The following is a 56,206-nucleotide window of genomic DNA, read 5'->3' on the forward strand; positions in this document are numbered from 1 at the left end:
GCCGCATCCGGGTGGGCGCCGACGAGTGGACCGCGCGCACCGACTACGGCGACAGCAGCTTCGCCGTCGGCACCCTCGTGCGCATCCTGCAGGTCGACGGCGCCACGGCCGTCGTCGGCGAGGCGCTGGAGCTCTGACCACCCCGGGGGCGTGACCCGGGGCGCCGTGTCGGGGGATGATCAGGCCGGGACCCCAGCCGAGGAGCCCCGACCGGAGGAGCTGTAGCCGTGACGCCTGCCCTGATCGCGCTGATCGTCGTCGCCCTGCTGGTGGTGGTCGTCGTCGCGCGGAGCGTGACGATCGTGCCGCAGGCCCAGGCCAAGGTGGTGGAACGGCTCGGTCGTTACAGCCGCACACTCCCGCCGGGCCTGTCGCTGCTGCTGCCCTTCGTCGACCGGGTGCGCGCCACCGTCGACCTCCGCGAGCAGGTCATCTCGTTCCCGCCCCAGCCGGTGATCACCGCCGACAACCTGCAGGTCGGCATCGACACCGTCGTCTACTTCCAGGTCACCGACCCCCGCCTGGCCGTGTACGGGATCGCGAACTACATCACCGGCATGGAGCAGCTGACCACGACGACGCTGCGCAACGTCGTCGGCGGGCTCAACCTCGAGCAGTCGCTGACCGGGCGCGACGGCATCAACAGCCAGCTGCGCGAGGTCCTCGACGGCACCACCGGGCCGTGGGGCCTGCGGGTGGCGCGGGTGGAGATCAAGGCGATCGAGCCGCCGCCGTCGATCCGCGACTCGATGGAGAAGCAGCTGCGCGCCGACCGCGACAAGCGGGCCACCATCCTCACCGCCGAGGGTCAGCGGCAGGCCGCGATCACCTCGGCCGAGGGGCAGAAGGCCTCGGCGATCCTCTCGGCGGAGGGCCGCAAGCAGGCGGCGATCCTCGAGGCGGAGGCCGAGCGGCAGAGCCGCATCCTGCGCGCCGAGGGTGAGCGCGCGGCGCTGTTCCTCCAGGCGCAGGGTCAGGCCAAGTCGATCGAGACGGTGTTCCAGGCGATCCACGACGGCCGGCCCGACCAGGGGCTGCTGGCCTACCAGTACCTGCAGACGCTGCCGAAGATCGCGCAGGGCGACGCCAACAAGATGTGGATCGTCCCCAGTGAGTTCAGCAAGGCCCTCGAGGGGCTCGGCCGGCTGGGCGGGGCCGACGGCGAGCGGTCCTTCCTCGACGTCCCGGCCCCGGCCGACGGCGCCGCGACGGCCGCCCCGATCGACACCAGCGGCTGGTTCGAGTCCCAGCTGCCCCCGGCGGCCGAGCAGCCCGAGGCGAAGATCGAGCTGCGCAGCATCACCGACGACGAGCCGGCGCTGCCGGTCGCCCCGCCGCTGTCGCAGGTGGCCGCCGAGCTGCAGCAGCAGAACGGCAACCCGCCCCAGCCCTGATCCCGCTCAGTCCTTGAGCAGGCCCTCGCGGAGCTTGGCCAGCGTCTGGCTGAGCAGCCGCGACACGTGCATCTGCGAGATGCCGATGTCGGCGGCGATCTGCGACTGGGTCATGTTGCCGAAGAACCGCAGGATGAGGATGCGGCGCTCGCGGGCCGGGATGGTGGCCAGCAGCGGCTGCAGCGACTCGCGGTACTCCACGCCCTCCAGCGCGGCGTCCTCCTCGCCGAGGGTGGCCGCCAGCGTCGGTGAGTCGTCCTCGCCGGAGAGCCGCTCGTCCAGGGAGCTGCTGCGGTAGGCGTTGGCCACCGCCAGTCCCTCGAGGACCTCCTCGCGCGGGATGCCCAGGTGCTCCGCCAGCTCCGACGGCGTCGGCGCCCGGCCGTTCTTCTGCGCCAGCTCGCCGACCGCGGAGTTCAGCGACAGGTGCAGTTCCTGCAGCCGCCGCGGCACCCGGACCGACCAGCCCTGGTCGCGGAAGTGCCGCTTGATCTCCCCGGTGATCGTGGGGACGGCGAAGGAGAGGAACTCGACGCCGCGGGTGGGGTCGAACCGGTCGATCGCGGCGATCAGCCCGAGCGTGCCGACCTGCAGCAGGTCGTCGAAGGGCTCACCGCGGTTGCTGAACCGGCGGGCGAAGTGCCGGACGAGGGGCAGGTGCTCCTCGACGAGGATCTCGCGCAGCCGCTCGCGCCGCGGGTCGCCCTTCTCCAGCGTCGCCAGCTCGGCGAACAGCGGCGCGGTGCGCTCCGCGCGGCGCCGGTTGTCCGACACCGGCGGGGCGTCCGGGGTGGGAGCGGTCTCCTCGGCCGGGGTCTCCTCGGCGTCGGACGCCGCGTCCTCGGTCTCCTCGGACCCCGTGTCCTCGGCCTCCTCGGTCTCCGCGTCCGTGAGCACCGCGTCGTCGGCACCCGGGGGAGGAGTGGGGTCGGACGGATCGTCGTGCAGGGCGTCCTCCTCGACGGCCCGGGAGCCGGCTGCCGCCGGTGTCACGGGGCCACCGAGAGGTCGCTGCCCGCGGAGCCGACGAGCTGCTCCGGCCGCTGGCCGGGCAGGTACTTGTCCATGGAGATGACGGCCACGGCGCTGTCGGTGCCGTCGCCGGCGGGGACGTCGCGCTGGGTGGCGGGCCGGCCGTCGACGTTGTCGGCGAGGGTCGCCAGCACCGCCCAGCCGAAGCCGTCGCGGGGGACCTCGGTGCCCGGGGCGGTGGGCACCCAGGCGTCGATGTGCAGCCCGGCCCGGGTGGTCTCGAAGACGACCGTCAGCGGCGCGTCGCCGAGGGCGATGGCCGAGAGCGTCGCGCAGGCCTCGTCCACGGCCAGGCGCAGGTCCTCGACCGAGTCGAGGTCGTAGTCCATGCGGATCGCCAGGTCACCGGCCATCGCCCGCACCGCGGGCAGCTGGGTCGGCGTGGTGGGCACGCGCAGTTCCAGTCGTTCGGCGCGCCGCCCGTCCTGGGCGAGGGCACCCCTCGTGTCCGCCATCCGTCGTCCGCTCCTCATCCGTCCGGCCGCGGTGCGCACCCCTCGGGGTCCGGACCGCGGCGCCCGACGACCATCCTGCCCGCCGCCCGCCGTGCGCCGCGCGCGGGGGCGGCGGCGTGCGGGAGCGACGGCGGAGGGCCGTGCACCAGCCCCCTCCGATACCCGTGCGGAGCCGCCGGTCAAACACCGCATCGGCGCAGGGTGACCCGCGGTTGCCGGGGTCGGGGCCCTGTGGTCTGTTGGTCCTCGGATGAACGCCAGCCAGGGCAGCCTGCCGCCGGGGCCCCGTCCCGCCGAGGACGCGGGCCCTGCCGCATTGGTCGCCGCGCTGGAGGACGCGCCCTCGGCCCTGTGGTTCGTCGCCGGCCCGGACTCGCGCACCGTGTGGGCCAACGCCCGCGCCCGCGCGCTGGGGCCCACCCCGCACGACCTGCCCGTCGTCGGTGGCCGGCCCGTGGCCGACGTCGTCGCGCAGGTGCTGCGCACCGGCCGCCCGGAGGTGCTCTCCGGCGTCCTGGCCGGCGACGGCCCGTCGGTCACCGTGGCCGTGCGCCCGCTGGCCTCCGGCAGCGACCCGGGCGCGGTGCTGGTGCTGGAGAGCGGCGCGGACGAGTACGCCGCCCGGGGCGCCGCCGGCGATGCCGACGACGTCGTGGGGGAGGCGCAGCACTCGCTCCTGCCGCCGTCCCTCCCGCTGCTGCCCGACGTCCGGCTGTCGGGCAGCTACCACCCGGCCAGCTCCCGCCGCGCCGCCGGCGGCGACTGGTACGACGCGGTCCCGCTGGGCCACGGCCGGCTGGCGCTGGTCATCGGCGACGCCGTCGGCCACGGCGTGCCGGCTGCCGGCGCGATGAGCCGGCTGCGCGGGGCGATGCGCTCGAGCGCGCTGCGCGACCCCGCCCCGGCCGCGGTGATGGCCGCCCTCGACGACTTCGCCGTCCAGATGGAGGACGTGCAGGGCGCCTCGGTCTTCTACGTCGTCCTCGACGCGGCCACCGGGAGCCTGACCTACGCGACGGCCGGCCACCCGCCGCCGCTGCTGGTGCACGCCGACGGTGCGACGGCCTACCTGCCGGTCACCGCCCGGCCTCCGCTCGGCACGGTGCACGGCGCGGCGACGCCGGTGGCCACCGCCCGGCTCGAGCCCGGCGCCACGCTCGTCCTGTACTCCGACGGCGCGGTCACCGCCTCCGGCCCGCCGCCGTCGGCGGGCCTGAGCCGGCTCACCGCCGTCGCCCGCGACACCCTCGCCGACCCCGACGCGCTCGACGGCGACGCCGTGGCCGGCCTGGCCGCCTCGATCGCCGACCGCCTGCTCACCGCGGCCGGCCGCCCCGACGACGTCGCCGTCCTGGTCGCGCACCGCCGCGCGCGGTCGGTGGAGCCGCTGCGCCTGGACCTGCTCGCGGTGCCGGCGTCTCTGCCGGCCGTGCGCCGCCGCCTCGGCGCCTGGCTCACCGGGCTGGGGATGGGCGAGCAGGACCGGGTGGGCGTGATGGTCGCGGTGGGGGAGGCCTGCGCCAACGCCGCGGAGCACGCCTACCGCGACGCCGAGCCCGGGCCGATGCAGGTCACCGCCGCGGTCGACGTCGACGGCGTCCTGACCGTCACCGTGCGCGACGAGGGCACCTGGCGCCCGCCGGACCGCGACCCGGGCGACCGCGGCCGCGGGCTGCTGATCATGCGCCAGCTCGTCGACGGGATGGTCGTGCGCGGCGAGCACGGCACCACGGTCACGCTGCGCACCCGCTTGCGGCAGACGCCCGACGAGGAGCCCGAGCACCCGGTCGGCGGCGCGGGCGCGAGCGTCGTCGTCGACCGCGAGGGCGGCAGCCCGGTGGTGCGCGCCGGCGGGGACGTGGACATGGTCGCCGCCGAGCAGCTGCGCATCCGGCTGCTCGAGGCCAGCCACGGCGGCACCGTCCGGGTGGAGCTCGACCTCACCGCGGTCACGCTGTTCAGCAGCGCGGCGGTGCGGGTGGTGCTCGCCGTCGCCGCGATCGCCGAGGCCGAGGGCTGGCGGCTGGTGGTGCACGCGCCCGACGGCGGCGTCACCCGGCACATCCTCGAGGTGAGCGGCCTGCAGCGGCTGGTGGAGCTGCGCTGACGGGTGGGGTACCGGCCCGATCCGTTTACCCGGCCCGCCCGGTGCCCATCCACGTCAGCGTGAGACTCCGGCGCAGCAACGTGCACGGGCCCGGCTGGACCCGGCGCCGGGCCGGTCGCGGCTTCTCCTACCGCGACGAGACCGGCGCGCTGATCCACGACGCCGACCGGCTGGACCGGATCCGGGCGATCGCCATCCCGCCGGCCTGGAAGGACGTCTGGATCTGCCCGTGGCCCAACGGCCACATCCAGGCCACCGGCCTCGACGCCGCCGGCCGCCGCCAGTACCGCTACAACGACGCCTGGCGGGCCCGGCGCGACGCCGAGAAGCACGAGCGGGTGCTCGCCATCGCCTCCGAGCTGCCCGAGGTCCGCGACCGGGTGGCCGCCGCGCTGCGCACCCGCGGGCCCAACCGCGAGCGGGTGCTCGCCTGCGCTCTCCGGCTGCTGGACCTGGGCACCTTCCGGATCGGCAGCGAGGAGTACGCCGAGGAGAACGGCACCTACGGCCTGGCCACCCTGCGCCGTGAGCACGTGAGCGTCCGCGGCGAGCGGACGTTCTTCCGCTACACCGCCAAGGGCAGCATCGAGCGCGAGGTGGAGATCACCGACCGGCCGACGGCGACCGTCGTCCGGCAGCTGCTCGAGCGGCCCGACGACGCCGGCGACGAGCTGCTGGCCTACCAGCTCGACGACGGCACGTGGCGCGACGTGACCAGCGACGAGATCAACGCCTACCTCAAGGAGGTCAGCGGCGCGGAGATCACCGCCAAGGACTTCCGCACGTGGAACGCCACGGTGATGATGGCCGCCGCGCTCGCCGAGGAGCCGTCGCCGAAGAACAAGACGGTGCGCAACCGGACGATCCGGGAGGCCTACGTCCGGGTGTCCGAGCAGCTCGGCAACACCCCGGCGGTGTGCAAGGCCAGCTACGTGGACCCGCGGGTGGTCGACCGCTACGAGAACGGCGAGACCGTGGCCGAGGCGCTGGCGGAGCTGGCGGACACCGACGACACCCGCGAGGCGCAGAAGGTCCTGGAGCAGGCAGTCTGCCGGCTCCTGTCGGCCTAGCCAGACCGGGAAAGCGACGAGGCCCCGCCGGAGCGGGGCCTCGTCGGTGGTGGTGCGGGGGTCAGCGGGCGCTGCTGTCCACGATCGTGAACAGGTCGATCAGGCCGGTGACCTCCAGCGGGCGGGTGACCGCCCGGGTGGTGGCGACCAGGCGCAGCTCGACGTCGCGGGACTTCGCCGACTTCTGGGTCTCGACCAGCACGGCGAGGCCGGCGGAGCCGAGGAACTGGACGCCGGACAGGTCGATGACCAGCTCACGGGGCTGCTGCTCGAGCTGGGTGTCCAGCGAGGAGCGCAGCACCGGGGCGGTGAAGGTGTCGACCTCGCCGACGACCGTCACCGTGACCGCGCCGTCCTCACCGGTGGAGGTCGAGAGCGTGATCACGTCGTCGAAGGGTGCCTCCGTGCCCTCGGTGGACACGTCGTGCTGCCCCCCGGCGGGCAGGTCGGATGCGGTCACGGACGCAGCTCCTCTCAGTGGCCACGCCGTGTGGTGCGGCCACCGGTCAATCTACCGCCGTGCGCGCCGGGGGTGTGTGTGCCCCCGTGTGGGCCGGCTGTGCTGGGAGGACGCCGGGGGCGGTCGGCCGCCCGGCGCGCGCGGCTGACTGCTCAACCGCATTTACAACGTAGACAACCGAGTCGCCGGACGCCAACCAGCCCGGGCGACCACCGGAGGGCGGCCACCCAGGCGGGGGAGGTCGGGGGTCGGTCCTGGTCAGGTCCCCTCGACGACGTGCACCGCGCTCTCCTCGGGCCCCTCGCCCGCCACGGGCGCGTCGGCGAACGCCTCGACGTCGTCCCCGGTGCGGTTGGTGCCCGAGTCGCTGAGCGCGTCGGTGTCCTGGTCCTGGTCGAGCTGCGCGAAGGCGCGGGACGGGTCCTCGGCGGGGCGCACGCCGGGGTCGTCGTCGGGGATCTCCTCCTCCAGGCGCTGCGTCAGCGACTCGCCCTCCTGCTGCTCGCGCGCCGTCGTCCCGAAGTCGACGGGCCGGTGGTCCTCCCGGTCGCCCGGCTCGGGAGCGAACTGCGGGTCCTCGTTGCGCTGCATGGTGGGGAAGTCGTCCTGCGAGGTGTCCGGCACGCCGTTGTCCTCGGGGAACACGTCGCGGGCGGTCTGGCCCTGCGAGCCCGGCGCCCCGCCCTCGTGGACCCCGGTCAGGCCGCGCTCGTCGTCGGGGAAGTCGGCGTCGTTCTGCGCGCCGTGCAGCGCGCTGGAGCTGTTCGGGTCGGCCTCGGTCATCGGGTTCCTCTCTCTCGGGCCGCCGGGGGTGCCCGGCGGCGGACTGCCCTCCCGCCTACCCGCCTCCCCGGGAGCCATGCGGGCCCGTGCGTGACGTGACGGGGAGCGCACGACCGCATGGCGCACCGGCCCGTCGGGTAGCGGGGGCCGCATGGCGATCCAGGACGAGGTGGCGCGCATCGGGCAACCGGTCCGCCGCTGGGCGAACGAGCAGGCGCGCGGCTACGACGGCGGCCAGGGCCGGCCCCTGGGCGGGTTCCTGGGCGCCATGAGCGTCTACAGCGCCGCGGTGGCCACCGGTGCCGCGGCGGTGCGCGCCTCGGGCCGCGAGCTGCCGGCCCGCATCCCGCTCGGTGACGCCGTGCTGCTCACCATCGGCACGTTCCGGCTGGCCCGGCGGATCGCCAAGGACCCGGTCACCAGCCCGCTGCGCGCCCCATTCGCGCGCTTCCAGGGCGCCTCGGGCGAGGCCGAGCTCGCCGAGGACCTGCGCGTCGAGCACGGCTGGAAGCACGCCGTCGGGGAACTGGTCACCTGCCCGTTCTGCCTCGCGCAGTGGGTGGGCACGGCCTTCGTCTTCTCCTACGTCGCCGCGCCGCGGGCCACCCGCCTGGCTGCGCTGACGATGACGATGGTGGCCGGCTCCGACGTCCTCCAGTTCGCCTACGACGCGCTGCAGACCAGCGTCACCGGCGGCGGGCCGGAGGATGATGAGGCGCAGGACGACGACGCGTCCGGCCGGCACGCCGAGCAGGACTGAGAGGAGCGCCCGCTTCCCCCGGGCGGAGGAGACCGGCGGCATCCGTGCTGCTGAGGGGGCCGACCCGCACCTATCCTGCGGGCCGGTCGTCCCGCGGTCGCGGTGCCCGGGGAAGGGGAGTGGACATGCGCTCGATCTGGCGCGGCGCGGTCTCGTTCGGCCTGGTCAGCATCGGGGTGAAGCTCTACACCGCGACCGAGGACAAGGACGTCCGCTTCCACCAGGTGCACGCCGTCGACGGCGGGCGGGTCAAGTACAAGCGGGTCTGCTCGATCGACGGCGAGGAGGTCGAGTACGGCGACATCGCCAAGGGCTACGAGCTGCCCGACGGTCAGCTGGTGATCCTGACCGACGACGACCTCGCCGAGCTGCCCCTGGCCACGCGGCGCGAGATCGAGGTCCTGCAGTTCGTGGACCAGGCCGACATCGACCCGATCCAGTTCGAGAAGACCTACTACCTCGAGCCCGACGGCCCGGCCACGCGCCCGTACGTGCTGCTGCGCGACGCCCTGCAGAACACCGGCCGGGTGGCGATCACCAAGATCGCGCTCCGGCAGCGGGAGTCGCTGGCGGCGATGCGCGTGCGCGACGGCGTCCTCGTGCTGCACACCATGCGCTGGCCCGACGAGATCCGCCGTCCCGACTTCGGCTTCCTCGACGAGGACGTCTCCGTCCGGCCGCAGGAGCTGCAGATGGCCGAGGCGCTGATCACCTCGATGGCCGCCGACTTCGACCCCACGGAGTTCACCGACGACTACCGCGAGGCGATGACCTCGCTGCTCGAGGCCAAGCAGACCGGCGGCGAGGTGCAGCCGGTGCCCGAGACCGCCGAGCCCGGCGCGTCCGTCGTCGACCTGATGAGCGCGCTGCGGCGCAGCGTCGAGCGGGCCCGCGGCGGCGGGGCCGCCGAGGCAGAGGAGGACGAGACGCCCGCGCGGCCGGCGCGGAAGGCCCCGGCCAAGAAGGCCGCCGCGAAGCGGGCCCCCGCGAAGAAGGCCGCCGCCGAGGACGAGGCGCCGGCCCGCACCCGCGCGCGCAAGGTCACCGCGGCGAAGAAGGAGCCGGCCGCGAAGGAGCCGGCCAAGCGCACGTCCCGCCGCAGCGCCTGACCGGTGCCGCCCGTCCCGCCCCCCGGCCCGCCGGTGCCGGCGCCGATGCTCGCCGTCCCCGGGGAGCTGCCGCCGGCCGCCGACGACGCCGCGTGGGGCTACGAGTTCAAGTGGGACGGCGTCCGCGCGCTGGCCGCGGTGCGCGACGGCCGGCTCGGGCTGTGGGCGCGCAGCGGCACCGACATCGTCGACCGTTATCCCGAACTCAGCCGCTTACCGGAGGTCCTGGCGCGGGCCGATGCCGTCCTCGACGGCGAGGTGGTCGCCCTCGACCGGCTGGGCCGCCCCGACTTCGGCCTGCTGCAGAACCGCATGCACCGCACCGGCGGCCCCGAGGTCGCCCGGCTGGCGGCCGCCGTCCCGGTCACCTACCTGGTGTTCGACCTGCTGGTCGACGGCGGGCGCAGCCTGCTCGGCCTGCCCTACGAGGAGCGGCGCGAGCGGCTGGACGCACTCGGCCCGGAGGGGCACCGCTGGGTGGCAACGCCCTGGTTCCGCGGCGGCGGCGCCGACGTGCACGCGGCCAGCCGGGTCAACGGCCTGGAGGGCGTCGTGGCCAAGCGGCTGGACTCGGCGTACCGGCCCGGCGTGCGCGCGCCGGAGTGGCGGAAGGTCAAGCACGTCCGGATGCAGAGCGTCGTCGTCGGCGGGTGGCGGCCGGGCAAGGGGCGGCGGGCCGGGGGAGTGGGCTCGCTGCTGGTCGGCGTCCACGACGACGACGGCCGGCTGGTCTACGCCGGGCACGTGGGTACCGGCTTCACCGACGCCGCGCTGCGCGAGCTCGGCGAGCTGCTCAGGCCCCGCCGCGGGACGCCGTTCGCCGGCGACGTGCCGCGCGACGTCGCCCGCGACGCGCGATGGGCCGAGCCGGACCTCGTGGGCGAGGTCGCCTTCGCCGCGTGGACCGCCGACGGCCGGATGCGCCACCCTGCGTGGCGGGGGCTGCGCGAGGACGTCGACGCCGACGACGTCGTCGTGGAGTGGTCCCCGTGAGGGGGACGGCATGAGGTGGGCACCGTGAAGCAGCGGGTGCGGGTCGAGGGCCGGCAGCTGTCGGTGTCCAACCTGGAGAAGGTGCTCTTCCCCGAGGTCTCGTTCACCAAGGCCGCCGTCATCGACTACTACGTGCGGATCGCGCCGGTGCTGCTGCCACACCTGTCCGGCCGGCCGGTCACCTTCACCCGCTGGCCCGACGGCGTGGAGGGGCAGGCGTTCTACGAGAAGAACAGCGCCCGGCACGCGCCGGACTGGGTCCGGAAGGTGACCGTGCCCAGCCCCGGCAGCTCCAGGGACCGGGAGGTGCTGGAGATGGTGGTCCTCGAGACCGTCGCCGACCTGGCCTGGGCGGCCAACCTCGCCGCGCTCGAGCTGCACGTGCCGCAGTGGCAGGTGGGCAGCAAGCTGCAGCCGGCGCTGCCCGACCTGCTCGTCCTCGACCTCGACCCCGGCCCCGACGCCGGCATCCGCGAGTGCTGCGACGTCGCCGAGCGGCTGCGCGCGCGGCTGGTCGACGACGGGCTGGACCCGGTGGTGAAGACGTCGGGCTCCAAGGGCATGCAGGTCTACGCGCCGATCCGGGTCACCGACCGCGAGCACCCCAGCCGCTACGCCAAGGCGCTGGCCCAGGAGCTGTCGGCCGAGACGCCCGACCGCGTCGTCTGGCGGATGGAGAAGGTGCTGCGGCCGGGCAAGGTGCTCATCGACTGGAGCCAGAACAACCCGGCCAAGACCACGGTCGCGCCCTACTCGCTGCGAGCCCGCCCCGACGCCCCGGTCTCGACGCCCATCGGCTGGGACGAGGTGGACGCCGTCCGCGGCGGGGCCGACCCCGGCGAGCTGCGCTTCCGCACCGAGGAGGTGCTGGCCCGGGTGGAGGAGTACGGCGACCTGTTCGACGTCGCCGACCGCACCCGCGCCCGCCTGCCCTCCCTCTGAGGGAGGACCCGTGAGCGGCAGAAATGGCCATTTCTGTCACGATCGCCCCCGTGTCCGCCGCCCCGCTCGCGCACGACCCCGCCTCCTCCGACCTCGGGCGGCTGGTCGTCCGCTGTCCCGACCGGCCCGGGATCGTGGCGGTGCTCTCCCGGCTCCTGGCCGACGTCGGCGCCAACATCACCGAGTCGCAGCAGCACTCCTCCGACCCCACCGGCGGCGTGTTCACGCTGCGGCTGGAGTTCGTCCTGCCGGGCCTGGCCACCCGCCGCCGCCAGCTCGAGGGCGCGCTGGAGCTGCTGGCCACGCAGTGGGACCTGACCTGGCGGCTCACCGAGGCCGCGCGCCGGCCGCGGCTGGCGGTCTTCGTCAGCAGGGCCGACCACGTGCTGCAGGAGCTGCTCTACCGCGTGCGCGCCGGTGACCTGCGCGCAGACATCACCGCCGTCGTCTCCAACCACCCCGACCTCGAGCCGGTGGCGACGGCGGCCGGCGTGCCGTTCCACCACGTGCCGGTCACCCCGGAGACCAAGGCCGACGCCGAGGCGCGGGCCCTGGAGCTGGTCGGCGACGTCGACCTGGTGGTGCTCGCCCGCTACATGCAGATCGTCTCGGCCGACTTCTGCAGCCGCTTCCCCGAGCGGCTGATCAACATCCACCACAGCTTCCTGCCGGCCTTCGTCGGCGCCAACCCGTACCGGGCCGCCCACGACCGCGGGGTCAAGCTGATCGGGGCGACGGCGCACTACGTGACCGCCGACCTCGACGCCGGCCCGATCATCGAGCAGGAGGTGGCGCGCGTGGACCACCGCGCCACGGTCGAGGACATGCGCCGCATTGGCCGCTACGTCGAGCGCCAGGTGCTGGCGCAGGCCGTGACCTGGCACGTGGAGGAGCGGGTCGTCGTCGAGGGCGACCGCACGATCGTCTTCGCCTGAGGTCCCGCCCCCTCCCGGCTCGGTGCGGGAGAGGCGGATCCGGGTGTGTCCGGACGGCTCCGCGGGGTACCGGTACGGCTGAACGCAACTCGCCGTTCACCCACCCTTGATTTGACTCATTCAAGAAAAGCGCGTTGGGTGGGACCCGATGGAGACGACGTGGGCGCCGCGGCTGCGCGACGCCGGGCTGCGGGTCACCCGGCCCCGGCTCGCCGTCCTCGACGCCCTCGCCGGCCATCCGCACGCCGACGCGGACACGCTGGTCACGGTGGCCCGCCAGGCGCACCCCACGATCTCGCCGCAGGCCGTCTACGGCGTGCTCAAGGCGCTGGTCGCCGTCGGCCTGGCCCGCAGGGTCGAGCCCGCCGGCGCGCCCGCGCTGTACGAGGTCCGCGTGGGGGACAACCACCACCACCTGGTCTGCCGCTCGTGCGGTGCGGTCGCGGACGTCGACTGCACCGTGGGGGCGGCGCCGTGCCTGAGCCCGTCGGACACGTCCGGTTTCGTCGTCGACGAGGCCGAGGTCGTGTTCTGGGGGCTCTGCGCGGACTGCCAGGGCGCCGGCCGTCCGGCCGTCGTCCCCGGCGCGTCCGACCGTGTCCGTCAGCAGGCAGGACAGCAGCACACCCGAGGAGGAGCAGGAGCATGACCGACGTCGCATCGCAGGGCCCGGCCCCGAGCGAGGCCGACCGCGCGGTCCTGACCAACCGTCAGGGCCACCCGGTCTACGACAACCAGAACCAGCGGACGGTGGGCGCTCGCGGCCCCGCGACGCTGGAGAACTACCAGTTCCTCGAGAAGATCAGCCACTTCGACCGCGAGCGCATCCCCGAGCGCGTCGTGCACGCCCGCGGCGTGACCGCCTTCGGCTACTTCGAGGCCGACGGCACCGTCGGCGACGAGCCGATCGCGAAGTACACCCGCGCCAAGCTGTTCCAGGAGAAGGGCAAGCGCACCGACGTCGCGCTCCGCTTCTCGACCGTCGCCGGTGGCCGCGACTCCTCCGAGCTGGCCCGCGACCCCCGCGGTTTCGCCGTGAAGTTCTACACCGAGGAGGGCAACTGGGACCTCGTCGGCAACAACCTCGGTGTCTTCTTCATCCGCGACGCGATCAAGTTCCCCGACTTCATCCACTCGCAGAAGCCCGACCCGGTCACGTTCGAGGCCAGCGTCGCCGAGCGTGCGTTCGACTTCTTCAGCCAGACGCCCGAGGCCATGCACATGGTCATGCTGGTCTTCAGCCCCCGCGGGCTGCCCGCGTCCTACCGGACCATGCAGGGCTTCGGCGTGAACACCTACAAGTGGGTCAACGCGCAGGGTGAGACCCAGCTGGTCAAGTACCACTGGCTGCCCAAGCAGGGCGTGAAGTCCTACACCGCGGAGGACGGCGCGAAGGTGCAGGCGCAGATCCTCGGCGCCCACACCAAGGACCTTTACGGCGCCATCGAGGCCGGCGACTTCCCCTCCTGGGAGCTGCACGTCCAGCTGATGGACGACCACGAGCACCCCGAGCTGGACTTCGACCCGCTCGACGACACCAAGGTGTGGCCGGAGGAGCTCTTCCCGCTGCGCAAGGTCGGCACGATGACGCTGAACCGCATGCCGGAGAACTTCTTCACCGAGAACGAGCAGATCGCCTTCGGCACCGGCGTGCTCGTCGACGGCCTGGACTTCTCCGACGACAAGATGCTGGTCGGCCGGACGTTCTCCTACTCCGACACCCAGCGCTACCGGGTGGGCCCGAACTACCTGCAGCTGCCGGTGAACGCGCCGAAGGCCAAGGTCGCCACCAACCAGCGCGACGGCCAGATGGCCTACGGCGTGGACCTCGGCCCCGGCCAGAACCCGCACGTCAACTACGAGCCGTCGATCCTGGGCGGCCTGCGGGAGGCGCAGTACCCGACCCACGACGAGCAGGGCCCGGAGATCGTCGGCCGGCTCACCCGCAAGCGGATCCCGCGCACCAACGACTACGCGCAGGCCGGCGAGCGCTACCTGCTCTCGGAGCAGTGGGAGAAGGACGACCTGGTGACCAACCTGGTCGGCGCCCTCTCGCAGTGCCGCCGCGAGATCCAGGAGCGGATGGTCTGGCACTTCTTCATGGTCGAGGACGAGCTGGGCCAGCGCGTCGGTGACGCCCTGGGCATCACCGCCGACGACGTCCGCGGCCTGCCGCCGCTGCAGACGCAGACCCTCACCGAGGAGGAGCAGCAGCGCGCCGCCAACCTCGGCAAGAACGGCCCGCGCGACGTCACTGGCCACGTGATGACGCACTGCGTGCCCAACGAGCGGGTCGTCGTCTCCTGACACGCTCCCCCTGAGCACGACGCGGCGGGCCGCGACCGGGATCCCCGGTCGCGGCCCGTCCGCGTTCCCGGGACAGGGCGGCGCGGCTTCCGCTGACCGGGAGTCGAGTGGGGCCCGGCGCGCGGCGCACCTAGCGTCGGTCGACCGCGCCTGCCTCGCCGTGGAGGACCTCCGATGAGCACGACGCCCGTGCGCCCGACCGCTCCCGGGACGGCGGCCCGCGCCGCCGGCTGGGTGGCCCCGCTGTGCTGGATCGCCGTGCTCCTCGACGGCTTCGACCTCGTCGTCGTCGGGACCGTGGTGCCGACGCTGTCGCAGCCCGACGAGTTCGCCCTCACCGGCACCGGCGCCACCGCGGTGATCACCATCGGCCTCGTCGGGATGATGATCGGCGCGCTGACCATCGGCACGCTCACCGACCTGGTGGGCCGCCGCAAGGCGCTGATCGGCGCCGTGGCGTCCTTCTCGCTGTTCACGCTGCTGTGCGCGTTCGCGCCCAACGAGGTCGTGTTCGGGATCCTGCGCTTCCTCGCGGGGCTGGGTCTCGGCGGCTGCCTGCCCACCGCGATCGCGATGGTCAACGAGTTCACCCGGTCCGGGCGCAGCGGCCGGGCCACGACGACGATCATGACCGGCTACCACGTCGGCGCCGTCGCCACGGCCGCCCTGGCGATCGTGGTGATCCCGTCCCTGGGCTGGCGGTGGATGTTCGTCATCGGCGCCGCGCCGGCCCTGGTGCTGGTCCCGCTGATGATCGCGCGGCTGCCGGAGTCGGCGTCCTACCTGCAGGCCGCCGGGCGGCGCGCCGAGGCCGAGGAGGTCGCCCGCCGGCACGGCCTGGGGCTCGAGCGCGCCAGCGGCCCGGACGTCCCGGCCGGTGGCGGCGCGGCGGCGACGGTGCGCTCGCTGTTCACCGGCGGCTACGCCCGCAACACCCTGGCCATCGGCGTGACGTCGTTCATGGGCCTGCTGCTCGTCTACGGCCTCAACAACTGGCTGCCGACGATCATGCGCGAGGCCGGCTACGACCTCGGGGACTCCCTGGCGTTCCTGCTGGTCCTCAACGTGGGCGCCATCGTGGGCCTGCTCGTCGCGGGGAACGTCGCCGACCGCATCGGCGCCCGCGTCGCCGGGATGATCTGGTTCGCCTCGGGCGCGGTGTTCCTGGCCCTGCTCTCGGTGGAGCTGCCCACCGCCGGCCTCTACCTGATGTGCTTCCTGACCGGTTGCTTCGTGTTCTCGGCGCAGGTGCTGGTGTACGCGTTCACCAGCGCGAACAACCCGCCGGCGGTGCGCGCGACGGCGCTGGGCTGGTCGGCCGGGGCGGGACGGATCGGTGCCATCGTCGGCCCGGTCGTCACCGGTGCGCTGGTGACGGCCGGCATCGCGTTCCCGTGGGGCTTCTACGTGTTCGCCGTCGTCGGCGCACTCGGTGCGGTGGCGCTCAGCGTCACGCGGGCGCGCCGGGCGGCCTGACCCGCGCCGGCCGTCACTCCCGGCGGCGGTCCTGCTCCTCGCCGTCACCCGCAGGGCCCGGCAGCGACCGCCGACGGGCCGTCGGGACCGGGTCGTGCGGACCTGGTGGGGCGGCCGCCCGCAGGAGGAGCGTTCTCGCGTGCCGGGGTGGAACCCCACGCCCCGGTGGGGACGCCGGTGTGTGCCCGGGCCGTCAGCGCTCAGCTGCCGGGCCGGGTGCCGGCCGGCGGGGACGAGAGGACGAGGCCATGGACGATCCCCGCGAGGTCGCCGCGCGGTGGCAGGACGCGTACAACGCCCACGACCCGCAGCAGTTCCGTGCCGTCCTGGCGGAGGATGCCCGGCTGGTGAGTCCCAACGGCCTCTTCGAGGGATCGTCGGTGATCACCGGCTACATGATGGCGTGGGCCGATGCCTTCCCGGACTCGGGCTACACGGTGGAGCACGTGACGGTCGACGGGGACACGGTCGTCATCGAGTCGGTGTTCCGGGGGACGCACCTCGGGACGCTGGCCGATCCCAGCGGTGACCTGCCGGCCAGCGGCAGGCCGGTCGAGGCGCGCAGCTGCCACGCCGTCGTCGTCCGGGAGGGCGTCGCCCGGGAGGTCCGCATGTACTTCGACGTGTTCGGGTTCCTCGCGCAGCTCGGGGCCCTCCCGGCGGGGACGGCGGCCGGCTGACCGCGCCTCCCCTCCGGACGGCCCGGGCCGTCACTCCCGGCGGCGGTCCTGCTCGGCCAGGAAGCGCTCGAACTCCGCGCCGAGCTCGTCGCCGCTGGGCACCTCGCCGACGTCGCCGAGCAGGTCGCTGCCCTCGCGCGCGGCGGTGAACTGGTCGTACTGCTGCTCCAGCGCGGCGACCACGGCGGTGTTGTCCGCCGAGCGGGCGATCTGCTCGTCGACCTCGGTGCGGTGCTGCTGCGCGGCCTCCCGGAGCGTCTCCGTGGGCAGCAGCAGGCCGGTGAGCCGGCCGAGGTGCTCGAGCAGGGTGAGCGTGGCGGCCGGGTAGGTGGCCTGCGCGAGGTAGTGCGGGACGTGCGCGGCGACGCCGAGGGCGTCCACGCCGGCCTCGCCGAGGCGCATCTCCAGCAGCGCCGGGACGCTGCCCGGGACGCGGAGCTCGCCCCAGTACACGGGGTAGGACTCGATGAGCTGCCGGCGCGTGGCGTGCGCGGTGACGGTGACCGGCCGGGTGTGCGGCACCGGCATCGGGATGGCCTGCAGCGCCACCACCGACGTCACCCCGAGCCGCTCGACCAACCCGGCGACGGCGGCGACGAAGCCCTCCCACCGGTAGTCCGGCTCGGGCCCGGACAGCACCAGGAACTGCTCCCCGGCGTCGTCCTCGACCGCCGACAGCAGGATCTCCGGTGCCGCGAAGTCCTCGTAGCGGTCGCCGTTGAACGTCATCCGGGGACGGCGGGCGCGGTAGTCGACCAGCAGGTCGGCGTCGAACCGGGCGATCGTGCGGTGCGGCAGCGTGGCCAGCAGGTGGGCGACGGCCAGCGCGGAGGAGGACGCGGCGTCGAAGTCACCGGAGAGGGCGTGCACGAGCACCAGGCCGCGCCGGTCGACGGCTCCGCTCACCGCCTGCTCGGCGGCGAGGAGGGGTTCGGCCTCGGGGGTGAGCTCGACGAGCTCCTCGTGTCGCTGCGCCACGCTGGGCCTCCTGCTGGTCGGACGTCACCCCGGACAGCGACGGCGGGCCCGCCGGCATTCCCGGGTCAGCCGGGCGTGCCCGGTGCGCGGGTGAGGACGGCGCCCTCGTCGTCGCCGCGGACCTGGGTGTGCGTGCCGTCGCCGGCGACCTCGGGATGCCGGCCGTCGAGCACGTCGCGCACGTACCGGTAGACGACGGCGATCAGCGCGGCCACCGGCACCCCGAGGAAGGCGCCGATGATCCCGGCCAGGCTGCCCCCGGCGGTGACCGCGAGGATCACCACCGCCGCGTGCAGGTTGAACCCGCGGCCCTGGATGATCGGCTGCAGGACGTTGCCCTCGATCTGCTGCACCAGCAGCACGATCCCGAAGACGATCAGCGCCACCGTGAAGCCCTCGTCGACCAGCGCGATCAGCACCGCGAACGCACCGGCGACGAACGCGCCGATGATCGGGATGAACGCGCCGAAGAAGGTCAGCACGGCCAGCGGGATGACCAGCGGCACGTCGAGGATCCACAGCCCGATGCCGATGAAGAAGGCGTCGACGAAGCCGACCAGCGCCTGCTGCTTGATGAACTCCGACAGCGTGGACCAGGTCTTCTGCGACAGCGCGGCGACGTGCGGCGCGGCCCGCGGACCGGTCTGGGCGGCCAGCCACGGCACCCAGCGCGGACCGTCCTTGATGAAGAAGAAGGCCAGCACCAGCGCGAGCACCAGGTTGATCAGGCCGTTGCCGACGGCCGAGGCGCCGGTGGCGGCGTAGCCCGCGATCTCGGAGGCGTTGGACTGCACGGAGTCGGTCGCCTGGGCGACGACCTGGTCGAGCTGGTCGGCGTCGACGTTGAACGGCGGGCCCTGCAGCCACTGCTGCACCTGCACGATCCCGTCGGCGGCCTGGTCGGCGAGCTCGGTGACCTGGTCGGCGACCTGCGGCGCGATGACCGCGATCAGCCCGCCGATCAGGCCGAGGAAGAGCAGCAGCACGACCGCCGCCGCGAGTGCGGGGGGCCAGTGGTGGCGCCGCAGGAACCGCGTGGCCGGCCAGAGGACGGTGGCGAAGAGCAGGCCGAGGATGACCGGCAGCAGGATGACCCACAGCTTCCCGAGCACCCAGCCGATCACCACGATCGCCGCGCAGATCAGCAGCAACTGCGCCGAGGCGATCGCCAGCGTGCGGGTGGCCGAGCGGACGCGCTCGCCGCGCTCCCAGGCCGGCGCGGGGGCGACGGTGGCGTCGTGGTCACCCCTGCGCGGGTCGCCGGCGCCGCCCTCGCCGGTGAGCTCGGGAGCCGGTCCGCCGCCGGAGTCGGGCGGCGCAGCCGTGCCGGCGCCCGCCGCCGTGCGGGGTCCGGCCGCGGCGCTGCTGCCCGCGGCGGCACCGGGGGCCGCGGGGGCGCCGCCGCCGGCAGGGACGTCGTCCCGGCGTCCGGGCAGGCGGAACCTCATGCCGACATCGCACCACGGATCACGGCACTCCACCGTCCGGAGGCGGGAGCCCGGGTCGGGTGCCGGGCGACGGGGTAGGGCGGGGGAGCCGGGGACCCCGCCCCGGCCCCGACCAGGAGGTCCCCCGTGCCCGAGGTCCCGCAGCCGGTCACCGACAACAGCGTCAAGGTCCGTCAGCTCTCGCACTACCAGTTCAGCTGGATCGCCGGTGAGCCCGGCAAGCCCGGCACCTACACCCTGCAGCTCGTGCTCGACCAGGGCGCCTGGGAGGAGATCCTCACCCTCGACCCCGACGACGCCGACAACCTGCAGGACCTGCTCACCAACACCGAGACCGTGCACTACGACATCGAGCGCCGGGTGCTGATGTTCGGCGTCACCAAGGCCGGCTCCTGACCGCCGGCACGGCCCCGGCGCCCGGTGGACGGGGGCGCCGCTAGCGTCGGGGCCGTGCCCAGGACCGCCAGAGCCGACCGCGTCGAGCGCGCCGATCTGCTCGACTTCCTCCGCCCGCGGCACCGCGCGGTGCTGCTGACCCGCCGCCGCGAGGGCGGGGTGCAGCTGTCGCCGGTGACCTACGGCGTCGACGCCGAGGGGCGGGTCGTCGTCTCCACCTATCCGCAGCGCGCCAAGGTGCGCAACGCCCGCCGTGACCCCGCCGTCTCGCTGTGCGTGCTGTCCGACGAGTTCGACGACGCCTGGGTGCAGGTGGACGGCCGCGCCGAGGTGCTCGACCTGCCCGAGGCGCTGGAGCCGCTGGTCGAGTACTTCCGGTCGATCAGCGGCGAGCACCCCGACTGGGACGAGTACCGCGAGGCGATGGCCCGGCAGGGCAAGTCGCTGCTGCGGATCACGATCGACGGCTGGGGTCCGGTGGCCACCGGCGGCTTCCCGCCGGAGCTCGCCCAAGCCTGAGCGGCGCGCCGGGCAAGCCCAGGAGCTTGCGCCCCGCCCCGTCGGAGGCGACGCTGCGCGCGTGCCCCTGGCCGTCGCCTGCGCTCCGCGGACCGCGGGTGCCGCCGCGGGGGGACCGCCGGCGGTGCTCGGCTCCCGGGCGCGGCCGGTGGGGGAGGGCTGGGTCGCCGTCGTCGACGACGCCGCCGCGGCCGTGGACGCCGTCGTCGCACTCGTGCGCGGCGGGAGCTCCCGGATCGGAGTGGGCGCGGCGGCGCCCGGTCCCGGCGACGGCCCGGTGACACTGGCCGCGCGCCGCGCCCTGGAGGCCGCCGGGCGCCGTCCGGCCCGGCTGGCGGTGCGCGGGACCGACCCCGAGTCCGCGGCCGACGCCCAGGCGGTGCTCACCGCGCTGGCCGTCGTGCTCGCCCGGCGCAGCGCCGCGGCGTGGGCGGCGGTCGACCTGCTCGCCGCCGGGGCGACCCGGGCCGCGGCCGCCGCGACGCTCGGCGTCTCGCGGCAGGCGGTCGCCCAGCGGCTGGCCGCGGCGGCGTGGGACCTCGAGCGGGAGCTGCGCCCCACCGCCGCCCGGCTGCTCGACCGCGCCGCCGGCCGGCCGCCCGTCTGAGGGACACCGCCGCGCGGCGTGATCACCGCACGCGGGAGGATGCGGGTGTCCCGTCCCCAGGAGGCCCCCGTGTCCCAGCCCGTTCAGCCGCAGCGCAACGCCGAGCTCCTCGGTGTCTACGTCAACGACCACCTGGCCTCGGCCACCGGCGGCATCGAGCTGGTCTGCCGGATGATCGGCGTGCACCGCGGCTCGCGCTGGGAGGCCCCCCTCGTGCAGCTGCTCGGCGAGCTGCGCGAGGAGAAGTCCTCGCTGCTGGCCATGGCCCGGGCGCTGGACGTCCCGGTGCGCCAGTACAAGCAGCTGGGCGTGTGGCTGGCCGAGAAGGTCACCCGCGTCAAGCTCAACGGGCGGCTGCTGTCGCGCTCGCCGCTGTCGGACCTCGTCGAGTTCGAGTTCCTCGCCTCGGGCGTGCGCGCCAAGCGCAGCGGCTTCGAGACCCTGCGGATCGTGGCGGAGGTCGACGCCCGCCTCGACAAGGCCGAGCTGGACCGGCTCATCGACCAGGCGCACCGCCAGTACGAGTGGCTCACCGACGCCCGTCGCGACGTCGCCGCCGACGTCTTCGGCGGCCGGGCGCAGGCCGCGGAGCGCACCGGGGGCCACTGAGCACCGCCGGACGCAGGCTGGTAGCACTGCGGGCATGTGCCACGACCCCGCCAGCCGCCCGCCCGCACCGCCGCGCACCGGCGCGGTGGGCGACACCGGGCTGACCGTCCTCACCGCGGCCGACGGCACGCGGTTCTCCGCCGCGTACGCGCTGCCGGCCGACGTCGCCGCCGCGACCGCGGGGGTCGTCGTCCTGCCCGACATCCGCGGCCTGCACCCCTACTACGTGGCGCTGGTCGAGCGGTTCGCCGAGGCCGGCGTGCCCGCCGTCGCGATCGACTGGTTCGGGCGCACCGCCGGCACCGCCGAGGGCGGCACGCGCGACGCCGACTTCGACTGGCAGACGCACGTCCCGCAGACGACCCCCGAGGGCATCGACGCCGACCTCACCGCCGCGATCGCCGAGCTGCGGGGGCGCACGCGCCCGGGGCTGCCGGTGGTCACCGTCGGCTTCTGCTTCGGCGGCAGCCACTCCTGGCGGCAGGCCGGAGGCGACCACGACGTCGCCGCCTGCGCCGGCTTCTACGGCCGCCCGGCGATGGTCGGCGACGCCGCCGCCCGCGCCTCGCGCCCGACGCTGATGCTGATCGCGGGGGCCGACGCCGCGACGCCCGTCGAGGACCAGCTCGCGCTCGCCGAGACCATGCGCGGCGGCGGGGCCGACGTCACCACCGCGGTCTACGACGGCGCACCGCACTCCTTCTTCGACCGTGCCGCCCCCGAGTGGGAGGACGCCTGCCAGGACGCCTGGCGCCGCCTGCTCGACCTCGTCGACCGCGCCGGCAGCGGGGCGGCGTCGTGAGCGAGCCGATCGACCCCGGGGTCCTCGAGCTGGCCCACCGGGTCTTCGACCTTGCCCGGTTCGGGCACACCGAGGAGCTCACCGCCTACGTCGACGCCGGGGTGCCGGTCGACCTCACCAACGACAAGGGCGACACGCTGCTCATCCTCGCTGCCTACCACGACCACCCGGAGACGGTCGCCGCGCTGCTGGCCCGCGGCGCCGACCCCGGGCGGGCCAACGACCGGGGGCAGACGGCGCTGGCCGCGGCGGTGTTCCGCCGGTCGGAGGCCGGGGTGCGGACCCTGCTCGAGGCCGGTGCCGACCCCGACGCCGGAGGGCCCAGCGCCCGCGAGACCGCGGCGTTCTTCGACCTGCCGGAGATGACCGCGCTGCTGCAGCGCGGCGTCGACTGAGGCTCCCACCGGGAGCAGTCCGGGCGTGACACCCTGGTGTGCCACGTCACGCAGCGGGGGAGGGACGACCATGGCCACGCAGTCGCACCTGCCCGGCGCGGGTGCCGACGGGACGCACGCCGGGGCCTCCCGGCTGACGCCGTCGCCGGAGCGGACCGAGTTGCCCGCCGACCTCCCCGTGGACACCGTCGTCGCCGGGGTCCGCGCGAACGGTGCCCCGTCCCCGTCCCCGTCCCCGTCCCCGTCCCCGTCCCCGGACGGCGGCGCGCGGGACGCGGGCGCCGGATCCGAACCCGGCAGCCTGACCGGGAGCCGGGTGCTGCCGCGTTGGCTGCTGCTGCTCGTCGGTGCGGCCGCCGCGACGATCGCCATCGCCGGGGTGCGCGAGATCGCGTGGCTGATCGCGCCGGTGATGCTGGCCCTGGTCGTCGTCGTGGCGCTCATGCCGGTGCAGCGCTGGCTGCTGCGCCACCACGTACCGCGCTGGGCCGCGGCCACCGTCCTGCTGGTGCTCGTCTGGAGCGTGCTGCTGGGCTTCGGCTCGCTGCTCATCGTGGCGATCGCGCAGTTCGCCGCCCTGCTGCCGACCTACGCGCCGCAGTTCGCCGTCCTGCTCGACGACACCGTCCGGCGGCTCGACGAGGCCGGGTGGTCCTCCACCCAGATCCAGGAGCTGGTCGACCGGTTCGACTACGGCCAGCTCGTCGGCGTGGCCACCGGCCTGCTCGCCCGGATCACCGACACCGCGACCACGCTGGTGCTCCTGCTGTCCGCGATGGTCTTCCTGGCCATCGAGTCCGGCGGGTTCGGCCGGCGGCTGGCGCTGGTGGCCGAGGAGCGGCCGCACCTGCCGATCGCGCTCGGACTGTTCGCCCGCGGCACCCGCAGCTACCTGCTGGTGAGCACGGTGTTCGGCGGGATCGTGGCGGTGGGGGACACCATCGCGCTGGCGTTCCTCGACGTGCCCCTGCCGGTGCTGTGGGGCCTGCTGTCGTTCATCACCAACTACGTGCCCAACATCGGCTTCGTGCTCGGCGTCATCCCGCCGGCGCTGCTCGGCCTGCTCGACGGCGGCTGGACCGAGTTCTGGGTCGTCCTCGGCGTCTACGCGCTGCTCAACTTCGTCGTCCAGACGCTCATCCAGCCGCGCTTCGTCGGCGACTCGGTGGGCCTGTCGATGACGGTCACCTTCCTCGCCCTGCTGTTCTGGGGCTGGGTGCTGGGTGCGCTGGGCGCGCTGCTGGCGATCCCGCTCACGCTGCTGGTCAAGGCGCTCCTGGTCGACGTCGACCCGCGCGGGCACTGGCTCGACGCCCTGCTGCGGGAGGAACCACGGCCCCCGCGGACCAGCCGCGCCCGCAAGCGCGCGCACGACCGCCGGGCCGCGCTCGCGTCGGTGCGGTCGCTGCACCCGCACTGGCCCTCGCGGCGGCAACACCCGGACTGACCAGCGCTTTCCTGGAATGTCAGGGGTCAGGAGGACGTTGTCCACATACCGGGTGACTGCCCGGTGAGACCCCTGAGGAGGATCCCGTGAAGGGAGATCGTGTCGAGGTCGTCATCGACGCCGGTGGCACCACCCGCACCTACGAGATCGAGGCCACGCGCGCCGGGCGGCGTGTGGACGTCAGCCACGGCCGCGGGGTCGTGGAGGTCACCGAGAGCACCCGCGGCGGCACGCCGGTCCGCACCGCGCGGTTCATGTCCGGCCGCGTGCTGGCGCTGGTCGAGCACCCCGCCGCCCGCGTGGTGCTCGACGACGACGAGCCGGTGACGGCGCTGCGCCGCACCGCGTGAACAACGGCGCCGGCGGGCCCGCCGGCGCCCCGGAACTCGTCGTCATGGTCGGCCTGCAGGGCGCGGGCAAGTCGACGTGGGTGCAGCGGCACCTGGCGTCGACACACGCGGTGGTGAGCAAGGACCACTGGCCCCGCGCCCGCCGGCGGGAGGCCCGGCAGCAGCGCGTGGTCGCCGAGCTGCTCGCGGCCGGGCGCAGCGTCGTCGTCGACAACACCAACCCCTCGCCGGAGGAGCGCGCGCCGCTGGTGGCCGCGGCCCGCGCCGCCGGCGTCCCCGTCCGCGCGGTGTGGGTGGACACCCCGCTGGAGCAGTGTCTGGCGCGCAACGAGGCCCGCGAGGAGCGCTACCGCGTGCCCCTCGTCGGCGTCCTGTCCGCGCGCTCGCGGTTCCGCGCGCCGTCGCTGGACGAGGGGTTCGACCGGGTCGACGTCGTCCGCGCCGGGAGCTGACGCCCCGGGGCGTCCTGTGCGGCCGAGGGGAGCGGTGCGGTAGACACTGCACGCCCGTCCGCCCCGCCCCTCCCGGAGGTCCCCCCGTGCTGGCCAGCATCGGCTACGCCGTCGCCTACACCGCCGTCGGCCTCGTGCTGCTGGCCCTCGGCTACCTCGCCCTCGACCTGCTGACGCCCGGCCACCTGGGCCGGCGCATCTACGAGGACCGGTCGGTGAGCGCGGCGATCGTGCTGTCGGCGGGATTCCTCGCCCAGGGCGCGATCATCTTCACCACCATCTGGACCAACGCCACGGCCGGCTTCGGCCAGGCGCTGCTCTACACCGTGGTGTTCGGCGTGCTCGGCGTCCTGCTGCAGGCGGTCGCGTTCCTCGCCCTCGACCTGCTCACGCCGGGGAAGATGGGCTCCCTCGTCACCGAGGTCGGCTTCCACCCCGCGAGTCTGGTCAGCGCCGCGGCCCAGCTGTCGGTGGCCGCGATCATCGTCGCCTCCATCTGGCCCTGAGCCCGCACCGGCGGGCCCTCCGGAGGAACGCCCGGGGCCCGACGTAACGTGTCCGGCGCAGCGCGGGTTACCCGCCGGTATCCCGGCGGGCGGCCCCGAACCGGACGGCCGGCGACGACGCCGCCCCCACCCAGCGAGAGGAACGACAATGAGCGAGGCAACCCCCCGCGTCGCCATCGTGACCGGTGCCGCGCGCGGCATCGGTGCCGCGACGGCGCAGCGGCTGGCCGCCGACGGCTACGCCGTGGCCGTGCTCGACCTCGACGAGGCGAACACCAAGGAGACCGTGCAGGCCATCGAGGGCGCCGGCGGCACGGCGCTCGGCGTGGGTGCCGACGTCAGCGACGCCGAGCAGGTGCAGGCCGCCGTCGACCGGGTCGCCGCCGAGCTCGGCCCGCCCGTCGTGCTGATCAACAACGCGGGCGTCACCCGCGACAACATGCTGTTCAAGATGACCGAGGTCGACTGGGACGTCGTCATGAACGTGCACCTGCGCGGTGCCTTCCTCATGGCGCGGGCCTGCCAGAAGTACATGGTCGACGCCAAGTTCGGCCGGATCGTCAACCTGTCGAGCGTCTCGGCGCTGGGCAACCGCGGCCAGGCCAACTACTCGACGGCGAAGGCCGGCCTGCAGGGCTTCACCAAGACCCTCGCCATCGAGCTCGGCAAGTTCGGCGTCACCGTCAACGCCATCGCCCCCGGGTTCATCCAGACCGAGATGACCAAGGCCACCGCGGAGCGCATGGGCATCGCCTTCGAGGACTTCATCAAGGGTGCGGCCTCGCAGATCCCGGTGGCCCGCGTCGGCCAGCCCGAGGACATCGCCCACCTGGTGTCGTTCTTCGTCAGCGAGGGTGCCGGCTTCGTGTCCGGCCAGGTCGTCTACGCCGCGGGCGGCCCCCGCGCCTGAGGTGCACGGCGCCTGAGCACGAGCGCCTGAGACGTACGGAACGCCGGCCGGCGGGCACAGCGCCTCGCCGGCCGGCGTTGCACGTCGCGTGACCGAACCGCTCCGCCTCGTCGTCCTCGGTGACTCGATCGCGTACGGCACCGGTGCCACCCGCGTCGAGGACGGCCTCGGCCCGCGGCTGGCGCAGGTCCTGCGCGGCGAGGGCATCGACACCGATCTCACCGTGCTGGCCGTGCCCGGCGCGGTGTCCCGCGACCTCGCCGCCCAGGTGCGCCGGGCCGCGCCGCTGGGCGCCGACCTCGCCGTCGTGGTGATCGGCGCCAACGACCTCGCCCGCTTCCTCCCCGCGGATGTAGCCACCGCCGCGCTCGGCGCCGCCGTCCGGGACCTGCGGGCCGCCGGGACCGACGTCGTCGTGGTCCCCGCCCCCGACATGTCCAGCGTGCCGTTCGTGCCGCCGGCGCTGCGGCCGGTCGTGCGGGCCGCGTGCGCCCTGCTGCAGCAGCGCCAGGCCGAGGTCGCCGTCGCGCACGGTGCGACCGTCGCCGCGGTGTCGGCGGAGGTGGGCAGCGCCTTCGGCCTCGACCCGTCGCTGTTCTCCGCCGACCGGTTCCATCCCTCCTCGGCCGGCTACGCCCGGATCGCCGCGGCGCTGGCCCCCTCCGTACTGGCCGCCGCCCGCGACCGCCGGGACCGCCGGGCCGCCTGAGCGATCCGGCGGCCCCGCCGCTCACATGTCGCGGTAGCGCTTCGCCGCGGCGAGCGCCTCGGTCAGCCGCCCGGCGTCGAGGTCGGCCCCGTAGCCGGGGGTGTCGCGCTGGATGCGCCAGCCCTCGGCCAGCTTGCCGAGGTCGACCACGTCGAAGCCGAGCTCGTCGATGAACGAGGCCACCGTCTCCCTCGCCGACGCGTCGTCGCCGGCGATGGCCAGCGCCCGCCGGTTCGGCGTCCCCGGCGGGGTCCGGCGCGCGGTGATGTCCGCGGCGGCGATGTGGTTGAACGCCTTCACCACGCGCGAGGTGGGCAGGTGCTCCTGCAGCAGCTCCGCGGTCGTCGTCGTCTCGTCGTCCAGCGCGGCGACGTGCCCGTCGCGCTGCGGGTAGTAGTTGTTCGTGTCGATGACGACCTTGCCGGCCAGCGGCTCCACCGGGACGTCGCCGACGGCCTTGAGCGGCACGGTGACGACGACCAGGTCGCCCGCGGCACCGGCTTCGGCGGCGGTGGCCGCGCGGACGGTGCCCGTGCGCGACGGGCGGTCGCCGAGGGCGTCGACGAGGCCGGCGAGGGTCTCGGGGCCGCGGGAGTTGGAGAGCACGACGTCGTAGCCGATGTCGCTCGCTGCCTGTGCGAGCGCCGTGCCGATGTGGCCGGCGCCGATGATGCCGAGAGTGGTCATGCCCCGCGGCAACGCGCAGGTCGGCGGCTCATTCCCGGGCCCCGGCACGGCCTCCGTCTCGGTCGAGCGCGTCGGCCAGGAGCTCGGCGAGGTGCCGCCCGGGCCGGTCGGCGAGCTGGTCGAGCTGCGTGCGGCAGGAGAACCCGTCGGCCAGGACGACGGCGTCCGGGCCGGCCTCGCGGACGGCGGGCAGCAGCTGCTGCTCGGCGATCGCCACCGACACGTCGTGGTGCCCGCGCTCCACGCCCCAGTTGCCCGCCAGCCCGCAGCACCCGCCCAGGCGGGTGACCGTCGCGCCCGCGCTGCGCAGCAGCTTCTCGTCGGTGGCCCAGCCCATCACCGCGTGGTGGTGGCAGTGCGGCTGCGCGACCACCTCGACGCCGGCCAGCGACGGCGGCGTCCACCCCTCGGTGGCGGTGAGCAGCTCGGCGAGCGTCCGCGTCCCCGCGGCGACCCGCGCAGCGGCCGGCTCGTCGAGCAGCTCGACGGCGTCGCTGCGCAGCGCCGCGGTGCACGAGGGCTCCACGCCGACGATCGGGATGCCGGCGTCGGCCAGCGGCGCGAGCTTCGCCACCGTGTGGGCGAGGATGCGCCGCGCGGTGTCGAGCTGGCCGGTCGTCGTCCAGGTCAGGCCGCAGCAGGTGTCGTCGCCGGGCACCTGCACCGAGTAGCCCGCCGCCTCGAGCACCCGCGCCGCGGCCAGGGCGACCTCCGGGGCGAAGTGGTCGGTGAACGAGTCCACCCACAGCGCCACCGGGGCGCCGCCGCCGGGGCGCGCCGGCCACTGCTGCCGGAAGGTGCGCGGCGCGAACGAGGGCAGCGAGCGCCGCTGGTCCACGCCCGCGCCCCACTTCGCCACCCGGCCGCCGAGCCGTGAGCGCATGACCGCGTTGACCAGCCGGGGCGCCCGGGCTGCGAGGTCGGACCACATGGGCAGCTTGCCCAGCGTGTAGTGCGACAGCGGCCGGACGCGGCGGCGGTAGCTCTGGTGCAGCACCTCGGACTTGTAGCTGGCCATGTCCACGCCGGTCGGGCAGTCGCGCGAGCAGCCCTTGCACGACAGGCACAGGTCCAGCGCCTCGTGCACCTCCGGCGAGCGCCAGTCCCGCACCGGGCCGCCGGGGGCGAGCATCTCCTGCAGCACCCGGGCGCGGCCGCGGGTGGAGTCCTTCTCCTCGCGGGTGGCGGGGTAGGACGGGCACATCACCGCGACGCCCGAGGGCTCGGCCCGGCACTTGCCGACGCCGGTGCAGCGGTGCACCGCGTTGGAGAAGTCGCCGTCGTCGTGCCGGTACAGCAGCGCCAGCTCCTCGCGCAGCCGCGGCGCGGCGGCCACCCGGACGTCGTCGTCGAGGCGGGCCGGGCGCACCAGCACGCCGGGGTTGAGCACGTCGTCGGGGTCGAACAGGCCCTTGACCCGGGCGAACAGGTCGAGCGTGGCGGGGGAGTACATGGTGCTCAGCAGCTCGCTGCGGGCGCGGCCGTCGCCGTGCTCGCCCGACACCGACCCGCCGTAGCGGGCGACCAGCCGGGCGGCGTCCTCCACGAAGGCGCGGTAGGCGGCCCGGCCGCGGTCGGGCTCGCGGCCGAACGGGAAGTCGATGCGCACGTGCACGCAGCCGTCGCCGAAGTGGCCGTACGGCACGCCCTGCAGGCCGTGCTGGTCGAGCAGCGCGTCGAACTCCCGCAGGTAGGCGCCCAGCGAGGTCACCGGGACCGCGGCGTCCTCCCAGCCGGCGTGCGCGGGGCGGCCGTCGGAGGTGCGCGCGGCCAGCCCGGCGCCGTCCTCGCGGATCCGCCAGATCGCCGCGGCGTGCGCGACGTCGGTGACCACCATGCTGTCGAGCGCCCCGGCGTCGGCCACCACGGCCGCGCCCGTGGCCTGCACCTCGGCGACGGTGTCTCCGGTGACCTCCACGATCAGCCAGCCGGCGCCCTTCGGCAGGTCCGGGACGACGGCGGCCGGCACGTCGCGCAGCCGCTGCACGATCCGCTCGTCGAGGCCCTCGACGGCGGTGGGCCCGTGCCGCAGCAGCCTCGGCGTCGCGTCGGCAGCGTCGGCCATCGAGGGGTAGCCGAGCACGACCAGCCCGCGGAACGGCGCGTCGGCGACCAGCCGCACGGTGGCGCCGAGGACGACGGCCAGCGTCCCCTCGCTGCCCACCAGCGCGCGGGCGACGTCGAAGCCGTGCTCGGGCAGCAGGTGCTCCAGCGAGTAGCCCGACACCTGCCGGCCGAAGGTGCCCAGCTCGGTGCGGATGGTGGCCAGCTCGCCGGCGACCAGGCTGCGCAGGTCGTCGAGGCCGGACGGAGCGGTCCCCGAGGCCAGCCGCAGCCGCTGCCCGGCGCCGGTGACCACGTCGAGGCCGACCACGTTGTCCGACGTGCGGCCGTAGCCCAGCGCCCGCGAGCCGCAGGCGTTGTTGCCGATCATCCCACCGATCGTGCAGCGGTTGGACGTGCTCGGGTCGGGGCCGAAGCGCAGCCCGGCCGGCCGGGCGGCGTTCTGCAGCGCGGCCTGCACGACACCGGGGTCGACGACGGCGGTGCGCGTCTCGGCGTCGACGGAGTGCACCCGGGAGAGGTACCGGCTGGTGTCGACGACGACGCCGGTGCCCACGGCGTTGCCGGCGATCGAGGTGCCCGCGCCGCGCATGGTCAGCGGCACGCCGAGCTCGCGGCAGACCTCGAGGGCGGCGACCACCTCGTCGGCGGACCGCGGGCGGACGACGGCGCGCGGCAGCACGCGGTAGAGCGAACCGTCGGAGGAGTACAGCGCGCGGGCGAGGCCGGAGTCGTCGACGTCGCCGATCCCGGCGCGGCGCAGTGCTGCGGTGACCTCGGTGGTGTCGGCGTCCGGCCGGGCGGCGGTGGTGCTCACCGGCCCAGTGTCCCCGGTGCCGTCCGGCGTGCGGACGGCACCGGGGAGCGGGTCAGTCCTCGGTGGGCGGCTCGTCCTTCCCGGACTCCTCCGCCTCGTCGGCCTCCTCCTTGGTGTGGTGCACCGCGCCGTCGGCGTGCTCCGGCGGGCCGTAGACGGTGTAGAGCACCAGCGGGTTCGGCCCGGTGTTGAGGAAGTTGTGCTTCGTGCCGGCCGGGACGACGACGAGGTCGCCCTGGGCCACCTTCTTGGTGGCGCCGCCGACCTTCGCCTCACCGACGCCGCTGACGAAGGTGAGGATCTGGTCGATGTCCTCGTGGACCTCCTCGCCGATCTCCCCGCCCGGCGGGATGGTCATGACGACGAGCTGGGTGTTCTTCCCCGTCCACAGGACCCGGCGGAAGTCCGGGCTCTCCTCGGCGACGGTCGCGATGGTGAAGTGGATGACGGACGCCATGGGCGGCGCTCCTCCCTGTCTCGTGGCACCGGGGACGGTGCTCCTCGAACTGGCCTTGCCCCTCAGCCGCGCCGCCTACGCCTGTCCGGCGCCGGGGTGGTGCGCACGTGTGAGTGCCTGCTAGCGTCGGCCCACCTCGGTTGGACAGTCCAACCGACCTGCTGCTGGGGGCTCGTGTGTCCCGCTCGGTCACGTCCCGGAACGACGCCGCACCCGCCGCCGTCGGCCCTCCGCTCGCCGTCCTGCAGCGGCGGACGCTCGCCGTCGTCGCGGCCAGCACCCTCGTCGTCCTCGCCGCCTTCGTCACCCCGCTGGCCACCTCGGTGGCCACGGCGGCCGACCTCGGCACCGGCGCGGGCGGGCAGGCGTGGCTGCTGTCGGCGATGAGCGTGGGGCTGGCCGCGGCGCTGCTGGTCACCGGCGCGGCCGCCGACGACGTGGGTCGCCGGCGGGTGTTCACCGGCGGCCTGGTGCTGCTGGCCGTGGGCGCCGCGCTGACCGCCGCGGCGGGCTCCACCGGGGTCTTCGTCGCCGGCCGGCTGGTCGAGGGCGTCGGCGGCGCGGCGGTCCTCGCCTGCTCGCTGGGCCTCATCGCTCAGGTGTTCCCGCTCGGGCCGGCGCGGGCCCGGGCGGCGGCGGTCTGGGGCGCCGCCCTCGGTGCCGGGACCGGCGTCGGCGGGCTGGCCGCGGTGCTGCTCGACGGCGAGACCGGCTGGCGTGCCACGCACGCGGCGACCGCGGCCGTCACGCTGCTGCTGGCGGTCGCCGCGCGGCTGCTCCTGCCGGGGGCCGCGCCGGGACGCCGTCCGCGGGTCGACGTCCCCGGGCCGGTGCTGCTCGTGGCCGCGGTGTGCTGCCTGCTCGTCGGGCTGGTGGCCACCCGCACCGGCGCGGGGGCCGGCGCGGTGGTCGGGCTGATCGCCGGCGGCGTCGTGCTGGCGGCCGCCTTCGTCCTGGCCGAGAGCCGGGTGCGCGCGCCGATGGTCGACCTCGGGCTGTTCCGCGTGCGCGGGTTCGTGGCCGCCACGCTCGGCGCGCTGGTCACCGGGGCGGCCACCGTCGGGCTGATGTCCTTCCTGGCCACCGTGCTCCAGCGCGCCCTGGGCGAGAGCCTGCTGGCGGTGACGGTGCTCGTGCTGGTGTGGTCCGCGGTGGCGACGGCGACGTCGGTGGGGCTGCGTTGGCTGCCCGGGATCGACGGGCGGGTGCTGCTGGCCGGCGGCCTCGCGGTGTCGGCGGCGGGGCTGGCCGCGCTCGCCGTCCTCGACACCGGCAGCCGGGCCACGGCCCTGCTGCCGGGCCTGGTCGTCCTCGGCGTCGGCTACGGGGCGGCCAACGCCGCGCTGGGCCGGGAGGCGGTGGCGCACGTGCCGGCGGAGCGGGCCGGGATGGGCAGCGGGGCGAACAACACCGCGCGCTACCTCGGCGCCGCCGTCGGCGTCACCCTCGTCGTCCTGCTGGTCACCGCCGGCGCGCCGGCCGGCACCGCGGCCGGGCTGCTCGCCGGGTGGGACGCCGCCGCGTTCGCCGGCGCCGGGCTCAGCGCGGCCGGGGCACTGGCGGTGCTGGCACTGCGACCGGCCCGCCGCTGATCGCGGGCCGGGCGCTCAGGGACGGCGGGTGACCAGCCGCACGAGCACCTCGGTGGCGACGTCGGTGTCCTCGTCGAGGTGGGCGGCCTCGCCGCGCTCGACGCGGGCGAGCACCAGCTCGTTGAGCCCGCCGACGGCGGCCAGCACCAGCGCGCGGTCCACCGGGCGCACCTCGTCGGGGTGCTGCTCGGCGAGGTCGGAGGCGACGCCGCAGATGAGCTCGACGTAGCGGTCGATCACCTGGCGGCGCAGGGCGAGGGCGTGCCGGCCGGCCGCCTGCACCTCCACCAGCGCCGCCCAGGCCACGTCGGGGTTGGCGGCGAGCACCTCGAGGTAGGCGTGCACGGCGGTGCGCAGCCGCTGCGGCCAGGACAGCCCGTCGGCGACGGCGCGCTGCTGGGCGGCGTGCACGGTCTCCAGCATCGCGTCCGTGGCGCGGGTGTAGAGCTCGAGGAGGCAGTGCTCCTTGTCGCGGAAGTGCGCGTAGACGACGGTCTTGGAGACCCGGCCCTCGCGGGCGATGTCGGAGATCGTCGTCGCGCGGTAGCCCTTGGCGGCCATGCAGGTGGCCAGCGCGAGGAGGATGCGCACCCGGCGGTGGGCGTCGTCCTCGGTCAGGCCCTCCGGTGAGACCAGTGCTGTGGCCACGGGGAGAGCGTAGGGCCCGGTGATCTGGCCGCGGGGAACGCCGTCGGCTCGGTTCCCCAGTAACCATGCTCACCATGATGGGGGATTGGCGTCCAGAACCGGGCTGAAGCGCCTACCGGCCGGTATTCTCTCAACCATGCTCTCCGCCCAGCGGCCCCGCGCCGACGCTCCCCGGCCCATCAAGCGGGGTGCGAAGGTCGCCGAGGCGCTGGCGCAGGAGATCGTGCACGAGATCGTCTCCCGGAAGCTCCCGCCGGGCACGCTGCTGTCCTCCGAGGCGCAGATGCTCGAGGACTACGGCGTCGGCCGCGGGTCGCTGCGCGAGGCCCTGCGCATCCTCGAGGTGCACGGGCTGATCACGATGAAGCCGGGGCGCAACGGCGGCCCGATGGTCATCGAGGTCGGCAGCCGTGACTACGGCCGGATGTCGACGCTGTTCTTCCACCTCGGGGGGATGACCTTCGGGCAGCTCGTCGAGGCGCGGCTCATCCTCGAGCCGATGATGGCCCGGCTGGCCGCCGAGCGGCGCGGCCAGGAACTGGTCGGCCAGCTCGCGGACCCCGACGTGACGGCGGTCGAGGACGACACCGCCTACTTCGACGCGACGAAGGACTTCCACCGCGGCGTGGCCTCGATGTCGGGCAACCCGGTGCTCAACCTGCTCTGCGTCTCGCTGGAGGACATCTTCCGCGACCAGGTCAACGGCTTCCTCTCGCCGAGCGACGAGCGCAAGCACGTGCTCGAGGTGCACGCCGCCGTGGCCGCGGCGATCGCGCAGGGCGACGCCGACGCCGCCGAGCGGCTCATGCGGGAGCACATGCAGGAGTACGCCGACTGGGTGCTCCAGCGGCACCCGCAGCTGATGGACCAGGTCATCAGCTGGCAGTGACCGCGCTCAGCGCCCCCTCCATCCGGGGGCGCGCTTCTCGGTGAACGCCCGCGCGTCCTCCGGGGACCGGATCGGCGCGTAGACCCCCCACGACCGCGCGAACGCCTCCTCGGCCGGCCGCCGCCGGCCCCTCGACGGCGGCGATCAGCGGCTCGGCCGGCGGCCGCCGGAACGGCTCACCGTGTCATCCGGCTGCTCCGCGGCACGTCTCCTCCCTCGCCCGCGTTCGCTGCCGACTCACTTGGGCTGCATCCGGATCGCGCCGTCGAGCCGGATCGTCTCCCCGTTGAGCATCGGGTTGTCCACGATGGCCAGCGCCAGCCGGGCGAACTCGTCGGGGACGCCGAGCCGCCTCGGGTGCGGCGTCATCTGGCCCAGCGAGTCGCGCACGCTCTGGGGGAGCCGGGCGAGGATGGGGGTGTCGAAGGTGCCGGGGGCGATGGTCACGACGCGGATCAGCTTGCTGGCGAGGTCGCGGGCGGCGACGAGCGTGAGCCCGACGATGCCGGCCTTGGCCGAGGCGTAGGGGAGCTGGCCGATCTGGCCCTCCCACGCTGCCACCGACGCGGTGAGCACGCAGACCCCCCGCTCCTCACCGTCGACCGGCTCGTGTGCCGCCATCCGCGCGGCGGCCTGGCTGAGGACGTTGAAGGTCCCGATGAGGTTGACCCGCACGATCGACTCGTAGAACTCGAGCGATCCGGGCCTGCCCTCCTTGTCGACGACGCGCATCGCGCCGCCGCGGCCGGCGCAGTGCACCAGCGTGCGCAGCGGTCCGAGCTCGTCGGCCTGAGCGACGGCGGCCGCGACCGCCTCCGGGTCGGTCACGTCGGCGGCGGCGAAGCGCGTCTTCCCGCCCAGCTCGGCGGCGACGTCGGCACCGGCCGACGTCGGCAGGTCGACGAGGACGGTCGGCACACCGCGCTCGACCAGCCGGCGCGCGGTGGCCAGGCCGAGGCCCGACGCCGCACCGGTGACGACCGCGGACCCTGCAGTGACGTCCATGGTTCAGCCCTTCGCCGAGAGGTTCTCGATGACCATGGCGTTGGCCATGCCGCCGGCCTCGCACATGGTCTGCAGTCCGTACCGCTGGCCGGTGTCCTCGAGGAAGCCGAGCAGCGTGGTGGCCAGCCGGACGCCGGAGGCGCCCAGGGGGTGCCCGAGGGCGATGGCACCGCCGCGCGGGTTGAGCCGGGCGTCGTCGACGCCGAACTCGGCCTGCCAGGCCAGCGGGACCGAGGCGAAGGCCTCGTTGACCTCGACGGCGGCGACGTCGTCGAGCGACAGGCCGGAGCGGGCGAGCAGCCTGTGGGTGGCCGGGATCGGCCCGGTGAGCATGAGCACCGGGTCGTCACCGGTGACGGCGCTGGCCACGATCCGCGCCCGCGGCTTCAGTCCGAGCGCGCCGGCCCGCTCCTCGCTCATCACCAGGACCGCGGCCGCGCCGTCGGTGAGCTGCGAGGAGTTGCCGGCGGTGATCTTCCAGTCCAGCTCCGGGAAGCGGGCGGCGAGCGGATGGCCGGCGAAGGCGGCCTTCAGCCCGGCCAGTCTCTCGGGCGTCGTGCCGGGACGGATGGTCTCGTCGGCGGAGACGACACCGTCGGGTGTGGTGACGGGGATGATCTCGCGGTCGAAGGCCCCGGACGCGGTGGCCTCGGCGGCGCGGGCGTGCGAGCGGGCGGCGTACGCGTCGAGCCGCTCGCGGGACAGGCTCCACTTGTCGGCGACCAGCTCCGCGGAGATCCCCTGCGGCACCAGCCCGGGGGAGTAGCGCTCGGCCACGCGCGGTCCGTGGGGGTCGGCGTCGCCGCGGGCCGATCCCATCGGCACCCGGCTCATCGACTCCACCCCGGCCGCGACGACGACGTCGTATGCGCCGGCGACCACGCCCTGGACGGCGAAGTCGAGCGCCTGCTGGCCCGAGCCGCACTTGCGCTCGATGGTCACCGAGGGCACCGACTCCGGCCAGCCCGCTGCCAGCACCGCCTGCCGGCCCGGCGTCGCGGACTGCTCGCCGTTCTGGCCGACGCAGCCGACGAGCACGTCGTCGACGGTGGCGGGGTCGAGGTCACTGCGCTGCGCGAGCGCCTGGAGCACCTGGGCGAGCAGGTCGACCGGGTGCAGCCCGGACAGGGCACCCCCGGGCTTGCCGCGGCCCATCGGGCTGCGGACGGCGTCGACGACGACGGCTGCGGGCACGGTCTCGTCCTCTCGGAGTCGCTGTGGTCGTTGACACAATAACCATGAGCACCAATAACATGGATAGGTCCGCTCGGCCGCCTGGTGCGCTGTCCGGACCGCCCCCGGCGACGGCGCCGGGGTGTCACCCCAGGAGGAGCCAGGGATGTCGTTCGAGCTGCCGGCCGCGCACCGCGAGCTGCTGGAGCGGGCCCGCGCCACCGGCGACGAGGTGCGCTCGCGCGCCGGGGAGGCCGACGCCGCCACCGACGTCGATCCGGTGATGCGCAAGGCGCTGCAGGCCAGCGGCCTGGTGCAGGTCACCGTCCCGGCCGCGCACGGCGGCGCGTCGGAGACGGTCGACCCGCTGGCGGTCACCGTCGTCCGGGAGGCCTTCGGTGGGGTGTCGGCCCACCTGGACTCGCTGTTCGCCATGCAGGGCATCGGCAGCTACGCGTTGTCGGTGGCCGGCAGCCCGCGGGTGCAGGAGGAGTGGCTGCCGCGGGTGGTCGCCGTCGAGGCGGTGGCGGCGCTCTGCCTCACCGAGCCCGACGTCGGATCCGACCTGCGCTCGATCACGACCACCGTCGTGGAGCGCGACGGCGAGCTGGTGCTCGACGGGCACAAGTCCTTCATCACCAACGCCCCGGCCGCGGCCTTCTTCACCGTGCTGGCGAAGGAGGAGGCCGGCTTCTCGCTGGTGTTCGTCCCGGCGGACACCCCCGGCGTCATGGTGACCTCCGGCCCCGACCTCATCGCCCCTCACGTCATCGGCGAGGTCCGCTTCGACGGTGTCCGGGTGCCCCTGGACTCCCGCGTCGGTCAGCCCGGGCAGGCGTTCCCGCTGGTCCTGCAGACGCTGGCCACCTTCCGGGTGTCGGTGGCCGGCTCCGCGGTGGGGCTGGCGCAGGCGGCGCTCGACGAAGCGGTCCGGCACACGACCGGCCGCGAGCAGTTCGGCAGCCCGCTGGCCCGGCTCGGCCCGATCCCGCAGATGCTCGGCACCTGCTGGATGGAGGTGGAGCAGGCGCGGCTGCTCACCTACTCCGCCGCCTCCAAGGCCGCGCAGGACCCGCAGGGCGCGCTGCACTGGTCGTCGATGGCCAAGGTCGCCGCCACCGAGACCGCGGGCAGGGTGGCCGACCGCTGCGTGCAGATGATGGGCCGTTTCGGCGTCGTCACCGGCTCGACGATCGAGCGGCTCTACCGCAACGCCCGCCCGATGCGGATCTACGAGGGCGGCAACGAGGTGCTGCTGGGTCAGCTGGCCAAGACCCTGACCCGTCCCGCCCGCTGATCCCGGACACAGAGAAGAGGACCGCCATGGTCGCCGTCGGCATGCTGCTCTCCGACGTCCCGAGCACCGTTCCCCCCGCCCAGCAGTTCGACGACGTGCGGCGCATCGTCGCCGCCGCGCAGCAGGCCGGCATGACCTACATCGCCATCGGCCAGCACTTCCTCTACGGGGACCTGCGCTGGCTGCAGCCGGTGCCGCTGCTGGCCCGGCTGGCCGCCGAGTGCGACCGGGAGACCCGGCTCGCGACGCAGATCATGATCGCGCCGCTCTACCACCCGGTGCTGCTGGCCGAGGAGCTCGCCACCCTCGACGTCGTCACCGAGGGCCGGCTGGTCTTCGGCGCCGGCATCGGCTACCGGCCCGAGGAGTTCGACTACCTCGGCATCCCGTTCAAGGAGCGGGCGGCGCGCACCGACGAGATCCTCGAGCTCCTGGTCAAGCTCTGGACCCAGGACGAGGTCACCCACCACGGCCGGTTCTGGCAGCTCGAGGGCGTCAGGCCGCACCTCAAGCCGGTCCAGGACCCGCACCCGCCGATCTGGGTGGGCGCGCAGAGCGTGGCGGGGGCGCGTCGGGCCGGCCGGTTCGGCGACGCCTTCCCGGTGACCCCCGAGGCCACCTACGACGAGATCGAGGAGCGCTTCGCCGCCGTCCGCGAGGGCTTCGCCGCACGCGGCAAGCCCTTCGGCCCGCAGCCGGTGCGCCGCAACGTGCAGGTGGCCGACTCCCGGGACGAGGCGCTGGTCGAGTACGCCCGGGTGTCGAAGGGGAAGTACCTCTCCTACGCCAGCAAGGGCATGAAGTACGCCGGCGACGCCGAGACCCTCGACCGCGACTTCCTCACCAGCGTCGCGCAGCACGCCGTCGTCGGCAGCGACGCCGAGGTGGTCGCCCAGCTCACCGACCTGTGCACCCGGTTCCCGGTCGACCCGCTGCTGCTCCGCCCACAGTGGCCGTCGATGTCGGCCGACGAGACCATCGCCGCCATCGAGCGGCTGGGGCGGGAGGTGGTGCCGGCCATCCGCGCGCTGCCCACCCCACAACCCGACCCCGTGCCCGCGGGCACGGCCTGACGAGACTGGAGGACGGACATGGGACGGTTCGACGGGAAGGTCGCCCTGGTCACCGGCGGCGCGCGCGGTCAGGGCCGCTCGCACGCGGTGCGGCTGGCGGCGGAGGGGGCCGACGTCGCGGTCGTCGACGTCGTCAGGCAGTTCGACTCGGTGCAGTACGCGATGTCCACGCCCGAGGACCTGGCCGAGACCGAGAAGCTCGTCCGCGAGCACGGCCGGCAGTTCCTCGGCATCGTCGGCGACGTCCGCGACGTCGAGCAGGTGGACGCCGCCGTGGCGCAGGTGGAGGAGCAGTTCGGCGGGATCGACCTGGTCTGCGCCAACGCCGGGATCCTGCCCTCGACCGGCCCGCACGCCCAGCGGCTGGAGGCCTGGCACGACACCGTCGCCACCAACCTCTCCGGCGTCTTCTACACGCTGCGGGCGGTGACGCCGGGCATGGTCGAGCGCGACCGCGGCGGGGCCATCGTCATCACCGGGTCGACGTCGACCTTCCGGGGCGTCGCGTACAAGGTCGAGATGCTCAACCCGGGCCACATGGCCTACGGGGCGGCGAAGGCCGGTGTGCTCGCGCTCATGCGCAACTACGCCATGGCGCTCGGGAAGTACGGCATCCGGGTCAACACGGTCATCCCCGCCGGCGTCGACACCCCCATGATCAGCAACGAGTTCTTCACCAAGGACCTGCAGGCCGACGCTCCACCCGGGTGGATGGCCAACGTCATGGAGCGCGGTCCGGTGCAGCCCGGCGACATCTCCGACGCCGTCCTGTTCCTGCTGTCGGAGCAGGCGAAGTACGTGACCGGAACCGCGTTGCCCGTCGACATGGGCACACTCCTCATCTGAGCGGACACACGAAGAGGGGCGCGAGCCGCGGCTCCCGCCCCTCTCGTCGTGCGCGGCTCAGCTCATGCCGGCCGGCACCCGCTGCGGACGGCGGACGAAGCCCTCGTAGCCGTTGGCCGCGACCTCGTCGCACTTCTGCCGGTAGACACCCACCCCGCCGATGTAGGGCATGAACACCCGCGGCTTGCCCGGCACGTTCGAGCCCATGTACCAGGAGTCGGCGGTCGGGTAGAGCGTCATGTGCCCCACCTCGTCGACGTGCGCGGTCCACTCGTCCTCGGCCTCGACCGTGGGCTCCATCGTCGCCAGCCCCTCGGCGCGCATCGCGGCGATCGCCTCGGCCACCCACTCCACGTGCTGCTCGATCGAGGTGACCATGTTGGAGAGGACCGACGGGCTACCCGGACCGGTGATGGTGAAGAGGTTCGGGAACCCCGCGACCTGGATGCCCAGGTAGGTCCGCGGACCGGCGTGCCACTTGTCCTGGAGTCGCACGTCACCGCGGCCGCGGATGTCGACCGCGGTCAGGGCGCCGGTCATCGCGTCGAAACCCGTGGCGAAGACGAGGTCGTCGAACTCGAACTCCTCCTGGGTGGTGCGCAGCCCCCGGTGGGTGATCTCCACGATCGGCGTCTTCCGCACGTTGACCAGGCGCACGTGCGGCAGGTTGTAGGTCTCGTAGTAGTTCGTGCCGAGACACGGCCGCTTGGTGCCGAAGGGGTGGTCGTGCGGCTGCAGCGCGGCGGCCGTCTCCGGGTCCTCCACGATCTCGGCGATCCGGTCCCGTACGAACTGGGCCGCCGTGTCGTTGGCCTCCTTGCTCGTGATCATGTCGTTGTAGCTGACCAGCATGTCCACGAGGTTGTTGTCCTCGTCGTACCAGACGCTCTCGTAGCGGGCCCGCCGCTCCTCGGCGGGGACCTCCAGGGCCGACTTCTCGGGCGTCGGGACGGCGATGCCGAAACCCGACTCCCGCGCGGCCTGGCGGACCTCGGCGTAGCGCGCCTTGACCGAGCGCTGGTGCTCCGGGTCGATGGGGTGGTTGCGGGCCGGCAGCACGAAGTTCGGCGTCCGCTGGAAGACGGTCAGCTCGGCCGCCTGCTCGGCGATGAGCGGGATGGCCTGGACGCCGGACGAGCCCGTGCCGATGACGGCGACCCGCTGCCCGCTGAAGTCCACGCCCTCCTCGGGCCAGTGCCCGGTGTGGAACCAGCGGCCGCGGAAGAGGTCGAGCCCCGGGACCTCCGGCACCTTCGACGCCGAGAGGCACCCGGTGGCCATGACGACGTACTGCGCGGAGAGCTGGTCGCCCCGGTCGGTGCGCACGTGCCAGCGCTCGACGTCCTCGTCGAAGACCGCCTCGGTGACCGTGGTCTCGAGCTTGATGTCACGGCGCAGGTCGAAGCGGTCGGCGACGTGGTTGATGTAGCGGAGCAGCTCGTCCTGGGGTGGGTACTTCTCCGTCCACTCCCACTCCTGCTCCAGCTCGGAGTCGAAGGAGAAGCTGTAGTCCATGCTCTTCACGTCGACCCGGGCGCCGGGGTAGCGGTTCCAGAACCACGTCCCCCCGACGCCGTCGCCCCGCTCGAAGACCTGCACCGTCAGGCCCAGGCCGCGCAGCTTGTGCAGCATGTACAGGCCCGACATCCCGGCACCGACGACGACGGCGTCGACCTCGGGGACACCCCTGATCGCGGAGTTCGACGGCTGCTGGCGCGTCTGTGTCATGTGTTCTGTTCCTCTCGGGCAAGTCCCGGGACGGCGGCGCCGCGCGACCGGGGGATGGGGGTCACGCGGGCTGGGTGGTGAGCTGGCGGTCGACGGCGTCGGCGACGTAGGCGATGCCGGCCTCGCTGCCGGGCAGCACGTTGACCATCGTGAAGAAGCCGTGCATCTGGCCGTCGAAGACGCGCGACTGCACGGGCACCCCGGCGCCGGCGAGCGCGTCGGCGTACTCCTGGCCCTCCTGGCGCAGCACGTCGTGCTCGGCGAGCAGGATGACGGCCGGTGGCAGGCCGGAGTGGTCCTCGAGCTTGGACGGTGAGGCTTCCGGGTGCTGGCGCATGTCGTGCTCGGGGGCGTAGAGGTCCCAGAACCAGACCATCGACTCGCGGGTGAGCAGAGTCTGGTTCTCGGGGTCGCGGTAGGTCTCGTTGTCCAGGTTGCAGTCGGTCACCGGGTACACGAGGACCTGCATCGCGATGGCCGGCCCACCGGCGTCGCGCGCCTTGTGCGCGACGATCGCGGCGAGGTTCCCGCCCGCGCTGTCGCCGGCGACGACCAGCGGCACGCGGGCCCCGGCGATCTCCTCCAGGTGCCCGTCGATCCACCGCAGCGCCGCCCAGGAATCGTTCACGGCCGCCGGGTAGGGGTTCTCCGGCGCCATCCGGTAGTCGACGAGCACGACCGCGCACCCGGTGCGCTGGGCGAGGGTCCTGCCGAGCGTCTCGAACTCGGGCAGCGCGCCGATCACCCAGCCGCCGCCGTGGTAGTAGACGACCACGCCGCGGGGGCTCTCGTTCGGCACGAGGACGTGCAGCGGGATCGCGTACCCGTCGTCCGCCGCCGCGCTCGTCATCTCCGCCCGGTGCATCTCGGGCCCGGGCCCGTACATCTCACCGAGGGTCGCGGTCAGGCCGCGGGCCTCCTCCGGGGTCATCTCGTGCAGCGGCTTGGCGCCGCTCTCGGCCATCTGCGTGAGCAGCGCCGTCGTCGCCTCGTCCAGGGCCATGTCGCCTCCAGGGGTGTCCGCTCGCTTGGGGGACACCGGATGGCTGCCACACCATCGGGTGACCCAGGCCACACAAAGTAGGTAGACCATGCGCAGGGACACAACCCCCGCGCGGCGGGTCGGGCTGAACCTGCGAAAGATGCGCAGGAACTCTTCCGCCACGCCGCGAGGTGTGGCTACGGTCACGTGTGCCGGGCCCGCCCGCCGCCTCTCCGGCCGCCGGCCCGCTGTCCGTCCCCCCGGGTGCGAGGACGCCCCGGGGCCGTTCACTCGAGGGAGCGCCGTGAAGACCGTTGGAGCACTGCTGTGGGAGCCCGGGATCAACTCGGGGTGGAGCGTCGAGGAGATCGAGCTCGACTCGCCCAAGCGCCGGGAGGTGATGGTCAAGCTCACCTCCTCGGGCATCTGTCACAGCGACGACCACCTCGACACCGGCGACATCCCGCTGCCGTGGGCGCCGGTGCTCGGTGGCCACGAGGGCGCCGGCGTCGTCACCGAGGTCGGGCCCGAGGTCACCGAGCTGGCCGAGGGTGACCACGTCGTCCTGTCCTTCCTGCCCTCCTGCGGGAAGTGCCGGATGTGCGTCGCCGGCCGCGCCAACATGTGCGAGCTCGGCGCCGGCGTGCTCGCCGGGTACGCCCCCGACGGCACGCACCGCATCCACGCGCGCGGCCAGGGTGTGGGCGCGATGAGCTACCTGGGCACCTTCAGCCCGTACGTCACGGTGCCGGTCGACTCCGCGGTGAAGATCGACCCGTCGATCCCGCTGATGCCCGCGTCGCTGATCGGCTGCGGCGTCCCCACCGGTTGGGGCTCGTCGGTCTACGCCGCGGAGATCCAGCTCGGCGACACCGTCGTCGTCTTCGGCACCGGCGGCGTCGGCATGAACGCCGTCCAGGGCGCCGTGCACCGCGGCGCGCGCAACATCGTCACCGTCGACCCGGTGCCCTTCAAGCAGGAGAAGGCCAAGGTCTTCGGCGCGACCCACACCGTGGGCTCCTTCGAGGAGGCCCGGGAGCTGATCGAGCACATGACCAACGGCCAGGGCGCCGACCGGGTGATCATCACCGTCGACGTCGCCCGCGGGGACATCGTCGAGCAGGCCAACCAGCTCACCCGCCGCGGCGGGGTGATCGTGCTGACGGCGGCCGCGCCGGTGCTGCAGCGCGACGTGCAGTTCGACCTGTTCAGCTTCGCGATGTCGGGCAAGCGGCTGCAGGGCTCGCTGTACGGGACGACGAACTCCAAGAACGACATCCCGCTGATCGCCGAGATGTACAAGAGCGGCCAGTTCAAGCTCGACGAGCTGATCACCAAGACGTACAAGCTCGAACAGATCAACGAGGCCTTCGCCGACATGCGCGAGGGCAAGAACATCCGCGGCGTCATCGTCTACGACGACTGAGGCGCGCGATGACCCTCACCCGGCCCGGCACCCAGGTGGCCGACCTGCTCGACATCCAGCGGGCCACCCACGTCTATGCCCGCGGTCTCGACCGCTTCGACCCGCAGGAGGCGGCGTCGGCGTTCACCGACGACGCCGTCTGGGACGCCACCGCCGTCGGCCTCGAGCGGTTCGAGGGGCGCGCGGCGATCCTCGGCTTCTTCGAGCGGGACGCCGCGGCGATCGCCGACCAGTTCCACGTCATCACCAACCACGTGGTGGACCTCGACGGCGACACGGCCAGCGGTACGAACTACGTGTTCTCCGAGGGCCACACGAACAGCGGCGCCGCGTTCAAGGCGATCGCGCTCAACGAGGACACCTACCGGCGCACGCCCGAGGGCTGGCGCATCGCCACCCGCCGCATCTCGGCCCTCACCCCGCCCGAGCTCGAGGGCTTCGATGCCTGACCGCGTCTGTTCCCCGGCAGAAATGGCCATTTCTGCCGTCTCCGTCCAGGGAGGACGACCGTGACCGCAGTGGAGGAGCGCGCCGGCACCGGCGTGCGCTCGTTCGACAAGCTCTTCATCGGCGGCCACTGGGTGCCGCCGGCGACCGACGCGGTGATCGAGGTGGTCAGCCCGATCACCGAGCAGGTCGTGGCCACCGTCCCGCACGCGAGCCCGGCGGACATGGACGCCGCCGTCGCCGCGGCCCGGCAGGCCTTCGACGAGGGTCCGTGGCCGCGGATGTCGCCGGCCGAGCGAGCCGCCGCGCTGCGCCGGGTGGGGGAGGAGGTCGGCAAGCGGATCCCGGAGATGGAGAACTCCTTCACGATCGAGATCGGCGCCCCGGCCATGATCAGCAAGGCCTTCCACGCCAACGCCGCGGCGATGTGGGACGACGCCGCGACCCTGGCCGCCGACCTGCGGCTGGAGGAGCGGCGCGCGGTCGCCGGCGGCGGCGAGGCCACGATCGTCCGGGAGCCGGTCGGCGTCGCGGCGGTGATCATCCCGTGGAACGGGCCGGTCGCCACGGCGTCGCTGAAGATCGCGCCGGCGCTCGCGGCCGGCTGCACCATCGTCCTCAAGCCCGCACCCGAGGGCCCGGTGTCGGTGATGATCCTCGCCGAGGCGATCGAGGCCGCGGGCCTGCCCGACGGCGTCGTCAGCGTCCTGCCCGGCGACCGCGAGGTCGGCGAGCACCTGGTGAGGCACCCCGACGTCGACAAGGTGTCCTTCACCGGCTCGACGGCGGCCGGCCGCCGGATCATGGCGCTGTGCGCCGAGCGGATCGCCCGGGTGACGCTCGAGCTCGGCGGCAAGTCGGCGGCGATCGTGCTGCCCGACGCCGACCTCGCAGCCGTGGCGCAGACGGTCACGTTCGCCGGCATCGGGAGCTCGGGGCAGGTCTGCGCCGCGCTCACCCGCCTCGTCGTCCCGCGGGACAAGCAGGACGAGGTGGTGGCGCAGGTCAAGACGATCATGGAGTCGGTGAAGGTCGGCGACCCCCGCGAGGAGGGCACCGTGCTCGGCCCGCTGGCCGCTGGGCGGCAGCGGGACCGGGTCGAGGGCTACATCGCCGCCGGGGTCGAGGAGGGTGCCCGCCTGGTGACCGGCGGTGGCCGGCCCGAGGGGCTCGACCGCGGCTACTACGTCCAGCCGACGCTGTTCGCCGACGTCGACAACGCCATGCGGATCGCGCAGGAGGAGATCTTCGGCCCGGTCATCGTGGTGATCCCCTACGACACCGTCGACGACGCCGTCCGCATCGCCAACGACTCGCAGTACGGCCTCTCCGGGGCGGTGTTCACCGCGGACAAGGAGGCCGGGGAGGCGATCGCCCGGCGGGTGCGCACCGGCCAGATCTACGTCAACGACTGGGGCATGTGCGTCACCCAGCCCTTCGGCGGCTACAAGCAGTCCGGTCTCGGCCGCGAGGGCGGTCCGGAGGGCATCGCCGGTTTCCTCGAGACGAAGATGATCCAGGGCATCTAGGAGGACCCCGTCCCGCCGCTCGCGAGCTCGTGGCGGGACCCTGCGGGAGGGTCGACCACCCACCCACGACGGCTCCACCCGCTCCGCGCGGGTGGAGCCGTCGCCGTGTCCGGGGAGGTTCCGGCCTGAGCGGGGCCGGTTGGCGCCGGGCTCTTTACACGGCTGCGGCCGCCCCCTATGGTCCCGATCACACGATGCCAATGATGCGCATCATATGGACTGATCGGAGCCACCGTGGACCTCGACCTCAGGCGTCGCCCCCGGCGCGCCGTCCTCGCCGGACTCACGGCCGTCCTGCTGCTGGGCACCGCAGCCTGCGGAGGGGGCGACAGCGGCGGCGGGGGCTCGTCGGAGGGTCTGCCGGAGACGATCACGGTGACCTCGATCAACCCGACCACCGGGGTGGTGGCCTTCGCCGGGAACGCGGCCAACAAGGGCTACGAGCTGGCGGTCAAGGAGATCAACGAGTCCGACACGCTCGAGGGCTCGCAGCTGGAGCTGGAGCTGGTCGACACCCGCAGCGAGCCCCAGACCGCGGCCCAGGAGGCCACCACGGCGATCGCGGACACCGACGTCGCCGCCGTCTTCGGCTCGGTCTCGAGCAACGAGGCGATCGCGATGTCGCCGCTGCTGCAGCAGCGCGGCCTGCCGGTCATCTACACCCAGGCCGGCAGCGACGGCGTCGTCGTCGGTGACTACACCTGGCGCGCGACGCCGCTGATGAGCTCCTACTACCCGATCCTGTCGAAGTACATCGAGGACCAGGGCTTCACGTCGCTGGGCGTCCTCTACACCAGCGCCACGCCCACGCTGCAGGAGGTGGGCAGCGAGACGGTGCCACAGATGGCCGAGGACCTCGGCATCGACATCACCGCGAGCATCGACATCCCGGCGACGACGCAGGACTACTCCGCGCCGATCTCGCAGGTGCTCGACAGCCAGCCCGACGCCGTCGTCGCGCTGCTGGTGGGCGCGGCCAACGTGACCGTCATGCAGCAGCTGCGCCAGGCCGGCTACACCGGCCCGGTCCTCGGCAACTCGGGCGCCAGTGCGGGCAACCTGCTGCCGGCCGGTGCCGACGGCGCGGACATGATCTGGCCGGTCGACTTCAACTTCCAGCAGACCGCCCAGTCCAGCCAGGACTTCGTCGAGGCCTATCGCGCCGAGTACGGCGAGGACCCGCTGAACTACGCCGCCGAGGCCTACGACGCCGCCTGGTTCCTGGCCCGCTCGATCGCCGCGGCCGGCTCCGCCGACCGCGAGGCCATCAAGGACGCCATGGTCAGCGAGGCCGAGAGCACCTTCGACGGTGCGCTCGGCGAGGGCCTGAGCTGGGAGGACGGCACGATCGTCGTCCCCGGCGTCGTCGTCCGCTGGACCGGCGACGGCGAGGAGCTCCTCTACGAGGGCTCGGGCGGGGCCTGACCCGGACCCCGGACGGGGTGGGCGGGCGACCGCCGGCCCACCCCGTCCCCCTCAGCAGTCCGTCGGACCACCACCAGGGACGGGAGACCCGGTGACACACCAGCAGCCACGGCGCGGGGAGGCGTGATGCAGGACCTCGTCAGCGTCGTCACGCTCGGCTCCGTCTACCTGCTCTTCGCCCTCGGCATGAGCATCACGTGGGGCACGATCGACATCCTGAACTTCGCCCACGGTTCGGTCTTCATGTTCTCGGCCTTCTCGGCGTCGCTCGTGCTCGAGCGCCTGACGCTGGGGCTCGTGCCGGTGCTGCTCATCGGGGTCGTCGTCGGCGCACTGATGTCGGTGCTGATCCAGGTGGTCGCCTTCGAGCAGATCATCAAGCGGGCCAGGGACCGGCGCACCGCCGAGATGCAGATCCTCATCGGCGGCATCGGGGTGGCGATCATCCCGCTGGCCATCGCCCAGCACCACACGCAGAGCAACCCCTTCGGGCTCAACGCCTCCAGCTTCACCGTGGAGTCGATCAGCCTGGGCGGCCTGCGGATCACCAACATCCAGGTGCTGACCGTGCTGCTGGCCCTGGCCCTGTGGGCCGCGGCGGCGGTGTGGCTGCGCCGTTCGCGGCAGGGCCTGGCGCTGCGGGCCATCGGCGTCGACGCGCAGACCGCCGCGCTCATGGGTGTCGACCGGCGCCGGCTGGCCCTGGTCACCATGGCCGTCGCCGGCGGCATGGCCGGCCTCTCCGGGGTCCTGTTCACCTTCTCGCTCGGCGCCATCACGCCCGAGAGCGGGGACACCCTCCTGGTCAAGGCCTTCGCGTGCATCATCCTCGGCGGCGTCGGCAGCATGCTCGGCGTCGCGTTCGGCGCCTACCTGCTGGCCGCCGCGGAGGTCGTCATCCTCACCCAGACCAACGGGTCCTGGGTCGAGGCGGTGAGCTTCGGGCTGATCTTCCTCGTCCTGCTCGTGCGGCCGGCCGGGGTGTTCGGCCGCAAGGAGGTGCGGCGCACGTGAGCGACTTCTTCAACGCCAACCTCGTCCTCGTCCAGTCGACGCTGACCGGGCTGCTGCTGGCGCTGTCGATCCAGGTGCCGCTGCGCATGGGCGTGTTCTCCTTCGCCGGCGCCGGCTCCTACGGCATCGGCGCCTACGCCACCGGCATCCTCGTGCTGCGCTACGAGATGGATGCCCTGCCCGCGATCGCGCTGACCGCCCTGGGCACCGCGGTGATCGGGCTCCTCCTGGGCGCGCTGATCAGCAGGCTGGGCGGCCTCTACCTGGCCATGGCCACGGTCGCCTTCGACCTGATCATCAGCGTCATCGCGATCAACGGCGGCGAGCTGACCGGAGCCTCGACCGGCCTGTTCGGCATCATCACCGACTTCACGACGGGGCAGATGTTCGTCCTGACCGTGGCGGTGCTCGCCCTGGTCGCGATGTCGGAGGTGGGCCGGCTCGGCCGCCGTGTGGACACCGTCCGCGACGACCCGGAACTCGCCGCGTCGATGGGCATCAACGTCCGCCGCTACCGGCTGGCCGCCTTCGTCGTCAGCGGGGCCCTCGGCGGTCTGGCGGGGGGCATGAACGTCCTCGTGCGCAGCACCGTCGGCCCGCTCGACATCGGCTTCGGCCTGATCGTCCTGGCGCTGACGATGATCATCGTCGGCGGGTCGCGGTCCTGGAAGGGCGCGCTGATCGGGGCGGTCATCTTCACCTGGCTGCCCGACCTGCTCACCGTCATCGGCGAGTGGCAGGAGCTGGTCTACGGCGTCATCGTCGCCGTCGCCGCGATCTTCCTGCCGCGCGGCATCTACGGCGTCCTGCAGGACGGCACCCGGTGGGTGCAGCGGGTCCGCCGCGACCGGCGGGCGGCCGCCCGGGGTGGGCCGGTGGTCGACGCCGACGGCGGCCTGCGCCCGCAGGAGGACGAGGCCGCGGTCCTGGTGGCACAGGCCGCCGAACAACCCGTCCGGGAGCTCGACCAGCTCTCCGGCCGAACGCAGGGGGCACCGTGAGCACTCCCGTCGTGCAGACCGACGACGCCGGCACGGCCGGTACGGCCCCGGTCCTCGAGCTCCGCGACGTCGCGGTGCACTTCGGCGGCGTCAAGGCCGTCGACGGCATCTCGCTGCAGCTCGAGCCGGGCCGGATCTACGGGATCATCGGCCCCAACGGGTCGGGCAAGAGCACGCTGATCGCCGGGATCACCCGGCTGACCGGGCTCACCCGCGGCGAGCTGCTGCTCGACGGGCAGCCGGTGCACGACGTCGCCCCCTCCCGGCTGGCCGGACGTGGCGTGGCCCGCACCTTCCAGACGGTGCGGCTCCTGGCCGACCTGACCGTCCGCGCCAACGTGCAGATCGGCGCGGACGCCCGTGCCGACGGCGGGCGGTCCAGGCGGGGTCCCACCGGGTGGCTGCGTCCCGGCGCCACGTCGCCGGCGGTGGCCGACGCGATCGCCCGGACGCGCCTCGAGGGCTTCGAGGACCACTACCCCGCGGAACTGTCCTACGGCACCCAGCGCCGGGTCGAGATCGCCCGCGCCATCGCGATGGGGCCGCGGCTGCTGCTGCTCGACGAACCGACCGCCGGGATGAACCAGACCGAGCGCGCGGAGATCTCCGCCCTCATGCGCAGCATGCGCACCGGCGGACTGTGCCAGCTGCTGGTGGAACACGACGTCCAGATGATGATCGACACCTGCGACTACGTGTTCGCCATGAACTCCGGCCGGCTCATCGCCCAGGGCGCACCCGCCGAGGTCGTCCGGGACCCGGCCGTCCAGGAGGCGTATCTCGGGAGGAAGTGGCGCGAGCATGCTGACGGTGACTGACCTGCACGTGGCGTACGGGAAGATCGAGGCCGTCCGCGGCGTGGGCCTCTCGGTCGACCAGGGGAAGATCACGCTCGTCCTCGGCGCGAACGGCGCCGGCAAGAGCACGACGCTCAAGGCCATCGCGGGCATGGTGCCGGCGCAGCGCGGCTCGGTCGTCCTCGACGGCGCGGAGGTCCTCGGCCAGGCCCCGCACCGGCTGGTCCGGCGCGGCCTCGCGCTGGTGCCCGAGGGGCGCCGGGTGTTCGGCCCGCTGACCGTGGCCGAGAACCTGCGGATGGGCGGCTACACCGCCGGCAAGAAGGTGCTCGAGCAGACGCTGGACCGGGTCTACGACACGTTCCCGATCCTCGCCGAGCGGCGCAACGGGGCCGCCGGCCTGCTCAGCGGCGGTGAGCAGCAGATGCTCGCCTTCGGCCGCGCGCTGATGTCGCAGCCGAAGGTGATGCTGATGGACGAGCCGTCGATGGGCCTGGCGCCGGTGGTGGTCGACTCGATCCTCGCCGGCGTCCGGCAGATGGCCGACGACGGCATCGGGATCCTCATGGTCGAGCAGAACGCCGAGGCGGGGCTCGACCTCGCCGACGACGTCGTCGCGGTCGCCCGCGGCGAGGTGGTCTACACCGGGGCGTCCGGCGACGCCCGCAACCACGCCTCGGTGCTGCGCGCCTTCCTCGGCGAGGCCGCCCTGGCCGGGAAGGGTGCCTGATGAGCCACGACAGGTGGGACGACCCCGCCCTGCTGGGCGCCCGCAGCGCCCGCCTCTACGCCCGCTACGCGCAGGCCGTCGACGACGGCGACCTCGAGGCGCTGCGCGCGATGGTGACCGACGACGTCGGCGTCACCCGCGGGGAGCTCCCGACCGAGTCCGGAGTCGAGGCGTTCCTCGACGTCTACCGGGCGCACAACGCGCTGCGGATCCCGGTCTGCCGGCACGTGGTCACCAACGTGCTGGCCGAGCGGGCCGGCGACGTCGTCCGGACGTCGGCCTACTTCCAGGCCACGATGTTCGAGGAGGGCCGCACGCGGGTCGTCACGGGCACCTACGCCGACGACCACGTCGAGCGCGACGGCGGGCTGCTCATCGCGCACAAGCGCATCTCCGTGGACCGGGTCGTGCACCTGCCCGCCGCGGAGGCCCGCTTCGCCCACGCCGGCACACCGGAGTCGGTGGCCGGGTCGACGGCGGCCCGCTCGTGACCGCCGGGGTCGAGGCGGCACCGGTGGCGTCGCCCACGGAGGAGACGCGTCCGCGGGGCGTCGTCGTCACCGGGGCCGCGCAGGGCCTGGGCCGGGCGATCGCGCAGGGGTTCGCCGAGGCCGGCGCGGCGGTGGTCGGGGTCGACCTCTCCGACGCGGTCGCGCCGCTCGGCACCGGCCACGACGCCGTCGTCGGGGACGCGGGCGACGCCGCGGTGCTCGGCCGTGCCGTCGCCCGCGCCGCCGAGCTCGGGGGCGGCCTGGCCACCTTCGTCGCCAACGCGGGCGTGACGTCGCCGGGGGAGACGGTCGGCTACCCGCTGTCCGAGTGGGACCGCCTGCTCGACGTCAACCTGCGCGCGGCGTTCGTCGGCGCGCAGGTGGTCCGGCAGGCGCTGGGGCCGGGCGGCAGCATCGTGATGGTCTCGTCGATCTGCGCCGTCCAGGGCTTCGCCGCCCGGGCCTCGTACTGCGCGTCCAAGGCCGGGATCGAGGGGCTGGTCCGCTCCCTGGCCGTGGAGTGGGGCGCCGACGGCATCCGGGTCAACGCGGTCGCCCCGGGCACGGTGGCCACCGACATGCAGCGGGCGATGATGGCCAGCGGGCGCGCGTCCGCGCAGCGCTACCTCGACCGGATCCCGATGGACCGCTTCGGGGAGCCCTCGGAGATCGCCGACGCCGTCGTCTACCTGGCCTCGCCCCGGGCGAGCTACGTGACCGGTGTGGTGCTGCCCGTCGACGGCGGCTGGGCCGTCGGCGGCCTGCCCGCGCGGGCCTGAGACCGGGCGCCTCGATGCGGGCGGGGACTGGCGCAACAACCATGCACATGATTAGGTGGGTTCGCTCCCGCGCGAGGCGTGCGGGACCCCGTCGCTAGGGGAGAGATGCGCTACTACACGGATCTGGTGCCGGCCTTCCCGGACCAGGATGACTGGACGCTCGCGACGGTCCTGCGCACGCACGCGGCCCGCCGCCCCGACGCGGTGCTCCTCGACCTGCCGGAGGAGGGGCTGACCTTCACCTACGCGCAGGCCCTCGAGCAGGCCGAGTCGGTGGCCGACCGGCTCGCCGAGGCCGGTGCCCGCACCGGCGACCGGGTCCTGGTCATGGCGGCGAACTCCTCGCAGTTCCTGCGCACCTGGCTCGGCACCGGTGTCGGCGGCACGGTCGAGGTGCCGATCAACACCGCCTACGAGGGCGTCTTCCTCGAGCACCAGGTGGCCACCTCCGCGCCCCGCTTCGCGGTCATCGACGACGTGCACGCGGCCAGGTTCGCCGCCGTCGGCGACGCCGCCCGGGTGATCGAGCACTTCTGGGTGGTCGACACCGGCAGCCGCGAGCAGGCGCTGGCCCTGCTGCGCGACGCGGGCTGGGCGGCCGACGCGTGGGAGGACCTCGCCGTCGGCGCGCGGCCCGGCGCCGAGTTCCCCACCCCGCCGCCGCACGCGCTCGCCTCGATCTTCTTCACCTCCGGCACCACCGGCCCGTCCAAGGGCGTGGCCATGCCGCACGCGCAGATGTACTTCTTCGGCCAGGAGGTGGTCAGCCTCCAGCGGCTGACCCCCGAGGACACCTATTTCACCTGCACGCCGCTGTTCCACGGCAACGCCCAGTTCATGGCGGCCTACCCGGCGCTCATCGCCGGCGCGCGGCTGGTCTGCCGGCCACGGTTCAGCGCCAGCCGCTGGGTCGAGCAGCTCCGCGACTCCGGCGTCACGGCCACCAACCTCATCGGCGTGATGATGGACTTCGTCTGGAAGCAGCCCCCGCGCCCGGACGACGCCGACAACGTGCTGCGCACCGTGTTCGCCGCCCCGACGGCCAGCTCCATCGTCGAGGGGTTCAGGGCGCGCTACGGCATCGAGGCGTTCACCGAGGTCTTCGGCCTCACCGAGACCAGCGCGCCGATCCTGTCGCCCTACGGCGAGGACCGCCCCGCCGGCGCCGCCGGCCTCCAGGCCGCCGACTGGTTCGACGTGCGGCTGGTCCACCCCGAGACCGACCGCGAGGTGCCCGTCGGCGAGGTCGGCGAGCTCGTCGTCCGGCCGCGGCACCCGTGGACCTGCTCGCTGGGCTACTTCGGCATGCCGGAGAAGACCGCCGAGGCCTGGCGCAACCTGTGGTTCCACACCGGCGACGCGCTGCGCAAGGACGCCGACGGCTGGTTCTACTTCGTCGACCGCTACAAGGACGCGCTGCGCCGCCGCGGGGAGAACATCAGCTCCTACGAGGTCGAGCAGGGCCTGCTGTCGCACCCCGGCGTCCTGGAGGTCGCCGTCGTCGGCGTGGCCGCCGACTCCGAGGCGGGCGAGGACGAGGTCATGGCCTTCGTCGTCGCCGACCCCGCCCGGCCCGGCGTCACCGCCGCCGAGCTGTGGGACTGGTGCACCGGCCGGGTGCCGGCCTTCGCCACCCCGCGCTACGTCCGCTTCGTCGATGCGCTGCCCAAGACGCCCTCGGAGAAGGTGCAGAAGGCCGTGCTCCGCGCCGACGGCGTCACGCCCGACACCCATGACCGGACCGCCGTCCCGGCGGCGGCCGGCACCCGCTGAGGAGACCGCCGTGGACTATGCCGAGGACCCCACCCACCGGGAGATCCGCGAGGCCGTCCGGGCCATGTGCAAGGCCTTCCCGGACGAGTACTGGATGCAGCACGACGACTCCCACGAGTTCCCGTGGGAGTTCTACGACGCGGTCCGGGACGCCGGCTGGCTCGGCCTGACCATCCCCGAGGAGTACGGCGGCGGCGGGCTCGGCGTCACCGAGGCGGCGCTGGTCGAGTACGAGATCGCCGCCTCCGGGGCCGGCATGGGCGGCTGCAGCGCCGTGCACATCGGCATCTTCGGCTTCCACCCGGTCATCGAGCACGGCTCGGAGTCGCTCAAGCGGCGGTTCCTGCCGCAGGCGGTCAGCGGCGAGCTGCACGTCTCCTTCGCCGTCACCGAGCCCGACGCCGGCACCGACACGACCAACATCTCCACCACCGCGCGCAAGGTCGACGGCGGCTGGCTGGTCTCGGGCAAGAAGGTGTGGATCACCAAGGCGCAGGAGGCGCAGCGGATGCTGCTGCTGGCCCGCACCAGCCCCCGCGACCCCGCCGCGAAGAAGACGGCCGGGTTGACGCTGTTCTTCGCTCCGATGGACCGCGAGCACGTGCAGATCCGCGAGATCCCCAAGATGGGCCGCAACGCCGTCGACACCAACGAGCTGTTCATCGACGACCTGTTCGTCGCCGACGAGGACGTCGTCGGCGAGGTCGGGCACGGCTTCCGCACCATCCTCGGCGGGCTCAACGCCGAGCGGGTGATCAGCGCCAACGCCGCGCTGGGCATCGGCCGGGCGGCGCTGCGCCGCGGGGTCGAGTACGCCAAGCAGCGCGAGGTGTTCGGCCGGCCGATCGGGCAGAACCAGGGCATCAGCTTCCAGCTCGCCGACGCCGCGATCCGCCTCGACGCCGCCGAGCAGGTCGTGCAGAAGGCGGCCTGGCTGGTCGACCGCGGGCTGCCCTGTGGCCGGGAGGCCAACGCCGCCAAGTTCCTCTGCGCCGAGGCCGGCTTCCTCGCCGCCGACGTCGCCCTGCAGGTGCACGGCGGGTTCGGCTACGGCAGGGAGTTCCACGTCGAGCGGTACTTCCGCGAGGCGCGGCTGATGCGGATCGCGCCGATCAGCCAGGAGATGGTCCTCAACTACACCGCCGAGCACGTGCTCGGCCTGCCGCGCAGCTACTGACGGGAGACGGCCGGCGATGGTGCCCTACCGCTCGATCCTGTTCGTCCCGGGCCACAAGCCGCAGTGGATGGACAAGGCCCTGGCCTCCGGCGCCGACTGCGTCGTGCTCGACCTCGAGGACTCGGTGCCCGCCGACCTCAAGGCGGGCGCCCGCGCGACCGTCGCCGAGTCGATCCGCGCCGTCCGGGCGCGCGATCCCCGCGTGGGCCTGTTCGTCCGGGTCAACCCGCTCGACACCCGGCTCACCGGCGCCGACCTCGAGGCCGTCGTCGTCCCCGGGCTCACCGGCGTCTTCGCGCCCAAGATCAACACCGCGACCGACGTGCTGCGCTACGACGCGCTGCTCGACCACTTCGAGGCGCGCAACGGCGTCGAGGGGCTGGAGTACATCGTCCCGGTGGAGATGGTCGCGGCCATCCAGAACGCCCGGGAGATCGCGACGGCGTCCCCGCGGGTGGGCGCGATGATCGGTCCCACCGCCGAGCACGCCGACATCGCCCGCGCCGTCGGCTACCGGTGGACGCCGGAGGGGGAGGAGACCCTCTACCTGCGCAGCCGGGTGCTGCTGGCCTGCCGCGAGGCGGGCATCCACCCGCTGACCGGCCTGTGGGAGCGGCTCGACGACCTCGTGGGCCTCAAGACCTTCGCCGAGAAGGGCCGCCAGCTCGGCTTCCGCGGCATGATCGCCATCCACCCGAGCCACGTGCCGGTGGTCAACGAGGCGTTCACGCCCACCGCCGACGAGGTCGAGTTCCACGAGGGGCTGGTGGCCGCGTACCAGGCGGCGGCCGCGGCCGGCTCCGGGGCGGTCCGCTACCGGGGCGTGCACATCGACAAGGCGCACGTCGACACCGCCCGCGACTGGCTGGCCCACGCCCGCTCGCTCCCGGGTGCCCGGCTGCCGGGTGCGCAGAGCGCACCCGTCCCCACCATCGACGCACCCGAGGGAGGGCGCTGACCGTGCGAGGCCTGTACTTCGAGGAGTTCGAGGTCGGCCGGGTCTACCGGCACCCGTTCACCCGCACCGTGACCGAGAGCGACAACGTCCTGTTCACGTCGCTGACGATGAACACCCAGCCGCTGCACCTGGACCACGAGTTCGCCAAGGGCACCATCCACGGCCGGCCGCTGTTCAACAGCCTCTTCACCCTCGCGCTGGTCGGCGGCTTCCACGTGCTGGAGCTGACCTTCGGCACCACACTGGGCAACCTCGGCTACGACAAGGTCGAGTTCCCCCACCCCGTGTTCCACGGCGACACCCTGCGCGGTGAGACGACGATCCTCGACAAGCGGGAGAGCAAGAGCCGCACCGACAGCGGGATCGTCTGGTTCGAGCACCGTGGCTACAACCAGCACGACGATCTGATCATGCGGTGCACCCGCGTCGGCCTCATGGCCAAGAGCCCGGAGCACGGCGGGTCGAACCCGGCCGTGCAGGGCGACACGACCCCCGTCAGCGAGGAGCAGCGGGCATGACCAGCACCGACATCGACCTGCGCACCTGGGTGCCGGCGACCCGCGAGCTGCTCGTCGGCGGCCGGCTGGTCGCGGGGCAGGGGCCGGTCATCGAGGCGGTCAACCCCGCCACCGAGCAGGTCACGGCCACCGTGCCGACGGCGACGATCGAGCAGGTCGACGCCGCCGTCGACGCCGCCCGCCGCGCCTTCCCCGCGTGGGCGGAGGCGAGCCCGCAGGAGCGCAGTGCCGCCATCGCCCGGCTGGCCGACG

The 56,206-nt window shown here is 73.9% G+C and carries 59 protein-coding genes (2 of these 59 only partly in view); 45 read left to right on the top strand and 14 right to left on the bottom strand.

The genetic code is table 11. The features are described from left to right. Both FN207_RS18705 and FN207_RS18710 read left to right on the top strand, forming a co-directional pair. Positions 1 to 137, top strand: the 3' end of a protein-coding gene (locus FN207_RS18705) for an NfeD family protein (protein WP_142459962.1). The gene continues 304 nt to the left of window position 1, outside the view; 137 of the gene's 441 nt are visible here — the last part of the coding sequence; the start codon falls outside the window, past its left edge; it ends in the stop codon at positions 135 to 137. A 90-nt stretch (positions 138 to 227) separates the two neighbouring features. Beyond that, positions 228 to 1,394: an SPFH domain-containing protein gene (locus tag FN207_RS18710; protein ID WP_142459963.1), complete on the top strand. Its 1,167-nt coding sequence runs from the start codon at positions 228 to 230 to the stop codon at positions 1,392 to 1,394. Positions 1,395 to 1,400: 6 nt separating this feature from the next. On the opposite strand, the gene FN207_RS18715 is transcribed toward FN207_RS18710, so the two are convergent. Further along, on the bottom strand, positions 1,401 to 2,387 hold the full coding sequence (locus tag FN207_RS18715; RefSeq protein WP_142459964.1) for an RNA polymerase sigma factor SigF: 987 nt from the start codon (positions 2,385 to 2,387) through the stop codon (positions 1,401 to 1,403). Next, positions 2,384 to 2,881: an ATP-binding protein gene (locus FN207_RS18720; RefSeq protein WP_142459965.1), complete on the bottom strand. Its 498-nt coding sequence runs from the start codon at positions 2,879 to 2,881 to the stop codon at positions 2,384 to 2,386. Before FN207_RS18720 ends, FN207_RS18715 begins: the two co-directional genes overlap by 4 nt. 250 nt (positions 2,882 to 3,131) lie before the next feature. On the opposite strand from FN207_RS18720, the gene FN207_RS18725 reads away from it, so the two are divergent. Further along, positions 3,132 to 4,988, top strand: coding sequence for a SpoIIE family protein phosphatase (locus FN207_RS18725; protein WP_142459966.1), 1,857 nt, complete (start codon positions 3,132 to 3,134; stop codon positions 4,986 to 4,988). A gap of 59 nt (positions 4,989 to 5,047) precedes the next feature. Further along, complete coding sequence (locus tag FN207_RS18730) at positions 5,048 to 6,058, top strand: DNA topoisomerase IB (RefSeq protein ID WP_185938420.1); 1,011 nt, start codon at positions 5,048 to 5,050, stop codon at positions 6,056 to 6,058. A 61-nt stretch (positions 6,059 to 6,119) separates the two neighbouring features. Here FN207_RS18730 and FN207_RS18735 read toward each other — a convergent pair whose 3' ends face one another. Next, positions 6,120 to 6,518: an STAS domain-containing protein gene (locus FN207_RS18735; RefSeq protein ID WP_110907395.1), complete on the bottom strand. Its 399-nt coding sequence runs from the start codon at positions 6,516 to 6,518 to the stop codon at positions 6,120 to 6,122. 258 nt (positions 6,519 to 6,776) lie between these two features. Continuing rightward, positions 6,777 to 7,301: a hypothetical protein gene (locus FN207_RS18740; protein ID WP_142459967.1), complete on the bottom strand. Its 525-nt coding sequence runs from the start codon at positions 7,299 to 7,301 to the stop codon at positions 6,777 to 6,779. Between the two features lie 151 nt (positions 7,302 to 7,452). Here FN207_RS18740 and FN207_RS18745 point away from each other — a divergent pair, with 151 nt between their 5' ends. The 9 genes from FN207_RS18745 (at position 7,453) to FN207_RS18785 (ending at position 16,503) form a co-directional block, all read left to right on the top strand. Beyond that, the gene (locus FN207_RS18745) at positions 7,453 to 8,061 is read left to right on the top strand and encodes a DUF1360 domain-containing protein (RefSeq protein ID WP_142459968.1); all 609 of its coding nucleotides are present in this window, start codon (positions 7,453 to 7,455) and stop codon (positions 8,059 to 8,061) included. A gap of 125 nt (positions 8,062 to 8,186) precedes the next feature. After that, a complete protein-coding gene (gene ku / locus FN207_RS18750; RefSeq protein ID WP_142459969.1) occupies positions 8,187 to 9,170 on the top strand; it encodes a non-homologous end joining protein Ku in 984 nt (327 codons plus the stop codon). A 3-nt stretch (positions 9,171 to 9,173) separates the two neighbouring features. After that, positions 9,174 to 10,163, top strand: coding sequence for a non-homologous end-joining DNA ligase (gene ligD, locus FN207_RS18755; RefSeq protein ID WP_246066177.1), 990 nt, complete (start codon positions 9,174 to 9,176; stop codon positions 10,161 to 10,163). Positions 10,164 to 10,187: 24 nt separating this feature from the next. After that, positions 10,188 to 11,105: a non-homologous end-joining DNA ligase gene (ligD, locus tag FN207_RS18760; RefSeq protein WP_246066178.1), complete on the top strand. Its 918-nt coding sequence runs from the start codon at positions 10,188 to 10,190 to the stop codon at positions 11,103 to 11,105. Between the two features lie 50 nt (positions 11,106 to 11,155). Beyond that, positions 11,156 to 12,040 (top strand): formyltetrahydrofolate deformylase, encoded by an 885-nt coding sequence (gene purU / locus FN207_RS18765; protein ID WP_246066179.1) that lies wholly within the window; start codon positions 11,156 to 11,158, stop codon positions 12,038 to 12,040. Positions 12,041 to 12,188: 148 nt separating this feature from the next. Next, positions 12,189 to 12,689: a Fur family transcriptional regulator gene (locus FN207_RS18770; protein ID WP_142459972.1), complete on the top strand. Its 501-nt coding sequence runs from the start codon at positions 12,189 to 12,191 to the stop codon at positions 12,687 to 12,689. After that, positions 12,686 to 14,347, top strand: a complete 1,662-nt coding sequence (locus tag FN207_RS18775; protein ID WP_142459973.1) for a catalase — start codon at positions 12,686 to 12,688, stop codon at positions 14,345 to 14,347. The genes FN207_RS18770 and FN207_RS18775 overlap by 4 nt, the downstream gene beginning before the upstream one ends. A 174-nt stretch (positions 14,348 to 14,521) precedes the next feature. Further along, positions 14,522 to 15,823 carry an MFS transporter gene (locus FN207_RS18780; protein ID WP_142459974.1) on the top strand — a complete coding sequence of 434 codons (1,302 nt, stop codon included), beginning with the start codon at positions 14,522 to 14,524 and terminating at the stop codon, positions 15,821 to 15,823. A 248-nt stretch (positions 15,824 to 16,071) separates the two neighbouring features. Next, positions 16,072 to 16,503 carry an ester cyclase gene (locus FN207_RS18785; RefSeq protein ID WP_142459975.1) on the top strand — a complete coding sequence of 144 codons (432 nt, stop codon included), beginning with the start codon at positions 16,072 to 16,074 and terminating at the stop codon, positions 16,501 to 16,503. A gap of 30 nt (positions 16,504 to 16,533) precedes the next feature. Here FN207_RS18785 and FN207_RS18790 read toward each other — a convergent pair whose 3' ends face one another. Continuing rightward, positions 16,534 to 17,481 carry a proteasome assembly chaperone family protein gene (locus tag FN207_RS18790; RefSeq protein WP_142459976.1) on the bottom strand — a complete coding sequence of 316 codons (948 nt, stop codon included), beginning with the start codon at positions 17,479 to 17,481 and terminating at the stop codon, positions 16,534 to 16,536. Between the two features lie 65 nt (positions 17,482 to 17,546). Next, complete coding sequence (locus FN207_RS18795) at positions 17,547 to 18,929, bottom strand: AI-2E family transporter (RefSeq protein ID WP_142459977.1); 1,383 nt, start codon at positions 18,927 to 18,929, stop codon at positions 17,547 to 17,549. Positions 18,930 to 19,055: 126 nt separating this feature from the next. Here FN207_RS18795 and FN207_RS18800 point away from each other — a divergent pair, with 126 nt between their 5' ends. The 12 genes from FN207_RS18800 (at position 19,056) to FN207_RS18855 (ending at position 26,631) form a co-directional block, all read left to right on the top strand. Then, entirely contained in the window at positions 19,056 to 19,325 is a 270-nt protein-coding gene (locus FN207_RS18800) for a hypothetical protein (protein WP_142459978.1), read from the top strand. A gap of 54 nt (positions 19,326 to 19,379) precedes the next feature. Continuing rightward, positions 19,380 to 19,844 carry a PPOX class F420-dependent oxidoreductase gene (locus FN207_RS18805; protein ID WP_142459979.1) on the top strand — a complete coding sequence of 155 codons (465 nt, stop codon included), beginning with the start codon at positions 19,380 to 19,382 and terminating at the stop codon, positions 19,842 to 19,844. A gap of 61 nt (positions 19,845 to 19,905) precedes the next feature. After that, a complete protein-coding gene (locus tag FN207_RS18810; protein ID WP_142459980.1) occupies positions 19,906 to 20,451 on the top strand; it encodes a hypothetical protein in 546 nt (181 codons plus the stop codon). A gap of 69 nt (positions 20,452 to 20,520) precedes the next feature. After that, on the top strand, positions 20,521 to 21,060 hold the full coding sequence (locus FN207_RS18815; protein WP_246066180.1) for a hypothetical protein: 540 nt from the start codon (positions 20,521 to 20,523) through the stop codon (positions 21,058 to 21,060). A 34-nt stretch (positions 21,061 to 21,094) separates the two neighbouring features. Further along, positions 21,095 to 21,862 (top strand): dienelactone hydrolase family protein, encoded by a 768-nt coding sequence (locus FN207_RS18820; protein WP_142459981.1) that lies wholly within the window; start codon positions 21,095 to 21,097, stop codon positions 21,860 to 21,862. Then, positions 21,859 to 22,257, top strand: coding sequence for an ankyrin repeat domain-containing protein (locus FN207_RS18825; protein ID WP_142459982.1), 399 nt, complete (start codon positions 21,859 to 21,861; stop codon positions 22,255 to 22,257). Before FN207_RS18820 ends, FN207_RS18825 begins: the two co-directional genes overlap by 4 nt. A 316-nt stretch (positions 22,258 to 22,573) precedes the next feature. After that, positions 22,574 to 23,704 (top strand): AI-2E family transporter, encoded by a 1,131-nt coding sequence (locus FN207_RS18830; protein WP_246066181.1) that lies wholly within the window; start codon positions 22,574 to 22,576, stop codon positions 23,702 to 23,704. A gap of 86 nt (positions 23,705 to 23,790) precedes the next feature. Beyond that, positions 23,791 to 24,054 (top strand): hypothetical protein, encoded by a 264-nt coding sequence (locus FN207_RS18835; RefSeq protein ID WP_142459984.1) that lies wholly within the window; start codon positions 23,791 to 23,793, stop codon positions 24,052 to 24,054. Continuing rightward, positions 24,051 to 24,506 carry an ATP-binding protein gene (locus tag FN207_RS18840; protein ID WP_246066182.1) on the top strand — a complete coding sequence of 152 codons (456 nt, stop codon included), beginning with the start codon at positions 24,051 to 24,053 and terminating at the stop codon, positions 24,504 to 24,506. The genes FN207_RS18835 and FN207_RS18840 overlap by 4 nt, the downstream gene beginning before the upstream one ends. Positions 24,507 to 24,592: 86 nt before the next feature. After that, positions 24,593 to 25,012, top strand: coding sequence for a DUF350 domain-containing protein (locus FN207_RS18845; protein ID WP_110907411.1), 420 nt, complete (start codon positions 24,593 to 24,595; stop codon positions 25,010 to 25,012). A 148-nt stretch (positions 25,013 to 25,160) separates the two neighbouring features. Then, positions 25,161 to 25,922, top strand: a complete 762-nt coding sequence (gene fabG, locus FN207_RS18850; protein WP_142459985.1) for a 3-oxoacyl-ACP reductase FabG — start codon at positions 25,161 to 25,163, stop codon at positions 25,920 to 25,922. Positions 25,923 to 26,010: 88 nt separating this feature from the next. Then, positions 26,011 to 26,631 carry an SGNH/GDSL hydrolase family protein gene (locus FN207_RS18855; RefSeq protein WP_142459986.1) on the top strand — a complete coding sequence of 207 codons (621 nt, stop codon included), beginning with the start codon at positions 26,011 to 26,013 and terminating at the stop codon, positions 26,629 to 26,631. A 21-nt stretch (positions 26,632 to 26,652) separates the two neighbouring features. On the opposite strand, the gene FN207_RS18860 is transcribed toward FN207_RS18855, so the two are convergent. From FN207_RS18860 to FN207_RS18870, 3 genes are read right to left on the bottom strand one after another with little or no spacing between them, the layout of a single operon-like run. Then, a complete protein-coding gene (locus tag FN207_RS18860) occupies positions 26,653 to 27,318 on the bottom strand; it encodes an NADPH-dependent F420 reductase (protein ID WP_142459987.1) in 666 nt (221 codons plus the stop codon). A 28-nt stretch (positions 27,319 to 27,346) separates the two neighbouring features. Next, positions 27,347 to 30,199, bottom strand: a complete 2,853-nt coding sequence (locus FN207_RS18865) for an FAD-binding and (Fe-S)-binding domain-containing protein (protein ID WP_142459988.1) — start codon at positions 30,197 to 30,199, stop codon at positions 27,347 to 27,349. A gap of 52 nt (positions 30,200 to 30,251) precedes the next feature. Then, positions 30,252 to 30,656: a cupin domain-containing protein gene (locus tag FN207_RS18870; RefSeq protein ID WP_142459989.1), complete on the bottom strand. Its 405-nt coding sequence runs from the start codon at positions 30,654 to 30,656 to the stop codon at positions 30,252 to 30,254. Positions 30,657 to 30,832: 176 nt separating this feature from the next. On the opposite strand from FN207_RS18870, the gene FN207_RS18875 reads away from it, so the two are divergent. Beyond that, a complete protein-coding gene (locus FN207_RS18875) occupies positions 30,833 to 32,248 on the top strand; it encodes an MFS transporter (protein ID WP_221888280.1) in 1,416 nt (471 codons plus the stop codon). 15 nt (positions 32,249 to 32,263) lie between these two features. Here FN207_RS18875 and FN207_RS18880 read toward each other — a convergent pair whose 3' ends face one another. Further along, entirely contained in the window at positions 32,264 to 32,896 is a 633-nt protein-coding gene (locus FN207_RS18880) for a TetR/AcrR family transcriptional regulator (RefSeq protein ID WP_142459991.1), read from the bottom strand. Between the two features lie 136 nt (positions 32,897 to 33,032). Here FN207_RS18880 and FN207_RS18885 point away from each other — a divergent pair, with 136 nt between their 5' ends. Continuing rightward, complete coding sequence (locus FN207_RS18885; protein ID WP_142459992.1) at positions 33,033 to 33,785, top strand: FadR/GntR family transcriptional regulator; 753 nt, start codon at positions 33,033 to 33,035, stop codon at positions 33,783 to 33,785. A gap of 237 nt (positions 33,786 to 34,022) precedes the next feature. On the opposite strand, the gene FN207_RS18890 is transcribed toward FN207_RS18885, so the two are convergent. Both FN207_RS18890 and FN207_RS18895 read right to left on the bottom strand, forming a co-directional pair. Further along, positions 34,023 to 34,790 carry an SDR family NAD(P)-dependent oxidoreductase gene (locus FN207_RS18890; protein WP_142459993.1) on the bottom strand — a complete coding sequence of 256 codons (768 nt, stop codon included), beginning with the start codon at positions 34,788 to 34,790 and terminating at the stop codon, positions 34,023 to 34,025. Positions 34,791 to 34,793: 3 nt separating this feature from the next. Further along, positions 34,794 to 35,984, bottom strand: coding sequence for a thiolase family protein (locus FN207_RS18895; RefSeq protein ID WP_142459994.1), 1,191 nt, complete (start codon positions 35,982 to 35,984; stop codon positions 34,794 to 34,796). Between the two features lie 145 nt (positions 35,985 to 36,129). Here FN207_RS18895 and FN207_RS18900 point away from each other — a divergent pair, with 145 nt between their 5' ends. Genes FN207_RS18900 through FN207_RS18910 form a run of 3 tightly spaced genes read left to right on the top strand, consistent with a single transcriptional unit; the run spans position 36,130 to position 39,179 of the window. After that, positions 36,130 to 37,260, top strand: coding sequence for an acyl-CoA dehydrogenase family protein (locus FN207_RS18900; RefSeq protein WP_142459995.1), 1,131 nt, complete (start codon positions 36,130 to 36,132; stop codon positions 37,258 to 37,260). Between the two features lie 26 nt (positions 37,261 to 37,286). Further along, entirely contained in the window at positions 37,287 to 38,333 is a 1,047-nt protein-coding gene (locus tag FN207_RS18905) for an LLM class flavin-dependent oxidoreductase (protein WP_142459996.1), read from the top strand. Positions 38,334 to 38,351: 18 nt separating this feature from the next. Then, positions 38,352 to 39,179 carry a mycofactocin-coupled SDR family oxidoreductase gene (locus tag FN207_RS18910; RefSeq protein WP_142459997.1) on the top strand — a complete coding sequence of 276 codons (828 nt, stop codon included), beginning with the start codon at positions 38,352 to 38,354 and terminating at the stop codon, positions 39,177 to 39,179. Positions 39,180 to 39,236: 57 nt separating this feature from the next. Here FN207_RS18910 and FN207_RS18915 read toward each other — a convergent pair whose 3' ends face one another. Both FN207_RS18915 and FN207_RS18920 read right to left on the bottom strand, forming a co-directional pair. Beyond that, positions 39,237 to 40,907: a flavin-containing monooxygenase gene (locus FN207_RS18915; protein WP_142459998.1), complete on the bottom strand. Its 1,671-nt coding sequence runs from the start codon at positions 40,905 to 40,907 to the stop codon at positions 39,237 to 39,239. Positions 40,908 to 40,968: 61 nt separating this feature from the next. Continuing rightward, positions 40,969 to 41,910 (bottom strand): alpha/beta hydrolase, encoded by a 942-nt coding sequence (locus FN207_RS18920; protein WP_142459999.1) that lies wholly within the window; start codon positions 41,908 to 41,910, stop codon positions 40,969 to 40,971. A gap of 283 nt (positions 41,911 to 42,193) precedes the next feature. Here FN207_RS18920 and FN207_RS18925 point away from each other — a divergent pair, with 283 nt between their 5' ends. The 15 genes from FN207_RS18925 to FN207_RS18995 all read left to right on the top strand — a co-directional run. Beyond that, positions 42,194 to 43,315: an NDMA-dependent alcohol dehydrogenase gene (locus FN207_RS18925; RefSeq protein ID WP_142460000.1), complete on the top strand. Its 1,122-nt coding sequence runs from the start codon at positions 42,194 to 42,196 to the stop codon at positions 43,313 to 43,315. Positions 43,316 to 43,323: 8 nt separating this feature from the next. Beyond that, entirely contained in the window at positions 43,324 to 43,764 is a 441-nt protein-coding gene (locus FN207_RS18930; RefSeq protein ID WP_142460001.1) for a nuclear transport factor 2 family protein, read from the top strand. Between the two features lie 60 nt (positions 43,765 to 43,824). After that, complete coding sequence (locus tag FN207_RS18935; protein WP_221888281.1) at positions 43,825 to 45,291, top strand: aldehyde dehydrogenase; 1,467 nt, start codon at positions 43,825 to 43,827, stop codon at positions 45,289 to 45,291. Between the two features lie 234 nt (positions 45,292 to 45,525). Beyond that, positions 45,526 to 46,716 (top strand): ABC transporter substrate-binding protein, encoded by a 1,191-nt coding sequence (locus tag FN207_RS18940; protein ID WP_185938422.1) that lies wholly within the window; start codon positions 45,526 to 45,528, stop codon positions 46,714 to 46,716. A gap of 126 nt (positions 46,717 to 46,842) precedes the next feature. Continuing rightward, positions 46,843 to 47,730 (top strand): branched-chain amino acid ABC transporter permease, encoded by an 888-nt coding sequence (locus FN207_RS18945; RefSeq protein WP_142460003.1) that lies wholly within the window; start codon positions 46,843 to 46,845, stop codon positions 47,728 to 47,730. Next, on the top strand, positions 47,727 to 48,731 hold the full coding sequence (locus FN207_RS18950; RefSeq protein ID WP_142460004.1) for a branched-chain amino acid ABC transporter permease: 1,005 nt from the start codon (positions 47,727 to 47,729) through the stop codon (positions 48,729 to 48,731). The genes FN207_RS18945 and FN207_RS18950 overlap by 4 nt, the downstream gene beginning before the upstream one ends. Beyond that, positions 48,728 to 49,549 carry an ABC transporter ATP-binding protein gene (locus FN207_RS18955; protein ID WP_142460005.1) on the top strand — a complete coding sequence of 274 codons (822 nt, stop codon included), beginning with the start codon at positions 48,728 to 48,730 and terminating at the stop codon, positions 49,547 to 49,549. The genes FN207_RS18950 and FN207_RS18955 overlap by 4 nt, the downstream gene beginning before the upstream one ends. Beyond that, positions 49,542 to 50,258 carry an ABC transporter ATP-binding protein gene (locus FN207_RS18960; RefSeq protein ID WP_425459857.1) on the top strand — a complete coding sequence of 239 codons (717 nt, stop codon included), beginning with the start codon at positions 49,542 to 49,544 and terminating at the stop codon, positions 50,256 to 50,258. The genes FN207_RS18955 and FN207_RS18960 overlap by 8 nt, the downstream gene beginning before the upstream one ends. Further along, a complete protein-coding gene (locus FN207_RS18965) occupies positions 50,258 to 50,749 on the top strand; it encodes a nuclear transport factor 2 family protein (RefSeq protein WP_142460007.1) in 492 nt (163 codons plus the stop codon). The genes FN207_RS18960 and FN207_RS18965 overlap by 1 nt, the downstream gene beginning before the upstream one ends. A gap of 23 nt (positions 50,750 to 50,772) precedes the next feature. Then, entirely contained in the window at positions 50,773 to 51,528 is a 756-nt protein-coding gene (locus tag FN207_RS18970) for an SDR family NAD(P)-dependent oxidoreductase (protein WP_185938423.1), read from the top strand. 105 nt (positions 51,529 to 51,633) lie between these two features. Further along, entirely contained in the window at positions 51,634 to 53,301 is a 1,668-nt protein-coding gene (locus FN207_RS18975) for an AMP-binding protein (RefSeq protein WP_142460009.1), read from the top strand. A 10-nt stretch (positions 53,302 to 53,311) separates the two neighbouring features. Then, complete coding sequence (locus FN207_RS18980) at positions 53,312 to 54,478, top strand: acyl-CoA dehydrogenase family protein (protein ID WP_142460010.1); 1,167 nt, start codon at positions 53,312 to 53,314, stop codon at positions 54,476 to 54,478. A gap of 16 nt (positions 54,479 to 54,494) precedes the next feature. Then, positions 54,495 to 55,436: an HpcH/HpaI aldolase/citrate lyase family protein gene (locus tag FN207_RS18985; protein WP_142460011.1), complete on the top strand. Its 942-nt coding sequence runs from the start codon at positions 54,495 to 54,497 to the stop codon at positions 55,434 to 55,436. Between the two features lie 2 nt (positions 55,437 to 55,438). After that, the gene (locus FN207_RS18990; RefSeq protein WP_142460012.1) at positions 55,439 to 55,954 is read left to right on the top strand and encodes a MaoC family dehydratase; all 516 of its coding nucleotides are present in this window, start codon (positions 55,439 to 55,441) and stop codon (positions 55,952 to 55,954) included. Next, positions 55,951 to 56,206: the 5' end (the start) of an aldehyde dehydrogenase family protein gene (locus tag FN207_RS18995; RefSeq protein WP_142460013.1), read on the top strand. Its footprint extends 1,217 nt past the window's final position; the window shows 256 of its 1,473 coding nt (coding positions 1-256); the start codon lies at positions 55,951 to 55,953; its stop codon lies off the right edge, out of view. The genes FN207_RS18990 and FN207_RS18995 overlap by 4 nt, the downstream gene beginning before the upstream one ends.

Source organism: Geodermatophilus aquaeductus, assembly GCF_900182545.1.
Taxonomy (GTDB): Bacteria; Actinomycetota; Actinomycetes; order Mycobacteriales; family Geodermatophilaceae; genus Geodermatophilus; species Geodermatophilus aquaeductus.

Excerpts from the sequence above, each read along its gene's own strand:
- FN207_RS18915 (WP_142459998.1), bottom strand. The coding sequence starts at position 40,907 with ATGACACAGACGCGCCAGCAGCCGTCGAACTCCGCGATCAGGGGTGTC.
- FN207_RS18725 (WP_142459966.1), top strand. The coding sequence starts at position 3,132 with ATGAACGCCAGCCAGGGCAGCCTGCCGCCGGGGCCCCGTCCCGCCGAG.
- FN207_RS18780 (WP_142459974.1), top strand. The coding sequence starts at position 14,522 with ATGAGCACGACGCCCGTGCGCCCGACCGCTCCCGGGACGGCGGCCCGC.
- FN207_RS18890 (WP_142459993.1), bottom strand. The coding sequence starts at position 34,790 with ATGGACGTCACTGCAGGGTCCGCGGTCGTCACCGGTGCGGCGTCGGGC.
- FN207_RS18985 (WP_142460011.1), top strand. The coding sequence starts at position 54,495 with ATGGTGCCCTACCGCTCGATCCTGTTCGTCCCGGGCCACAAGCCGCAG.
- FN207_RS18910 (WP_142459997.1), top strand. The coding sequence starts at position 38,352 with ATGGGACGGTTCGACGGGAAGGTCGCCCTGGTCACCGGCGGCGCGCGC.
- FN207_RS18740 (WP_142459967.1), bottom strand. The coding sequence starts at position 7,301 with ATGACCGAGGCCGACCCGAACAGCTCCAGCGCGCTGCACGGCGCGCAG.
- FN207_RS18900 (WP_142459995.1), top strand. The coding sequence starts at position 36,130 with ATGTCGTTCGAGCTGCCGGCCGCGCACCGCGAGCTGCTGGAGCGGGCC.
- FN207_RS18945 (WP_142460003.1), top strand. The coding sequence starts at position 46,843 with ATGCAGGACCTCGTCAGCGTCGTCACGCTCGGCTCCGTCTACCTGCTC.
- FN207_RS18975 (WP_142460009.1), top strand. The coding sequence starts at position 51,634 with ATGCGCTACTACACGGATCTGGTGCCGGCCTTCCCGGACCAGGATGAC.
- FN207_RS18965 (WP_142460007.1), top strand. The coding sequence starts at position 50,258 with ATGAGCCACGACAGGTGGGACGACCCCGCCCTGCTGGGCGCCCGCAGC.
- fabG (WP_142459985.1), top strand. The coding sequence starts at position 25,161 with ATGAGCGAGGCAACCCCCCGCGTCGCCATCGTGACCGGTGCCGCGCGC.
- FN207_RS18885 (WP_142459992.1), top strand. The coding sequence starts at position 33,033 with ATGCTCTCCGCCCAGCGGCCCCGCGCCGACGCTCCCCGGCCCATCAAG.
- FN207_RS18770 (WP_142459972.1), top strand. The coding sequence starts at position 12,189 with ATGGAGACGACGTGGGCGCCGCGGCTGCGCGACGCCGGGCTGCGGGTC.
- FN207_RS18775 (WP_142459973.1), top strand. The coding sequence starts at position 12,686 with ATGACCGACGTCGCATCGCAGGGCCCGGCCCCGAGCGAGGCCGACCGC.
- FN207_RS18860 (WP_142459987.1), bottom strand. The coding sequence starts at position 27,318 with ATGACCACTCTCGGCATCATCGGCGCCGGCCACATCGGCACGGCGCTC.
- FN207_RS18870 (WP_142459989.1), bottom strand. The coding sequence starts at position 30,656 with ATGGCGTCCGTCATCCACTTCACCATCGCGACCGTCGCCGAGGAGAGC.
- FN207_RS18920 (WP_142459999.1), bottom strand. The coding sequence starts at position 41,910 with ATGGCCCTGGACGAGGCGACGACGGCGCTGCTCACGCAGATGGCCGAG.
- FN207_RS18745 (WP_142459968.1), top strand. The coding sequence starts at position 7,453 with ATGGCGATCCAGGACGAGGTGGCGCGCATCGGGCAACCGGTCCGCCGC.
- FN207_RS18820 (WP_142459981.1), top strand. The coding sequence starts at position 21,095 with ATGTGCCACGACCCCGCCAGCCGCCCGCCCGCACCGCCGCGCACCGGC.
- ku (WP_142459969.1), top strand. The coding sequence starts at position 8,187 with ATGCGCTCGATCTGGCGCGGCGCGGTCTCGTTCGGCCTGGTCAGCATC.
- FN207_RS18785 (WP_142459975.1), top strand. The coding sequence starts at position 16,072 with ATGGACGATCCCCGCGAGGTCGCCGCGCGGTGGCAGGACGCGTACAAC.
- FN207_RS18930 (WP_142460001.1), top strand. The coding sequence starts at position 43,324 with ATGACCCTCACCCGGCCCGGCACCCAGGTGGCCGACCTGCTCGACATC.
- FN207_RS18905 (WP_142459996.1), top strand. The coding sequence starts at position 37,287 with ATGGTCGCCGTCGGCATGCTGCTCTCCGACGTCCCGAGCACCGTTCCC.
- FN207_RS18795 (WP_142459977.1), bottom strand. The coding sequence starts at position 18,929 with ATGAGGTTCCGCCTGCCCGGACGCCGGGACGACGTCCCTGCCGGCGGC.
- FN207_RS18720 (WP_142459965.1), bottom strand. The coding sequence starts at position 2,881 with ATGGCGGACACGAGGGGTGCCCTCGCCCAGGACGGGCGGCGCGCCGAA.